We start from the raw sequence: 56,531 nt of genomic DNA on the forward strand, positions 1-56,531 counted from the left end.
TCGCGGCCGCCGCGCACGCAAGTCACCCCGCGTCCGGAGAGCTGCATCTCGCCTGGTTTCAAGTCACTCAAAGCCGGCCCTCAGGAAAGCTTGGGGTAGCGTATGGGAATTTTTGGCTCGCGGTTGCTGGGGCACGATTGTGGCTGTGGCGGCGCGGTTAGAAAGCTTCTATAAGCCCGGAACTACTTGATGCAGCAACTCAACCTGCCTCTGCAAGCGGCCCAGCCTGATACGCTGACGGTGTTAAGAGATACCCTGCCGGGTATAACGAACCATTGGGATTTCCTAGATGACCTCGCTCGACAGCTTCAAATGCAAAAAGACCCTCAAGGTCGGCGCCAAGACCTATGTCTATTACAGCCTGCCCACGGCCGAGAAGAATGGTCTGACGGGAATTTCCAAGCTTCCTTATTCGATGAAGGTCCTGCTCGAGAACCTGCTGCGCAACGAGGACGGGCGTTCGGTCAAGAAAGAGGACATCGTCGCCGTCTCGAAATGGCTGCGCAAGAAGTCGCTGGAGCATGAGATCGCGTTCCGTCCGGCCCGCGTGCTGATGCAGGACTTCACCGGCGTGCCCGCGGTGGTGGATCTTGCCGCGATGCGCAACGCGATGCAGAAGCTCGGCGGCGATGCCGAGAAGATCAATCCGCTGGTGCCGGTCGACCTCGTCATCGACCACTCCGTGATCGTGAACTTCTTCGGTGACAACAAGGCTTTCGGCAAGAACGTCGCGGAGGAATACAAGCAGAACCAGGAGCGCTACGAGTTCCTCAAGTGGGGTCAGAAGGCGTTCTCGAACTTCTCCGTCGTGCCGCCCGGCACCGGCATCTGCCACCAGGTCAATCTCGAATATCTCTCCCAGACGGTCTGGACCAAGAAGGAGAAGATGACGGTCGGCAAGAAGACCGGCACCTTCGAGGTCGCTTATCCGGATTCGCTGGTCGGTACCGATTCCCACACCACCATGGTCAATGGTCTCGCCGTGCTCGGCTGGGGCGTCGGCGGCATCGAGGCGGAAGCCTGCATGCTCGGCCAGCCGCTGTCGATGCTGCTGCCCAATGTCGTCGGCTTCAAGCTGAAGGGCGCGATGAAGGAAGGCGTCACCGCGACCGACCTCGTGCTCACCGTGACGCAGATGCTGCGCAAGCTCGGCGTCGTCGGCAAGTTCGTCGAATTCTTCGGCCCCGGCCTCGACAATCTCTCCGTCGCCGACAAGGCGACCATCGCCAACATGGCGCCCGAATACGGCGCGACCTGCGGCTTCTTCCCGGTCGATGCCGCCACGATCGATTATCTCAAGACCTCCGGCCGCGCCCCGGCGCGCGTCGCGCTGGTGCAGGCCTATGCCAAGGCGCAAGGCCTGTTCCGCACGGCCAAGTCGGCCGACCCGGTGTTCACGGAGACGTTGACGCTCGACCTCGCCGACGTCGTTCCCTCGATGGCCGGTCCGAAGCGCCCCGAAGGCCGCATCGCGCTGCCGTCGGTGGCCGAAGGCTTCTCGCTCGCGCTCGCCAGCGAGTACAAGAAGGCTGAAGAGCCGGCGAAGCGCTTCCCTGTCGAAGGCAAGAACTTCGACATCGGCCACGGCGACGTCGTGATCGCTGCCATCACCTCCTGCACCAACACCTCGAACCCGAGCGTGCTGATCGGCGCCGGCCTCCTGGCGCGCAACGCCGCGGCGAAGGGCCTCAAGGCCAAGCCGTGGGTGAAGACCTCGCTCGCTCCGGGCAGCCAGGTGGTCGCGGGCTATCTCGCGGATTCCGGTCTGCAGAAGGATCTCGACAAGGTCGGCTTCAACCTGGTCGGCTTCGGCTGCACCACCTGCATCGGCAATTCCGGTCCGCTGCCTGAGGAGATCTCGAAGTCGATCAACGACAACGGCATCGTCGCCGCTGCCGTGCTCTCCGGCAACCGCAACTTTGAAGGCCGAGTCTCGCCGGACGTGCAGGCGAACTATCTGGCCTCGCCGCCGCTGGTCGTCGCCCACGCGCTCGCGGGCAGCGTCACCAAGAACCTCGCCGTCGAGCCGCTCGGCGAGGGCAAGGACGGCAAGCCGGTGTACCTCAAGGACATCTGGCCGACGACGAAGGAGATCAACGCCTTCATGAAGAAGTTCGTGACCGCGTCGATCTTCAAGAAGAAGTATGCCGACGTGTTCAAGGGCGACACCAACTGGCGCAAGATCAAGACCGTCGAGAGCGAGACCTATCGCTGGAATATGTCTTCGACCTACGTGCAGAACCCGCCCTATTTCGACGGCATGAAGAAGGAGCCGGAGCCGGTCACCGACATCGTCGAGGCGCGCATCCTCGCCATGTTCGGCGACAAGATCACCACCGACCACATCTCGCCGGCCGGATCCATCAAGCTCACCTCGCCCGCGGGCAAATATCTCAGCGAGCACCAGGTGCGTCCCGCCGACTTCAACCAGTACGGCACGCGCCGCGGCAACCATGAAGTGATGATGCGCGGCACCTTCGCCAACATCCGCATCAAGAACTTCATGCTCAAGGGTGCCGACGGAAATATTCCGGAAGGTGGCCTCACCAAGCACTGGCCCGACGGCGAGCAGATGTCGATCTACGACGCGGCTATGAAGTACCAGCAGGAGCAGGTGCCCCTGGTGGTGTTCGCCGGTGCCGAATACGGCAACGGCTCCTCGCGCGACTGGGCTGCCAAGGGCACCCGCCTGCTCGGCGTGCGCGCCGTGGTCTGCCAGAGCTTCGAGCGCATCCATCGCTCCAACCTGGTCGGTATGGGCGTGCTGCCGCTGACCTTCGAGGAAGGCACCTCCTGGCAGTCGCTCGGCCTGAAGGGCGATGAGAAGGTCACGCTGCGTGGCCTCGTCGGCGACCTCAAGCCGCGCCAGAAGCTGACCGCGGAGATCGTCTCCGGCGACGGCTCGTTGCAGCGCGTTTCGCTGCTCTGCCGCATCGATACGCTGGACGAGCTCGACTACTACCGCAACGGCGGTATCCTGCACTACGTGCTGCGCAAGCTCGCGGCATAAGCGCGGATTTGTGAACGATGGCTCACTGCGAAGTGAGTAGAAGACTGAACGAAGGCGGCCTATCACAAGGCCGCCTTCATGCGTTGCGGCATGCTCTAGATGGGCCGGCCCAGCGGAAAACCTCATTTAGACGGTTTCCCGGACGGTCGAGTGTGCTGCGCCCCGTAAGACTACGGTGACCATCCGGCGATAAGATCCCTTCCCACGAGCAATGGTGTGCGGCGTTCGACATGACAACAATGACGGCTTCTCATCTGGTTTCACGTTGGTCCGGTGCCCTCTGGTCGGGAGCACTCGGCATCTGTGCGATCGTCGCCGTCATCCGTCCTGCCGAGGCTGAACCGCGCGCCGTTGTCGAATTGTTTACTTCGCAGGGCTGCTCCTCATGTCCGCCCGCCGACCAGATCATCGGCGATCTCTCCAAAGACCCATCGATCATCGCGCTGAGCATGCCAATCGATTATTGGGACTATCTCGGCTGGAAGGACACGCTGGCGGATTCGCGCTTCTCTGCACGACAGCGTGCCTATTCGCGCATGCGGGGCGACCGCGAGGTCTACACGCCGCAGGTCGTGGTCAACGGCTCGACGCACGTCATCGGCAGCGACCGTACCGGCATCGAGAATGCCATCGGCAAAGCCGATAAGGGCAAGGGCGTGATGAGCGTGGCGGTGACGATGTCGCTCGCGGGCAAGCAGATCAACGTGTCGGTGGCCGCGAGCAACGAGCCGACTGCCTCGCATGGCGAGGTCTGGATCTGCTCGATCGCCAAGTCGGTGCCGATCGCGATCACCCGCGGCGAGAATCGCGGGCAGCAGGTCACCTATCACAACGTGGTGCGCAACCTGCTCAAGGTCGGCGACTGGACCGGGCGCCCGGAAAGCTGGACGGTGCCAATCGAAAACCTCACGCGCGACGGCGTCGACGGCGCGGTGGTCTATGTCCAGAACGGCAGCCGGGAGAAGCCCGGCCCGATGCTGGGCGCGGCGTACACGTCGCTGCACTGAAGCGCGCGCTTCGAATCTTCCGACCCGAACACATTCGCAACCCTCATGGTGAGGAGCGCGCCCTTGCGCGCGTGGCGGACGATGCTGCGCATCGCCGCGAGAACCATGCAGGCCCCGATGATGCAACTCGGCCTCGATCCGTCGAGACGCCGCTTCGCGGCTCCTCAGGATGAGGGGAGGACTCTGCGCGGTGTGGAGAGGAATGGGTGAGGCAGAACATACCGACATAAACAAAAAAGGACCAACTTGCGTTGGCCCTCCTTGTTGCGCGTACAGACCCGATCCTGTTCGACCCCGGGGGGCTGGGGGCTGAGGAATCCGGAGCCGAAAGGACCGGGTCAACGCACGTGAGTCTTTTCGCAATGCAGGGCGGCAGTCGCTTGGCGGAAAAGCGGCGAGACTATGATTACTGCTAACGATCCCGTGACGGTTTGCCGCGAGGAAGTTCCACCTCGGCGTGTCTCCCGATTCCAATAAGTTGAACCGGCGAGTTCCATCAAGGGGCCTTGCGGCGGGGAACGGTTGGCGCAATCATACCCCTGTCATGATCCGCGGCTCCGGAGACGGTTTTCGCGGACGTAGGTCTGGGTCATGTCGTGCGACGAGGAGGCGCGCTTCCATGAGTCTGTCGGAGGATGCCGATCCGAGCGAGCAGCGCGGGGCGGCGCGTCCCGCCGCTGCGAATTCGCAACCCAGCCGCGTGACATTCAACCGGATCGAGCTGCACCGTATTCTCAATCTGTACGGCCGCATGGTCGCCGACGGCGAATGGCGCGACTATGCCATCGACTTCCTCAGGGATCGGGCCGTGTTTTCGGTCTATCGCCGTGCCTCGGAAGTACCAATCTATCGCATCGAGAAGGATCCGCGGCTGGCGCGCAAGCAGGGCATGTACAGCGTGATCTCGGCGACAGGCTTGATTCTGCGACGCGGCCAAGAGCTGGAGCGCGTGCTGCTGGTGATCGATCGCAAGCTGGCGGTGGTGTAAGCCGCACGGACGGTGCCATAGGATGGGCAGAGGCGCGCAGCGCCGTGCCCACGTCCGTTATCGAGCGCGGCAGATCGTCGGCACGCCGACGCTTTGCCCGCGCGACGAGACCTACTTTGCCGGGACGCTGCTGGCGCCCTCGCCGAGGTCGCGCTGCATCATCACCGTGTCTAGCCAGCGGCCGAATTTCAGCCCGACATTGGGATGCGTGCCGATCATCTTGAAGCCGCCCTTGGTGTGCACGCCGATTGAGCCGGCGTTCGCGGAATCCCCGATCACCGCGATCATCTGGCGGAAGCCGCGCGCCTCGCATTCGGTGATCAGCCGCTCGAGCAGCAGGGAGCCGAGACCGCGCCGGTGGAAGGAGGGGTCGAGATAGATCGAGTTCTCGACCGTGAAGCGATAGGCCGGCCGCGGCCGGTAGGCGCCCGCATAGGCATACCCGGCCACGCGGCCGTCGAGGATGGCGACGAAATAAGGATAGCCGCCGTCGACCAGCACGCGGTAGCGGCGCGTCATCTCTGAGAGGTCAGGCGGCTCCAGCTCGAACGTCGCCGTGCCCTCGCGGACAGCCTGCTGGTAGATGGCGGTAATGGCGGGAAGGTCGGCCTCAAGGGTGGGCCTGATTTCGGGTGCGGTCATGAAGCGAGATTAGAGCGTTCGCGCAGGGGCTGGAAGGGGCAACGGCGTTGCCACACCCTCCGTCATTGCGCGGAGCCCTTGCGACGAAGCAATCCAGAAATGCATCCGTGGAGGCACTCTGGATTGCTTCGCTTCGCGCGCAAGGACGGTGTTTGCGGGGGCAGTCGGGCCCCAAACAAAAACCCCGGCCTCTCGGCCGGGGTTCGTGTCCGTTCTCTCGGGCCGGTCGCTTAGTCGCGCTGGCCGAGGAGCTGCAGAAGCAGCGTGAACAGGTTGATAAAGTTCAGGTACAGCGACAGTGCGCCGGTGATGGCGGCGCGCTCTGCGATTTCACCGCCGGCCGAGGCGTAGCCGTAGATGTAGTCGTTCTTCAGCCGCTGGGTGTCCCAGGCGGTGAGGCCCGCGAACACCAGCACGCCGACCACCGACACGATGAACTGCAGCATCGAGCTGGCCAGGAAGAGGTTCACCAGGCTCGCGATGATGATGCCGATCAGGCCCATGAACAGGAACGAGCCCATGCCGGTCAGGTCACGCTTGGTGGTGTAGCCGTAGAGGCTGAGCGCACCGAAGGTCGCCGCGGTGATGAAGAACACCCGCACGATCGAAGTGTGCGTGAACACCAGGAAGATCGACGACAGCGAGATGCCCATCAGTGCCGCGAACACCCAGAACAGGATCTGGGCGGTCGAGGGGGCGAGACGGTTGATGCCCGCCGAGATCACGAACACCATGGCGAGCGGCGCGAGCATGAACAGCCACTTCAGCGGGCTGACGAACATCGCGTAGCCGAACGGCGTCAGGAACAGCTTGCCGACGCGGACCGCGTCCGCGGTCGGAACGTCGGTCACGGCGGCCATATAGACGCCGAGCGCGGCAAGACCGGTGATGGCCAGGCCAATGCTCATGTAGTTGTAGATGCGCAGCATGTAGGCGCGCAGGCCGGCATCGACCGTCGCGGCGTCAACACGCCCGGCGGCCCTGCCGAAAGGAGAAGCGTAGTTACGGTCTAGGTCCGACATGGTCGAATTCCCGTTGGTTGGTCCGGTCCGGCATGAGGGTCGCCATGCCGCCGGTTCGTCAAATTCTATCTCGGATACCAAGGCCAGCCGACTAAATTTTGGCTAACAATGGGGGCTCCGAACCCATTCGATATGTGGGAAACTAACACATCCGCTGCAACCTTCCACGCGCGGCTGAATGTCGCCCTTGGCGGCAATCCTGACGCGAACCTGACGAGCGACGTGGCTAATCGCGGAAACCGGGGGATTTTCGCCCGGCTTGATCCTCCGCTTCAATTTGTCACAAATTCCGCAACACCGTCGCGGGCTTTTTGTTCAGCGCCAGCAGCGTGCCCGCGAGCCCGAGCCCGACCGTGACGACCAGGGCGGCCGCCACGACGCCCGCCGCGCTGCCGGCCTGCCAGACGAAGCTCAGCGTCATCAGCCGCGTCACGATCATCCAGGCCGCGATGCTGCCGGAGATCACGCCGAACAATGCGGTGGCGAGCCCGATCAGGAGATATTCGAGCGCATAGGCGCCCAGCAACCGCAGCCGCGTCGCGCCCAGCGTCTTCAGGATCACCGCATCATAGACCCGGTGGCGATGGCCGGCGGCAAGCGCCCCGCCGAGCACCAGGATTGCCGAGATCAGGGTCACGGCGCTGGCGCCGCGAATAGCCAGCGCCAGATTGGTCACCACCGAGCCGACCGTCTCCATCACCTCGCGCACGCGCACGCTCGTGACCATCGGATAGGCGTCGGCGACCTGCTTGATGATCTTGCCGTCGCCTGCCGCATTTCCGCCCGTTTCCGTCAGCGTCGCGATGTGGGTGTGCGGCGCGCCCTTGAAGGCGTTCGGCGAGAATACGAGAACGAAGTTGATGCCGAGTCCCTGCCAGTCGATGGTGCGCAGATTGCCGATTTTCGCCGGAATGTCGCGGCCGAGCACGTTGACCACGACTTCGTCGCCGAGCTTGAGGCCGAGCCCGTCGGCGATCTTCTTCTCCAGGGAGACCAGCGGCGGGCCGGAATAGTCCGCACGCCACCATTCGCCCTCGACCACCTTGGAACCCTTCGGCAGCTCCCCCGTATAGGTCAGGCCGCGGTCGCTCTGCAGCACCCATTCGGAATCGGTGCTCGGCTTGAGCTCCTCGGCGCGAAGGCCGCGCGCCGCGACGATGCGTCCGCGCAGCATCGGCACGTCTTCGACCTTCGCACCCGGCGCGATCTGGCGCAGATAACCGTCGAATTGCTCGGCCTGCGTGCTCGGGATATCGATGAAGAAGAACGATGGCGCCTGGTCGGGCAGCGCCGCCAGGAACTGCCGGCGCAGATTGCCGTCGATCTGGGTGATGGTGACGAGCACTGCCAGCCCGAGCCCAAGCGACAGCACGACCGAGGGCGTCAGCGCGCCGGGCCGGTGGATGTTGGCGATCGCAAGCCGCAGCATCGGCAGCCGTGACCGCGGCAGCCGCCGCGCGGTTGCCATCAGCAGGACGGCGATGCCGCGCAGCAGGGCGAACACGACCACCGACGACGCCACGAACACGGCGGCGATGCGCTTGTCGAAAGAGAGCCCGATTACGACCGCGACGAGCAGCGCAATCACGACACCCATGAACACGAGATAGCCCACGCGCGGCCGGTGCCATTCCGAGCTGATGGTGTCGCGAAACAGCGCGGCCACCGGCACGTCGTGCACCCGCCCGAGCGGCCACAGGCCGAAGGCGAGCGCGGTCAGCAGGCCATAGACGAAGGACAGCGCGAGCTCGTCGGCATGCACGGCCGGCACCACCGGCAGCGGCAAGAGCTTGCCGAACAGGCCGACGATGACGAAGGGCATGGCGGCGCCGAGCGCAAGGCCGATGATCGAGCCGATGCCCGCGAGCAGGAGAACCTGCGTCAGATAGATGCCGAACACGTCGCGCCCAGTGGCGCCGACGGCCTTGAGGGCTGCGATCACTTCGAGCCGGCGGTCGATATGGCTCTTCACGGCATTGGCCACGCCGACACCGCCGACCAGCAGCGCGGCGAGGCCGACCAGGGTCAGGAACTGAGTAAATCGGTTGATGTTGCGCTCGAGCTGCGGCGAAGCGTTGGAGCGGCTGCGGATCTCCCAGCCCGCCTGCGGTGCGGCGTTGCGCGCATCCGCGATGAAGGCGTCGGTGGCGCGCTCGTTGTTCGAAGGATCCGGCAGCTTCACCCGGTACACCCAGCGCACCAGGCTGCCGGGCTGGACGAGGCCGGTGGCCCGCAGGCCCGCCTCGCTGATCAGGAAGCGCGGGCCGAAGCCGATGCCGCCGGCGAGCTTGTCGGGCTCGGCCTCGACCGTGCTGCGGATCTGGAAGGTCGCAGCGCCAATGGTGACGCGATCGCCGGTCTTTAGCGACAGCCGCGCCAGTAGCGTCGGATCGGCGGCCGCGCCGAACGCACCGTCGCGTTCCGCAAGCAGATCGGGCATCGCCAGCTGCGGCGCAAGCTTGAGCTGGCCCAGCATCGGATAGGTGTCGTCGACCGCCTTCATCTCGACCAGAGCGAGCTGGCCATCGGCGGCGCGCGCCATGCCGCGCAAGGTGGCGGCCGTCGACACCGTGCCGCGCGAGCGCAGGAAGGCGACCTCTTCAGGTTTCGCTTCGCGCTGGAACAGCACGAAGGAGACGTCGCCGCCGAGGAGCGTGCGGCCTTCGCGGGCGAGGCCGTCGGAGAGGCTCGCCGAGACCGAGCCGACGCCGGCGATTGCCATCACGCCGAGCGCGATGCAGGCGATGAAGACGTAGAAGCCGCGCAGGCCCCCGCGCAATTCGCGTAGCGCATAACGCAGCGACAGCGCAACGCCGCCCGCCTTGGCGAAGGGTTCGGCCGCCGTGCTCATGCCGGCGCCGACTGCGTGTCGATGCGGCCCGAGCGCAGGCGGATCACGCGATCGCAGCGATGCGCGAGCGAGGAATCGTGCGTGACCAGCACCAACGTCATGCCGCGCTCGGCATGCTTGTTGAACAGGAGATCGACAATCTGCTTTCCCGTGGCCTCATCCAGATTGCCGGTCGGCTCGTCGGCGACGAGGATGGCGGGATCGGGCGCCAGCGCGCGGGCGAGCGCAACGCGCTGCTGCTCGCCGCCGGAGAGCTGCGTCGGATAATGATGCAGGCGATCGCCGAGCCCGACCGATTGCAGCTCCTGCGCCGCGCGCTTTGCTGCGTCCGGATTGCCCGCGAGCTCGAGCGGCACCGCGACGTTCTCCAGCGCCGTCATGGTCGGGATCAAGTGAAAGGACTGGAAGACGATGCCGACCTGGCGACCGCGGAAGCGAGCCAGCGCGTCCTCGTCGAGGGCATTGAAAGGCGTGCCTGATACCACCACCTCTCCGCTATCAGGACGCTCCAGCCCCGCCATCACCATCAGCAGCGTGGATTTGCCCGAGCCTGACGGGCCGATCAGGCCGATCGCCTCGCCCGAGGCGACCCGCAAGCTGATATCCTTGAGGATGTGAACGCGTGCCGCCCCCGTACCCAATGAGAGATTGACGTTGGTGATGGCGATAGTGTCCGCGGCAGCGGCGAGCGAAGAGGTTTCGATGCGAGTGTCCATGGTCCGGTCATATGGCAACTCCGATAGCGCGGTCGAGAGGCGTTACGGATTGTTCATGCACATAGCCGTGTTGATGCTCGTTTTGATGACGATCGCGACAAACGCGTCGGCACAGGCGCAGCCAGGGGCCAAGCCGATCAGGCTGGTGGTTCTCGGCGATTCCTTGAGTGCCGGTCTCGGCCTTCCGGCTCAGGAGGCGTTTCCCCAAAAACTTCAAAAAGCCTTGCAAGCCAAAGGCATAGCGGTCGACATGACCAATGCCGGGGTGTCCGGCGACACCACCTCCGGCGGCCGCGACCGGCTCGACTGGTCGGTGCCGGAAGGAACCGAGGGCGTTATCGTCGAGCTCGGCGCCAACGATGCGCTGCGCGGCATCGATCCCGATCTGACGCGCGCCGCGCTCACCGACATCATCCAGCGGCTCAAGGCGCGCAAGATTGCGGTCATGCTCTGCGGCATGCTGGCGCCGCCGAACTACGGCGCCGATTATGCCGCCCGCTTCAATTCGATTTATCCGGAGCTTGCGAAAAAATTCGACGTGCCGCTCTATCCGTTTTTCCTCGACGCCGTCGCCGCCGATGCCAAGCTCAACCAGGCCGACGGCATTCATCCGACCGCGGCCGGCGTCGACATCATCGTTGGCAAAATCATGCCCACGGTGGAGGCATTCATAGGCACGATCGCTGGGCAACGAAGTTGAAATGCAGGCAACGTCAGCCTTCATACCCAGGGTTTTACCGGGTTGAGGCGGGCCAAGCTTCGCAGAGTCACACAACTGCGATAGGAATCAGGGTACCGGTGATTCGTCGCCGGCTCTAAATCTGGATATGATCCTGCTGAGGGATCGTACCCAAGCATCGGGAGTGCGAAACGATGCCGCGTTTGTTCACGGGTCTGGAAATTCCGGCCGAGATCGGCCAGTCGCTTTCCAACTTGAGGGGCGGCCTTCCCGGCGCCCGGTGGATCGATCCCCAAAATTATCACGTCACCTTGCGCTTCATCGGCGATATCGACGGCGTCTCCGCCAACGAGATCGCCTCGTTGCTGTTTCGCGTCGACCGCAAGCCGTTCGAGGTGAAGGTGCAGGGGCTGACGAGTTTTGGCGGCCGCAAACCGAGAGCAGTCGTTGCGACGATCGCGCCGAGCAAGCCGCTGATGGACTTGCAGGCCGAACTCGAACGCATGATGCAGCGGATCGGTCTCAACCCGGAGGGGCGCAAGTTCATCCCGCATGTCACCCTCGCACGGCTGCACGATGCCACCGACCGCGACGTCGCCGACTATCTCTCGCTGCGCGGCTACTTCCCGAGCAAGACGTTCATGGCGGAGCGTTTTGTGCTGTTCTCATCCCGGGCCTCGACGGGCGGCGGCCCGTATGTCGTCGAGGACGCCTACGAGCTGTGTGAGTGAAGGCTGTTACCTCGGTGCATCACCGCAGCGGCGACACGCCTGACCGGTTGATGTCGGTCTTCGCAAAATCCTCTCCTTTGAACAGGAGCGGTTCGCCGCGAGTCGTGGCGAGCGCGTAGGAAAAACAATCACCGTAGTTGAGCGACGCAGCGTGACGTCCCTTGCCGTAGCGTCGCCAGGCGCGCTTTGTTGCATCGGCCAGCACCGCATCCACCGCGACGATCTCGGCGCCGATCTTGACGAGCCAGAGATCGAACTCACGCCCGCCTGCATCACCCAGTCGCGTCTCGATCACCATCGTCGCCTCAAGCACCGTCGCTGCAGAGATCAGGCGGATCGGATCATCGACAATCAGCCGCTCAATTTCCGCCGCATCGGCTTCATTGAGTGCGATCGCCACGACCGCTGATGTATCGATCACCATCAGCGAGGCAATCCATGCTCGTCGTATCCGAGAATTTCCTCAGGCGTGTGGTTGTCCACAACGCGCATCTCGCTCCAGCGACGCCTGATCTCGGCCATGTCCTCGAGCAGCGCGTCTTTACTGTTTTGACCACCGAGCCGGCGCAATCGCTCCTCGATGGCGCGCCTAGTGGCGGTTGTGATGTTCTCGCCGGTCAATTGCGCGAGATTGCGCGCCAGTTGCTCGGTTTCGGGGTCCTTGATGCTCAGGGCCATGTTGAGGTTCCTTGGTGCCTGAATAGGTATATTCTACCTCGGCGGAAGGCAAGAAGGGCGGGAAGGCAAGAAGGAGGTGGAACGGGCGGGGGGCGAAGTTGGCCGCAACTGATCGCTGCACCAAATTAGAGGGCGCACATCTCCCTTTGCGCCAATACGCAGTTGCAATTTCCGCCGGCCTCTGGCGGTAAAGGGCCATGCTCTCGACCCCAAGTTCCCCATTCGGCGACGCCTATCAGGCCCAGATCGCCTCCGGCGCCATCGAGCCGGATGCCGCGCAGGCCGAAATTGCCGAAGCCTATGCGGCGCTCGACCAGCGGCTCGCAAGCTATACGCCGCTCCGCAAGCAGGGCCTGCTCGCCCGCCTGTTCAGCGGCGACAAGGACGAGGCGCCGCGCGGGCTCTACATCCACGGCGAGGTCGGCCGCGGCAAGACCATGCTGATGGACCTGTTCTTCCAGCACTCGACCGTCGAGCACAAGCGGCGCGCGCATTTCCACGAATTCATGGCGGACGTGCATGAGCGCATCTACGAGTATCGCCAGGGCATCGCGCGCGGCGAGATCGCCGACGGCGACGTCATCGCGCTGACCGCCAATGCGATCTTCGAGGAGAGCTGGCTGCTCTGCTTCGACGAATTCCACGTCACCGACATCGCCGACGCGATGATCCTGGGACGCCTGTTCGCCAGATTGTTCGAGCTCGGCACCGTCGTCGTCGCGACCTCCAACGTCGCCCCCGACGATCTCTACAAGGGCGGCCTCAACCGTTCGCTGTTCCTGCCCTTCATCAAGCAGATCACCGACCACATGGACGTCGCGCGGCTCGATGCGCGCACCGACTTCCGGCTGGAGAAGCTCCAGGGCGTGCCGATGTGGCTGACGCCGGCGGACGTTGACGCGGACGCAGCCCTCGACCGCGCCTGGTCGAAAATGTCGGGTGGCGCCAAATGCCGGCCGCGCGATATTTCGATCAAGGGGCGTATCCTGCACGTCCCGTGCTCGGCTCATGGCGTGGCGCGATTCTCGTTCGCCGACCTCTGCGAGAAGCCGCTCGGCGCATCCGATTACCTCAGGCTGGCGCACGACTACCACACCATCCTGGTCGACCATATTCCAGTGATGGATCTCTCCCAGCGCAACGCCGCCAAACGCTTCATCACGCTGATCGACGCGCTCTATGACAATGCGGTGAAGCTGATGGCGTCGGCCGACGCCAACCCGATCTCGCTCTACCTCGCCCATGAGGGCAACGAGGCCATGGAGTTCAAGCGGACGGCGTCGCGCCTGATCGAGATGAGCTCGGAATCCTATCTGGCGCTGGCTCACGGCCGCAAGGATTCCACCGCAAGCGGCTCCACCAAGGGGCTGGTGGAGACTTAAGTCCTATTTGCCAGCGCTGTCATTCCGGGACGCGACGAACATCGCGAGCCCAGGTGCGCAATTGCGCACCTGGGAATTCATCGCGCCACAAACTCTGCCGCCCGGTGGATCCCCGCCCTGCGCCTGTGGGCGCATCCCGGAATGACGGACCCGGTATGGCTGCTCTCGCGGCAAGCCCGACAAATGGGCATCCGGCGACTTGAACGGGGGAGGCGAAAGGGATAACCACCCTCTCAGTTTTCCCCTCCTTACGTGTCTAAAGGACAGGCTCACATGGCGCGCGACAAGATTGCTTTGATTGGCTCCGGTCAGATCGGCGGAACGCTGGCTCACCTCATCGGCCTGAAAGAACTCGGCGACGTCGTGATGTTCGACATCGCCGAGGGCGTGCCGCAGGGCAAGGCGCTCGACATCGCGCAGTCCTCGCCGGTTGACGGTTTTGACGCGCATTACACCGGCGCCAACTCCTACGAGGCGCTCGACAATGCCAAGGTCTGCATCGTAACCGCCGGCGTGCCGCGCAAGCCCGGCATGAGCCGCGACGACCTCCTCTCCATCAACCTCAAGGTCATGGAGCAGGTCGGTGCCGGCATCAAGAAATACGCGCCCGACGCCTTCGTCATCTGCATCACCAATCCGCTCGACGCGATGGTCTGGGCGCTGCAGAAGGCTTCCGGCCTGCCGCACAAGAAGGTCGTCGGCATGGCCGGCGTGCTGGATTCGGCCCGCTTCCGCTACTTCCTCGCCGATGAGTTCAACGTTTCGGTCGAAGACGTCACCGCCTTCGTGCTCGGCGGCCATGGCGACACCATGGTGCCGCTGGTGAAGTACTCCACCGTCGCCGGCATCCCGCTGCCCGACCTCGTCAAGATGGGCTGGACCTCGCAGGCACGCCTCGACGAGATCGTCGACCGTACCCGCAACGGCGGTGCCGAGATCGTCAATTTGCTCAAGACCGGCTCGGCCTTCTACGCGCCGGCGGCTTCCGCGATCGCGATGGCGGAGAGCTATCTGCGGGACAAGAAGCGCGTGCTGCCCTCGGCCGCGTACCTGAACGGCGAATACGGCGTGAAGGACATGTATGTCGGCGTGCCCGTCGTGATCGGCTCCAAGGGCGTCGAGCGCATCGTCGAGATCGAGCTTGCCGGCAAGGACCGCGAAGCCTTCGACAAGTCGGTCGGCGCGGTGCAGGGCCTGGTCGACGCCTGCAGGAAGATCGCCCCCGATCTTCTCGGCCGCTAAGGCGCAACCAATCCCGCCGAAGACCGAAACCCGGTCTTCGGCGGTTTCATTTCCGGAGCCTGGCTGCATCATGTGTTGAAGGCTGGCGGGTTCCGGGTTCGGCAGTCCAGAGATCGGTGTCAAAGAATCCGGGTTGCAGTTCCTGTGGTATATGGTATGCCAGCCACAAGACTGAGGTGGGCCCAAGAGGTCACCGCCCGCGGGTTCAGGGAGCGACTATATGAACATCCATGAATATCAGGCCAAAGCGCTGCTGAACGAGTTCGGCGTCGCGATCTCCAAGGGCGTGCCGGTCCTGAAGCCCGCGGATGCGGAAGCCGCCGCCAAGGCGCTGCCAGGCCCGGTTTGGGTGGTGAAGAGCCAGATCCACGCCGGCGGCCGCGGCAAGGGCAAGTTCAAGGAGGCCTCCGCCGGCGACAAGGGCGGCGTCCGTATCGCCAAGTCGGCCGCTGAAGTCACCGAATTCGCCAAGCAGATGCTGGGCGCAACCCTCGTGACGATCCAGACCGGCCCTGCCGGCAAGCAGGTCAACCGCCTCTACATCGAGGACGGCTCGGACATCGACAAGGAGTTCTACCTCTCCATCCTGGTCGACCGCGAGACCTCGCGCGTGTCGTTCGTGGTGTCGACCGAAGGCGGCGTCAACATCGAGGACGTCGCACACAACAGCCCCGAGAAGATCGTGACCTTCTCGGTCGATCCGGCCACCGGCATCATGGGCCATCACGGCCGCACCGTCGCCAACGCGCTGAAGCTCTCGGGCGATCTTGCCAAACAGGCCGAGAAGCTCACCGCGCAGCTGTTCACGGCGTTCGTCTCCAAGGACATGTCGATGCTGGAGATCAACCCGCTGGTCGTGACCAAGCAGGGCCAGCTCCGCGTGCTCGACGCCAAGGTGTCGTTCGACGACAACGCGCTGTTCCGTCACCCTGAAGTGCTCGCGCTGCGCGACGAGACTGAGGAAGACGCCAAGGAAATCGAGGCGTCCAAATACGACCTCAACTACGTCACTCTCGACGGCAACATCGGCTGCATGGTCAACGGCGCCGGTCTTGCCATGGCGACGATGGACATCATCAAGCTTTACGGCATGTCGCCGGCGAACTTCCTCGACGTCGGCGGCAGCGCCAGCAAGGAAAAGGTCGCCGCCGCCTTCAAGATCATCACCGCCGATCCCAACGTGAAGGGCATCCTGGTCAACATCTTCGGCGGCATCATGAAGTGCGACGTGATCGCCGAGGGCGTCACCGCTGCCGTGCGCGAAGTCGGCCTCAGCGTGCCGCTGGTCGTTCGCCTCGAAGGCACCAATGTCGAGCTCGGCAAGAAGATCATCCGGGAATCCGGCCTGAACGTGGTGCCGGCCGACAATCTCGACGACGCCGCGCAGAAGATCGTGAAGGCCGTCAAGGGAGGCTAAGGCCATGGCCCAGGACCATCTCGCCGCATCATCTCCGCTCCCCGAGCACGCGCGTCTCGCCGCGTTCGCCGGCGAATGGGATGGCGAAGAGGTGGTCCTCCCGTCGCGCTGGACGGCGGGCGGGCCGGCGACCTCGCGCACCGTCTCGCGCATGGATCTCAATGGATTCTATTTGATCCAGGACAGTGTCCAGATGCGCGACGGCAAGCAGGTGTTCGCCACCCACGGCATCTTCACGTTCGACCGCGACGACCGGACCTACAAATTGTTCTGGTACGACTCGCTCGGCTACACGTCGCCCTCGCCCGCTTCCGGCGGCTGGGTCGGCAAGACCCTGACGCTGGTGCGCGGCTCGCTCCGCGGCAATGCGCGCCACGTCTACGAAATCATCAATGAGGATTCCTACTCGTTGAAGATCCAGTTCTCGCCGGACGCGGAAGGCTGGGCCGACGTGCTCACCGGCGTCTACCGCCGCATCCACTGACCTCTCACTCGTTAGTTCGCGAAAGCAGACCTCATGTCCATCCTGATCGACAAGAACACCAAGGTCATCTGCCAGGGCTTTACCGGCAAGAACGGCACCTTCCACTCGGAGGCCGCGATTGCCTACGGCACCAAGATGGTCGGCGGCACCTCGCCGGGCAAAGGCGGCGCGACGCATCTGGGCCTGCCGGTGTTCGATACCGTGCGCGAGGCGCGTGAGAAGACCGGCGCCGACGCCTCCGTGATCTACGTGCCGCCGCCGGGTGCGGCGGATGCGATCTGCGAAGCCATCGATGCCGAGATCCCGCTTATCGTCTGCATCACCGAAGGTATCCCGGTCATCGACATGGTGCGGGTGAAGCGCTCGCTGGCCGGCTCCAAGTCGCGCCTGATCGGGCCGAATTGCCCGGGCGTCATGACCGCCGGCGAGTGCAAGATCGGCATCATGCCGGCCAACATCTTCAAGACCGGCAGCGTCGGCATCGTCTCCCGCTCCGGCACCCTGACCTACGAAGCCGTGTTCCAGACCTCCCAGGAGGGCCTCGGCCAGACCACCGCGGTCGGCATCGGCGGCGACCCGGTCAAGGGAACCGAGTTCATCGACGTCCTGGAGATGCTCCTCGCCGATCCCAAGACCGAGTCGATCATCATGATCGGCGAGATCGGCGGCTCCGCCGAGGAGGATGCGGCCCAGTTCCTCAAGGACGAGGCCAAGCGCGGTCGCAAGAAGCCGATGGTCGGCTTCATTGCCGGCGTCACCGCCCCTCCCGGCCGCCGCATGGGCCACGCCGGCGCGATCATCTCCGGCGGCAAGGGCGATGCCGGTTCCAAGACCGACGCGATGAAATCGGCAGGAATTACAGTGTCGCCGTCTCCCGCCCGCCTTGGGCAGACGCTTGCCGAAAAGTTGAAGGGCTAATTCACTCCTTGGCAATTTTCCGGGCGAAGTTTCGCAGCAAATAGGATAAATGGTGCCTGTCGCGCTGGTCCTCTGCCGGGGAGCCCAGCGCCAGCGCCGTTTGTTATGCGCGAACCGAAATCGCCAGGAACTCAAGTATGTCTCGCCAGGACGCGAACGCAGCCTTTGCCCTCTCCTCCTTTTTGCAGGGCACCAACGCCACCTACATCGACGAAATCTACGCCCGCTACGAGAAGGACCCGTCCTCGGTCGACGCCGAGTGGCAGGAGTTCTTCAAGAGCCTGAACGACCAGCCGGCGGATGTCCGGAAGAACGCCCAGGGCCCGTCCTGGGAGCGCGCCAATTGGCCGCTGGTCCCGCAGGATGACCTGACCTCCGCCCTGGACGGCAATTGGGCCGAAGTCGAGAAGGCGGTCGGAGCCAAGATCGCCGCCAAGGCGCAGGCCAAGGGAGGCGACAAGGGCGCCGACATCTCCTCGGCCGACCTGCTCCAGGCCACCCGCGACTCCGTCCGCGCCCTGATGCTGATCCGCTCCTACCGCATGCGTGGTCACTTCCACGCCAAGCTCGATCCGCTCGGCATCGAGGCCCCGCGCAACCGCGAAGAGCTCGACCCGCGCACCTACGGCTTCAGCGAAGCCGATTTCGACCGCAAGATCTTCCTCGATCACGTGCTTGGTCTCGAATATGGCAGCCTGCGCGAGATCACGGCGATCTGCGAGCGCACCTATTGCCAGACGCTCGGCGTCGAGTTCATGCATATCAGCAACGCCGCGCAGAAGGCCTGGATCCAGGAGCGCATCGAGGGACCCGACAAGGAGATCTCCTTCACCCGCGAAGGCCGTCGCGCCATCCTGATGAAGCTGGTCGAAGCCGAGGGTTTTGAAAAATTCTGCGACACCAAGTTCACCGGCACGAAGCGCTTTGGCCTGGACGGTGCTGAATCGTTGATCCCTGCGCTCGAGCAGATCATCAAGCGCGGCGGCAATCTCGGCGTGAAGGAAATCGTGCTCGGCATGCCGCATCGCGGCCGCCTCAACGTGCTGACGCAGGTGATGGGCAAGGCGCACCGCGCGCTGTTCCACGAGTTCAAGGGCGGCTCCGCCAACCCCGATGCGGTCGAGGGCTCGGGCGACGTCAAATATCACCTCGGCGCCTCCTCGGACCGCGAGTTCGACGGCAACCGCATCCATCTGTCGCTGACCGCCAATCCCTCGCATCTCGAGATCGTCGATCCCGTCGTGCTCGGCAAGGTCCGCGCCAAGCAGGACCAGCACGGCGACCCGCCGGATATGCGCATCTCCGTGATGCCGCTCTTGATGCATGGCGACGCCGCGTTCGCCGGCCAGGGCGTCGTTGCCGAGTGCTTCGGTCTCTCCGACCTGAAGGGCTACCGCACCGGCGGCTCCGTGCACTTCATCGTCAACAACCAGATCGGCTTCACCACCTATCCGCGTTACTCGCGCTCCTCGCCCTATCCGTCCGACGTCGCGAAGATGATCGACGCGCCGATCTTCCACGTCAACGGCGACGACCCGGAAGCCGTCGTGTTCGCGGCCAAGGTCGCGACCGAGTTCCGGCAGAAATTCCACAAGCCCGTCGTCATCGACATGTTCTGCTACCGCAGGCATGGCCACAACGAGGGCGACGAGCCGGCTTTCACCCAGCCGGTGATGTACAAGAAGATTGCGGCGCATCCCTCCACGCTCGAGCTCTACGCCCGCCGCCTCATCAGCGAAGGCGTGCTGACCGAGGGTGAGGTCGACAAGGCCAAGGCCGACTGGCGTGCGCGGCTCGATGCCGAGCTCGAGGCCGGCTCCGGCTACAAGCCCAACAAGGCCGACTGGCTCGACGGCAAGTGGGCCGGCTTCAAGATCGCCGACCAGGAAGAGGATGCCCGCCGCGGCGTCACCGGCGTCGACATCGCCGAGCTGAAGGACATCGGCCGCAAGATCACCAAGGTCCCGGACGGTTTCCGCGCCCACCGCACCATCCAGCGCTTCCTGGAGAACCGCTCCAAGGCGATCGACAGTGGCAACGGCATCGACTGGGCGACCGGCGAGGCGCTGGCGTTCTGCACGCTGCTCCGGGAAAACCACCACGTCCGCCTGTCCGGACAGGATTCGGAGCGCGGCACCTTCTCGCAGCGTCACTCGGTCCTGATCGACCAGGAGGACGAGAGCCGCTACACGCCGTTCAACCATCTCGGCAACGAGCAGGGCCATTACGAGGTCATCAACTCGCTGCTGTCGGAAGAAGCGGTGCTCGGCTTCGAATACGGCTATTCGCTCGCCGAGCCGAACACGCTGACCCTGTGGGAAGCCCAGTTCGGCGACTTCGCCAACGGCGCGCAGGTCGTGTTCGACCAGTTCATCTCCTCCGGCGAGCGCAAATGGCTGCGTATGTCCGGTCTCGTCTGTCTGCTGCCGCACGGTTATGAGGGCCAGGGACCGGAGCACTCGTCGGCGCGTCTGGAGCGTTTTCTGCAGATGTGCGCCGAAGACAACATGCAGGTGGTCTATCCGACCACGCCGGCGAACTACTTCCATGTGCTGCGGCGGCAGCTCCATCGCGAGATCCGCAAGCCGCTGATCCTGATGACGCCCAAGTCGCTGCTGCGTCACAAGCGGGCGGTGTCGCGCATCGAGGAGCTTGCGAAGGGCACGACCTTCCATCGCATCCTCTATGATGACGCCCAGATGCAGCCGAGCGAGGCGATCAAGCTCGTCCCTGACGAGAAGGTCCGTCGCATCGTGCTGTGCTCCGGCAAGGTCTATTACGACCTCTACGAGGAGCGCGAGAAGCGCGGCATCGACGACATCTACCTGATGCGCGTCGAGCAGCTCTATCCGGTGCCGTTGAAGGCGCTGGTGGCCGAGCTGTCGCGCTTCAAGAAGGCCGAAGTGGTGTGGTGCCAGGAAGAGCCGCGCAACATGGGCGCCTGGCACTTCATCGAGCCCTATCTGGAATGGGTGCTGAACCAGGTGAACGGCGCGAGCCGGCGTCCGCGTTATGTCGGCCGTGCCGCTTCCGCTGCGACCGCCACGGGTCTGATGTCCAAGCATCAGGCGCAGCTGAAGGCGTTCCTGGACGAAGCACTGAGCTGAATTTTTGAACTGCGTCATGCCCCGCCTCGTGCGCAAGCGCGCACTGAAGCGGGGCATCCGGTACGCCGTGACGTCCGTGCCCTGTACGAGCGCCGGTTTGCTGGATGGCTTGCTTTTCGCAGGCGATGGCATCCGCACTTATGACCGCATTGGCGATCCCTAAGGACAAAGACCATGACTGAAATTCGTGTGCCGACGCTCGGCGAATCCGTCACCGAAGCCACCATCGGCCGCTGGTTCAAGAAGGCCGGCGATCCCGTCGCCGTCGACGAACCCTTGGTGGAGCTCGAGACCGACAAGGTCACCATCGAAGTCCCGGCGCCGTCCGCCGGCACGCTGAGCGAGATCATCGCCGCCGATGGTACCACCGTCGCGGTCGGCGCGCTGCTCGGCCAGATCACCGATGGTGTCGGCGCTGCCAAGCCGGCCGCCGCGCCTGCCAAGCCTGCTGCGGCTGCGGCTCCCGCGGCTGCACCTGCTCCGGCTGCGAAGGCGCCGCCGGCCGATGCGCCGCTCGCGCCTTCCGTGCGAAAACTGTCGGCCGAGAGCGGCGTCGACGCATCGACCGTTCCGGGCTCCGGCAAGGACGGCCGTGTCACCAAGGGCGACATGCTCGCCGCGATCGAGCGTGCGGCCTCCGCGCCGACCCCGGTCAACCAGCCCGCCGCCGCCGTGCAGGTGCGTAGCCCCTCGCCGGCCGATGATGCCGCCCGCGAAGAGCGCGTCAAGATGACCCGCCTGCGCCAGACCATCGCGCGCCGGCTCAAGGACGTGCAGAACACCGCGGCCATGCTGACGACCTTCAACGAGGTCGACATGACCAACGTGATGGCGCTGCGCGCGCACTACAAGGATGCGTTCGAGAAGAAGCACGGCAGTAAGCTCGGCTTCATGGGCTTCTTCACCAAGGCCGTCGTGCAGGCGCTGAAGGACATTCCGGCCGTCAACGCGGAGATCGACGGCACCGATTTGATCTACAAGAACTACTACCACATCGGCGTAGCCGTCGGCACCGACAAGGGCCTCGTGGTGCCCGTCGTGCGCGACTGCGACCACAAGTCGATCGCCGACATCGAGAAGGGCATCGCCGATTTCGGTCGCCGCGCCCGCGACGGCCAGCTCAAGATCGACGAGATGCAGGGCGGCACCTTCACCATCACCAATGGCGGCATCTACGGCTCGCTGATGTCGACCCCGATCCTGAACGCGCCGCAGTCCGGCATCTTGGGCATGCACAAGATCCAGGAGCGCCCGATGGTCGTCGGCGGCAAGGTCGAGGTCCGCCCGATGATGTATCTGGCGCTGTCCTACGATCACCGCGTCATCGACGGCAAGGAAGCCGTCACCTTCCTGGTTCGCGTCAAGGAAAGCCTGGAAGATCCGGCGCGTCTGGTACTCGATCTCTGATCCCTGATGCTCTGCGAGCGCCGTCGCCATTCGCGACGGCGCGTGTCGAACCATGGAGGCGCGCGTGACCGATAAAGTCGTTGTCATCACCGGCGGCAGCCGCGGCATCGGCCGCGCAACCGCGATTGCGGCGGCCGCGCGTGGCTTCCGCGTCGTGGTCGGCTATGCCAGCAACAAGACCGCCGCCGACGAGGTGGTCTCGCAGATCGAAGCCAGCAACGGCAAGGCCATCGCGGTGAAATGCGATGTCGCCGAGGAAAGCGACATCCTCGCGCTGTTCAAGGAAGCCGACAAGTTCGGCACGCTCGGCGCGCTGGTCAACAATGGCGGCATCGTCGGTCAAAGCGGCGTACGCGTCGACGAGATGTCGGCCGAGCGCATCCAGCGCGTGATGGCGGTCAACGTCACCGGCTCAATCCTCTGCGCGCGCGAGGCGGTGAAGCGGATGTCGACCAAGCACGGCGGCAAGGGCGGCGTCATCGTCAATCTGTCGTCGGTCGCCGCCAGGCTCGGCGCGCCCAACACCTATGTCGACTATGCGGCCTCGAAGGGCGCGATCGATTCTTTCACCATCGGCCTCGGCTATGAAGTCGCGGGCGAAGGCATCCGCGTCGCGGGCATTCGCCCTGGCCTGATCGACACCGAGATCCATGCCGCCGGCGGCGAGCCCGACCGCGCCCATCGTCTGGCCCATCTGGTGCCGATGAAGCGCGTCGGCACCGCCGACGAAATCGCCAAGGCCATCGTCTGGCTGATGTCGGACGAGGCTTCCTACGTCACCTCAGCCATTCTCGATGTGTCCGGCGGACGCTGACGCACCGGCGGACGCTGACACATCCTCATCACGCTAAACTCACGGGACTTTCTCTCATGGCTACCTACGATCTCGTCGTCATCGGCACCGGACCGGGCGGTTATGTCTGCGCGGTGCGCGCCAGCCAGCTCGGCATGAAAGTCGCCGTGGTCGAAAAGAACGCCACGCTCGGCGGCACCTGCCTCAACGTCGGTTGCATGCCCTCGAAGGCGCTGCTGCACGCCTCAGAAATGTTCGAGGAAGCCGGCCATTCCTTCGCGAAAATGGGCGTGTCGGTCTCGTCGCCGAAGCTCGATCTGCCCGCGATGATGAACTTCAAGCAGCAGGGCATCGACGGCAACGTCAAGGGCGTCGAGTTCCTGATGAAGAAGAACAAGATCGACGTGCTCAAGGGCACCGGCAAGATCCTCGGCAGCGGCAAGGTCGAGGTCTCCGCCGACGGCAAGTCGCAAGTCGTCGAGACCAAGAACATCGTCATCGCCACCGGCTCGGATATCGCGCGGCTCAAGGGCATCGAGATCGACGAGAAGCGCATCGTCTCCTCCACCGGCGCGCTGTCGCTGGACAAGGTCCCAGGCAAGCTGCTGATCGTGGGCGCCGGCGTGATCGGCCTCGAGCTCGGCTCGGTCTGGCATCGCCTCGGCGCTGAAGTCGTCGTGGTTGAATTCCTCGATCGCATCCTGCCCGGCATGGACGGCGAGATCGCCAAGCAATTCCAGCGCATCCTGGAAAAGCAGGGATTTGCGTTCAAGCTTGCCGCCAAAGTCACGGCCGTCGACACCTCGGGCAAGTCGCTGAAGGCGACGATCGAGCCCGCCGCCGGCGGCGCTGCCGAGACGCTGGAAGCCGACGTCGTGCTGGTCTGCATCGGCCGCGTGCCGTACACGGATGCTCTCGGCCTGAAGGAGGCCGGCGTTGCGCTCGATCCTCGTGGCCGCGTGCAGATCGATCCGCATTTCGCCACCAGCCTGAAGGGGATCTATGCCATCGGCGACGTGGTCGCGGGCCCGATGCTCGCGCACAAGGCCGAGGATGAGGGCGTTGCGGTGGCCGAGATCATCGCCGGCCAGGCCGGCCACGTGAATTACGATGTGATCCCGGGCGTCGTGTATACCACGCCGGAAGTGTCCTCCGTCGGCAAGACCGAAGAGGAACTGAAGCAGGCGGGCACAGCCTATACCGTCGGAAAGTTTCCCTTTACCGCCAACGGCCGCTCCAAGGTCAATCAGACCACGGACGGCTTCGTGAAGATTCTCGCAGATGCGAAGACCGATCGCGTGCTCGGCGTGCACATTATCGGCCGCGAAGCCGGCGAAATGATCCATGAAGCCTGCGTTCTCATGGAGTTTGGCGGCAGCGCGGAGGATCTCGCCCGCACCTGCCACGCCCACCCGACCCGCTCGGAGGCCATCAAGGAGGCCGCGCTTGCAGTCGGCAAGCGGGCCATCCATATGTAGGCACGCGCCCAGGACCGAATCGGGCGGGAAACACATGCTGCGCCGCCTTCTTCAACCGGTCTGGGTCCTGCTTGCGATCGTCTTCCTGATCGAAGCCTGGCTGTGGGACCATCTCGAGCCGATCGTCGCGCGGATTGTCGCAATCATCCCGCTGGCGCGGTTCAAGCAATGGCTGACGGATCGCGTCGATGCGCTGTCGCCGGCCATGACGCTGATCGTGTTCGCGGTCCCTATCGTCCCGCTGTTTCCGCTCAAGCTGGTCGGGCTGTGGCTGCTCACGCATGAGTACTGGACCAGCGCCGTCTTCACGATCGTTTTCGCGAAAATGCTCGGCGTCGGCGTCACCGCCTTCGTATTCGATGTGACGCGCGACAAGCTCTTGGAGATGCACTGGTTCGAGCGGATCTACGGTCTCGTGCTGAAGCTGCGCGCCAAGGCCGCCGAGCTGGTCGACCCGGTCAAGCGCCGCATCCGCGAGCTGATCGCCGGCAACGGCGAGGGCTGGTCGTCACGTACGCTGCGTCTGATCCAGCGTTTCAGGAAGAGTGTGCACGAAGCGCGCTAGCGCTTCGCCACATCGGCGGTCGCCTCGCCCGGATGAGCGAAGTGAACTCCAGGATTCTCACTCGCGGCTGGCCGCATATCGCTGCGCTCGTGCGGGCTACACGCCTCAGTGCAGATGCAGCAGGTGCGGCAGCCACAGACCGAGCCCGGTCATGACGAGCCCGCCGAGCGTCAGCAGGCCGGCGACATAGGCGAGTGCGATCATGCCGGTGATGATGGTGGCCGAGGCCAGCACGATGCCGATCTGGAAGGCGGCGGACGCCAGCTCGAAGTGATGATACTTCGCGGTCGCCTCGTCGCGCTCATGCTCGGCGTGTTTGGCCTTTTCGGCGAGCTGCTCTGTGCCTTCGCCGGTCTCCGGCTCGGAGCGGTAGCGCGCCGCGGTCTTCTGCCAGTCCTCGATCTGCTTCTGCGCAGCGGCCTTGACGGCGTCGTCGGTGACGGAGCCCAGCGTCAGCTTGCCCTGCTCGGCGGCGGCCTGCACCACGGTGCGGCGGATGCTTTTAGCCTGGAAGAAAGCCCAGAGATTGGAAGCCTGGACGTTCTTGCTGATCGATTCGGTCTGGGCGCCCTTGCCGAGCGTCTCCGAAATCGCCAGGAACAGCGCCAGCACGGCGATCAGGAGCGCGATCTTCTTGTTCGAGCCGGACGCGTGTTCGGCGTGCTCGGCGTGCTCCATGCTCTCATGTGCGCTCATAGATCTCTCCTGCCTCTGTTCCGCAACGATTGACCGAACCGCGGGCGCCGCGCAAGAGGCACGCGAGCTATGACGAGAGTGTGTCAGTTCTGCCGGCCGCGCTGCCCGTGGGGCGCCGGGCGCCACACGCGATCGTTCACCGCACGCGTTCCGCCGGAAACTCCACCGCATCCCCGTGGTCGGGCATGTCGTCATACGGCGTGACAAAGAAGCGCGGATGACGCGGTTCGAACGCGCCGCCGGTCAGGCAGGCAAAGACCAGCGGAAAGGTGTCGATCAAGGTGATGTCGTCGGGAGCGGCAGCGCGGCATTGCCGTGGCAGCCGAATCGCATCCAGCACGCCGAATCGTTCGTGTAAATCGGCGTCCGACCAGCTAGATGGCGAACGCTTGGTCTGGCCGCGGAAGTCCGTGCCATGATCCGACTGGAGGATGATCAGTGCGCCGGGATCTGACGTCACGATGGTGTCGACAAGCGTCAGCGTCTGCGCGTTGGTGCAGCGGAGCTGGTCGAGGAAGGCCGGGCGGCTCGCCGGGATCCAGCGCTGGAGGTCCGGGGCGGCAGGGCGCAAACCGCAGTCCGCCGTGAAACGGAACGGCACATGCGGCACCAGGATATGCGCGTAGAGGAAGAACGGCGATGGAGTCGCCTGGACCTCATTCACGAGATGGGTCAGGTCATCCACGCCGCCCCACGCAAACGGCGACTGCCGTCGACCGACGATCAAGTCGACGATCGGTGTGTTGGAGAGGATGGCGACGTCCATTTCGTCCAGTCCGACATTTCCGCGCAGGCATCTCGGCGCGTCGAATGCGCATTTGGTCAAATTGTCATAGCCGTTTTCGAAATGGACATAGCTGTATCCGGCCGAGGTGAGCCGGGCCACGGTCCGGTTCTTGCCTCGCACGATCGGATACAGCCGCTCCACCGGGAAAGCCTTGAGGTCCTTGCCTTCGCCCTCGACGGTGTAGTCGGCGTTGGCCGTGCTCGAAATCGAATTGGCCGTGGCCGGAAAATTCGAGCGGGCGTTGCGAAATATCGTAAAGTCCTTCGAGCCGAGCGACTCGAGGAAGCCGCTATTGTCGAATGAAAAGTCTTCCTTGAGGACGTCCTGCCTCGGATAGGCATCGAGCACGATCCAATAGATGTTTGGAGACATCGTGAGCTTCATCGCCGGCTCACGGCCTTCCGGGACCGGGTGCGGCGCGCGCTGCTTGTTCGTAAGCGCGCTCGCGATGCGGACGGCGGGCGGTGCGGCAAACGCCAACGACAGCACCAGCGCGACCGTCACCAGCGCCGGTCGGCGGATGACAATCAGGGCACCGATGCCGGTGGCGACGGCCATCATGGTCCAGGCGATCGCGGCCCAGTCGCCGAAGCGGCCCTTCATCTCGTACTCAACCAGCTCGACGCGATAGGCGAAGAAGACGAAGATCGTCAGTCCGACCGCCAGAACGATGCGCCACGGCGGGATCTTGCGCAGCAGCAATGCGAGACATCCAGAGAGGACTGCCGCGATAGCCACGATGCCGGCCGCGTATTGCATCACACGCGACGGATTCGCCAGCGCGCTCAGGTTCGCCGCGTAGAAATTGAGGAGGGCCATCGTGGATAGAAGCACGGCGGCCGCGACCGCGCGGAGCAGGACGAATCTGTCGTTGGATCGGCGCGGCATTCCGGTTTCAGCCGGCATGTCTTGCAAATTCATACAGCGTGCGGCCACCCGGGGTGAGCTCGAGCCGCCGCACGATTGTTGCCTGCCGGGTCAAGGCGCGCTCGAATTGGTCGCCGTCATAGCCATCGAAAATGTCACGCCTCAGTCTCAGCATCCGCTGGATCATCGGGTCGGACTTCGGGACGAACTCGATCACACCGCGCGGCGCCAATCCGACCAGCCAATCCAGCACCGACGGCAGTGGAATATTCCGGCCGATGGCGAGATGGTGCACGATCGCGAGCGCGATGACGGCGTCCGCCTTGCTGCGCGAATGCAGCCCCGGACGCTCGGCCTCGGCCCAGCCCTGACCGGGGCTCGGATTTGCCGCATCGCTGAACAGCGGGAGAAAGGCCAAATTGTCCGCGCTCGCGCGCGCCACCGCAACGTCGAGCGCATTGAGATCGGCGTCGAACCCGATCACCGAACGAGCCCGGTTTTGCAAAAGCGCCTGCGAATATCGACCGGTGTTGCAGCCGATGTCCCACGCGCAGGCCGGCGTATTGTTCTGCGCGAAGCCGCTGACGAATTCCTGCTTCCTGCTTTCCTCGGTGTCCGAATATGAAAGATTGCCGCGCTCATATTGCTGCCATTCGGTCGGTCCGACGTCTTTGGGCGCAAGATTGGAGATCCAGCGACGCAAGCGGCGCAACATCATCTGAAGCGCGGCTTTGGGAAGCGGCTTTGGCTCGCGTGAGGGCTGATCCGGTGCGCGGCGTGCCCGTCGCTGAAAGCGGTCCGGAAGCGTGATGTTGGTCAGGATGTCCGGGGAGAGCCACCGCTTGGGCCATCCGATCAGCGCCGCCATGTCGGCGGTCGGAATGCCCTCCAATGCGCCCCGGTACCAGGCGTTGTGGGCGACGCCGAGCAGGGCGCGCATCAGCAACGGGTTCACGAACTGCTCGACGAACTGCCGGTGGCCGTCCCAATAGTCGCCGTCTCGGTACGGCACGAAAGAGCAAATATCGATGAAGACCGGCCGGATTCCGATGAACTGGATATTGTACGCGGTCGCATCCGACAGCGTCAGGCCGAAGTCGAGTGCGAGCAGATGGACATCGAGGTGGAGCAGGGCGGCGCGCTTGAGCAGTTCGAACGGCCATTCATACGGGTAGGAGATGAACGGGACCCGTGGATGCTCCAGAACTTTCCGTCGACCGGATTCGGCCTCGACCAGCGTCTGCGTCGCCTCGTCGGAGCCTGCATCTTCCGCGGCGACGATCCATCCTCTTTCGATCAGCGCGTCGTAGGCGCCCGACGATTTCAGCAGCAGGAAGTTGCGATATGCTTCTTGGTCGACCGCGCGAAAGACTCGGCCAGCTCTGGTGAAGACGTAGCCTGAGGGATCGCGGAACGATCCGGGATCACGCATCGCGGTTCGATTTGGATCTGCTGGTCGCAACGTCCGGCGACGGTTCCGAGCGCCGGAAGAAACCCATCACCCGCTTTCCGTAAGCGCGAATGGCGATCAGGCCGCCCGCGATACCGGCAAGCAGCGCCTGCACGGCGAAGGCGCCGCTCCCGGGATCCAGATAGGCATAGGCGCTGGTCGGCATCAGCACGGCGAGCCCGGCCAGCACCGCCACATTCATTCCCGAAAAGGTCTTGTTCATTTTCCACACGGCGTAAAGGATAGTCGCGGGTTGCACATGCCGCCTATTCGTCTTTTGTACCATCCACCTGCGCGCGTAAACCGAAATCCGCTCCATTGCGCCGGTCATCAACCGTCTACCTGCTGCGATGTGGTGCGCATGGCCACGCCAGACATCAGCGGGAACGTTCGCAGCCTCAGCGCCGCGGATGCGTGCTGGCATAGACCTCGAGCAGGCGCTCGGAATCGATGCCGGTATAGACCTGCGTGGTCGAGAGCGAGGAATGGCCGAGCAATTCCTGGATCGCGCGTAAGTCGCCGCCGCGCGACAACAGATGCGTGGCGAAGGAATGCCGGAGCGCGTGCGGCGTGGCGCTGTCGGGCAGGTCGAGCGCGCCGCGCAGCCGCTCCATCGCGAGCTGTATGATGCGCGGGCTCAAGGGGCCGCCCCGCGCGCCGACGAAAATCGGGCCTTCGGCGGGCAGCGGATACGGGCACATCGCAACGTATTCCTGCACCAGTTCCAGCACGTTTTGCAGCACCGGCACCATGCGGGTCTTGTTGCCCTTGCCTGTGACGACAAGCACGTCGCCTTCGCCCGGACGCGGCACTTCGCGGCGCTTCAACCCCAAGGCTTCGGAGATGCGCAGGCCCGAGCCGTACAACAGCGCCATCACGGCGGCATCGCGCGCCAGAATCCAGGCCTCGCGATCCTCGCCGGCGCGCTCGTCGGCATCGGCAAGACGCTTGGCCGATGCCATCGGCAGCGGCTTCGGCAGGCTCTTTGCGACTTTTGGCGCGCGAATGGCGGAGAGTGCCCCGACCTTGCCCTTGCCCTCGCGCTCCAGAAAACGTCCGAACGAGCGCAGGCCCGCCAGCGCGCGCATCAGGCTGCGGCCAGCAATGTCGTCGGCGCGGCGCATCGCCATGAAGGCGCGCACGTCGGTCGCCTCCAGCGCGGCGAAGCGCTTGAGCGTGACGCGTTCGCCCCAGTGAGCACAGAGGAAATCCAGGCATTGCCGCAAGTCGCGGCCATAGGCCTCCAGCGTCTTCGGCGACAGCCGCCGCTCGGCGCCGAGATGCGACAGCCAGCGCGTCATCTCCTGCGCGATTGAGGGATCGGCGCTGGCGAGCTCGATTTGTGGGGCGGCCGCTTTGCTCATGCGCTCTGGACGTGGTGATTCCCGGCAGTATATCGCATCACACTCGTTTATCGTTCGCTAAGGCCGCCCCAGGGCGCTAGCCTTGAAGCCCCCGGGTTCCGATTCTCCGTTCATGGATCACACGCCGCGCAGCACCACCGCCCCCACCAACGCGACCGGCATGGTCGACGTGTTGGTGCCGGTCGCGCTCGACCAGACCTATTCCTACAAGGTGCCGCGCGGCATGGAGCTGAAAGCGGGCGATCTCGTCGGCGTGCGGCTCGGGCCGCGCGAGGTGCTCGCAGTGGTCTGGGGGGAAAACGCCAATCCCGATCCGCGCCTGCACAACCGTCTCAAGGAGGTCAGCGAAAAGCTCGACATCCCGCCGCTCAAGCCCGAGCTGCGGTCCGTGGTCGATTGGGTCGCCAATTACACGCTGAGCCCGCGCGGCATGGTGCTGCGCATGTGCCTGCGGATGGGCGAGAGTCTCGGCCCCGAGCGGGTCCGCCCCGGCGTGCGCCTGGCCGGCGGTCCGCCGCGACGGCTGACGCCGGCGCGCCAGCGCGTGATCGAGGTGTTGTCGGACCGGCTGCTGCACGGCAAGTCGGAGGCCGCCAAGGAGGCGGGTGTCTCGGCCGGCGTGATCGACGGCCTCGTCGATGAAGGCACGCTCACGGTCGAACCGATGCCGCCGCCCGCGCCGCCGCCTGTGCCCGATCCGGATTTCGGCCGGCCGGATTTCTCGCCGCTGCAGCGTGCCGGTGTGGATGCGATGCGCGCGCTCGCGGCCAACGGCACCTTTCACGTCGCACTGCTCGACGGCGTGACCGGTTCAGGCAAGACCGAGGTGTATTTCGAGGCTGTTGCTGAAACCATCCGCCGCGGCAAGCAATCGCTGATCCTGATGCCGGAGATCGCGCTCACCGGCCAATTCCTCGACCGCTTCGCGCAGCGTTTCGGCGTTCGGCCGATCGAATGGCACTCCGAGCTGACGCCGCGCACCCGCGCCCGCAATTGGGCGGCGATCTCAGCAGGCACCGCGCCGGTCGTGGTCGGCGCGCGCTCGGCGCTGTTTCTGCCCTACGCAGATCTCGGCCTCATCGTGGTCGATGAAGAGCACGACCAGGCCTACAAGCAGGACGAGGGCGTGCATTATCACGCCCGCGACATGGCGGTGGTGCGCGCGCATATCGCCAAGATCCCGGTCGTGCTGGCGTCCGCGACGCCCTCGGTCGAATCCGAGGTCAACGCGCGCAAGAACCGCTATCAGCGTATCGCGCTGCCCTCGCGCTTCGGCGGCCAGCACATGCCGCATATCGAGGCCATCGACATGCGCCGCGAGCCGCCCGCGCGCGGCCGCTTCATCTCACCGCGGCTTGCCGGAGAAATCAGAGCTGCGATCGAAAAGCGCGAGCAGGCCCTGCTGTTCCTCAATCGGCGCGGCTATGCGCCGCTGACGCTGTGCCGCGGCTGCGGCCATCGCTTCGCCTGCACCATCTGCGATGCCTGGCTGGTCGATCATCGTTTCCGCCAGCGCCTGGTCTGCCATCATTGCGGCTTCTCGATGCCGCGCCCGCACATCTGTCCGAACTGTTCGGCGGAGGAATCGCTTGTCGCGGTCGGGCCCGGCGTCGAGCGGCTGCAGGAGGAGGCGGCTGCGCTGTTTCCGCAAGCGCGCACCATGGTGCTGTCGAGCGATCTCATCACCTCGATCGAGACGATGCGCAGCGAGCTTGCCGAGATCGCGGAAGGGCGCGTCGACATCATCATCGGCACGCAGCTCGTCGCCAAGGGCCACAACTTTCCGCGGCTCAATCTGGTCGGCGTGATCGATGCGGATCTCGGTCTGAGCAACGGCGATCCGCGCGCGGCGGAGCGCACCTGGCAATTGCTCAACCAGGTGATCGGCCGCGCCGGGCGCGAGCAGGGCCGCGGCGTCGGCTATCTCCAGACCCACCAGCCTGATCATCCCGTGATGAAAGCGCTGATCGCCTGCGACCGCGAGGCCTTCTACGACAGCGAGATCGAGCTGCGCGAGAAGACGCTCTATCCGCCGTTCGGCCGGCTCGCGAGCCTGATCATCTCCGCGGGCGACCGCCCGAGCGCCGAAGGTCTCGGCCGCCGCCTCGTCGCGCTCGCGCCGCGCGACGAGCGCGTCGTGGTGCTCGGGCCGGCGGAGGCGCCGCTCGCCGTGATCAAGGGCCGCTACCGCTTCCGCATCCTGGTGAAATCGGCGCGCGGCTTCGATCTGTCGGACTATTTACGCAACTGGCTCGCGGTCTGCCCCAAGCCGACGGGCAATCAGAAGCTCGAAGTCGACGTCGATCCGCAGAGCTTTTTGTAGTCCCCGCTCTCTCCGCCCGTGCCCCGGACGCAGCGCAGCGCCTGTTCAGCGGTGCGGCTTGTCCGGCACACACGGGGGGTGACGCCAACAAAAAGCCCGCGGTCCCCCAAGACCGCGGGCTTGTTTCATGTGCGCAGCAAACTGATGAAAAACTGCGCGGTCGACGAGGCGCTAACGCGCCTTAGGAGACGACTTCCGCGGTGACGCGGCCGACGCCGGCGCCGGTGAGGCCGATGGCGCGTGCCGCGCCGGTGGAGAGGTCGAGAACCCGGCCGCGAATGAACGGGCCGCGGTCATTGATGGTGACGACGACGCTCGAGCCGCCATGGGTGACGCGCAGCTTGGTGCCGAACGGCAGCGAACGGTGCGCTGCGGTCATGGCGTTCTGGTTGAAGCGCTGGCCCGAGGCGGTCTTGCTGCCGGACTCGTTGCCATAAAAGGAGGCCATGCCAGAGAAGCTGCGGCCCGTGCCGGAGGTCGGTGTCATCGCGGCATTGGCGTTGCGCCAATCGGAGGTCGCGTTGGAATCGGTCTGAGCATGGTGGCGATGATGGTGATGATGCCGGTGATGCCGGGATTTGGCGGAAGCTTCGGTGGCAGTCCCACCGATGAGGAGAGTTGCGGCAACGAAAGCGATCGCCGTACGCGGCCGGGTCACAGAGCCCAGCATCTTCAAAGACAGCATTTATTGGTCCCTAAGCTAGTATTGCCACATGTGTGGCTAGTGGAGCCCCCATCAGTTTGTGAGCGGGTTGGCGTTTCGATTCCTAATGAGGCGTGAATTGGGCAGTAAATCCATTCTGTGTCGTCATGAAACATCTTGTTACCGTCACCTGCTATTCAGCCAATGTTCTGAAATCTTCGTTTTTAACGATTTATTAACCTATGGATTACATGAGAATACTGTAAAGCGAAGTTATCGCTTCTGACGTTTAGAATTCGGTAAGTATTCGGCGAGTGGATGCGAGGCCGCGGGAATCACGTCTCGGCGATCCCTGTTCATGGCGGCTATGCGCTGAGGGCAGGAACCAGGAGGGGAGTTCGCGGCGAGGACTCGCGGCGAATTTGTGGCAGGCAGGTCGTCCACCCCAGGCGCTATTGGGCCGGCGTTGCGCCGGCTGCTGATCGATGCATCCAGCGTGCGACGAACTGGCGACAGAACCCCATGCCTTTAATTTGGCGTCATGTTGCACCTGCGCGCCCGCTATGTTAGCAAAGCCGCGATTTTAACGAGCCCGGCACGTCCCGTGCCGGTCGGAAATCGAAGTCCCGCTTGAATTCCAAGGGCTTGGATCGCTTGGCGCCGCTTCGTGGCGACGGTTTTTCCCTTGCGAGTTTGACAGCAAAAAGAGCGCGTCTGTGGCTGCAGAAGATACGTCCGTTTCCGGTGTGTCCGGCCGTTATGCAACGGCCTTGTTTGAACTGGCCCGCGACCAGAAAGCGGTCGACGAGGTCAAAGCCGATCTCGCGAAATTCGAGGCCATGCTGAACGAGAGCGCCGATCTGAAGCGCCTCGTCCGCAGCCCGGTTTTCGCGGCCGATGCCCAGTCCAGGGCTCTGTCGGCCGTGCTGGCCCAGGCCGGCATCGCCGGCATCTCCGCCAATTTCCTGAAAGTTCTGACCGCCAATCGCCGCCTGTTCGCGGTGACTGACGTCATCCGCGCCTACCGCGCCCTGGTCGCCAGGTTCAAGGGCGAGGTGACGGCCGACGTCACCGTGGCGGAAACGCTTTCGGACAAGAATCTCGACGCCCTCAAGGTTGCCCTGAAGTCGGTGACCGGCAAGGACGTCGCGCTCAACGTGAATGTCGATCCCTCGATCATCGGTGGCCTCGTCGTCAAGCTCGGCAGCCGCATGATCGATAGTTCGCTTCGCACCAAACTCAATTCGATCAAGCACGCGATGAAAGAGGCAGGCTGATGGACATCCGCGCCGCGGAAATTTCCGCGATCCTCAAGGACCAGATCAAGAATTTCGGCCAGGAAGCTGAAGTCTCCGAAGTCGGACAGGTGCTGTCCGTCGGCGACGGTATCGCTCGCGTCTATGGTCTGGACAACGTCCAGGCCGGCGAAATGGTCGAGTTCGAGAACGGCACCCGCGGCATGGCGCTGAACCTCGAAACCGACAATGTCGGCGTCGTCATTTTCGGCGGCGACCGTGAGATCAAGGAAGGCCAGACCGTCAAGCGCACCCGCGCCATTGTGGACGCGCCGGTCGGCAAGGGTCTGCTCGGCCGCGTCGTCGACGGACTCGGCAACCCGATCGACGGCAAGGGTCCGATCCAGGCCGACAAGCGCATGCGCGTCGACGTCAAGGCGCCCGGCATCATCCCGCGCAAGTCGGTGAACGAGCCGATGGCGACCGGCCTCAAGGCGATCGATGCCCTGATCCCGATCGGCCGCGGCCAGCGCGAGCTGATCATCGGCGACCGCCAGACCGGCAAGACCGCGATCGCGCTCGACACCATTCTGAACCAGAAGCCGCTCAACGCGCAGCCGGACGAGAACATCAAGCTGTACTGCGTCTATGTCGCAGTCGGCCAGAAGCGTTCGACGGTCGCCCAGTTCGTGAAGGTGCTGGAAGAGCAGGGCGCGCTCGAATATTCGATCGTCGTCGCCGCCACCGCGTCGGATCCGGCGCCGATGCAGTACATCGCGCCGTTCACCGGCTGCACAATGGGCGAGTATTTCCGCGACAACGGCATGCACGCCGTCATCATCTATGACGATCTGTCCAAGCAGGCCGTCGCGTACCGCCAGATGTCGCTGCTGCTGCGCCGTCCGCCGGGCCGCGAAGCCTATCCCGGCGACGTGTTCTATCTGCACTCCCGCCTGCTCGAGCGCGCGGCGAAGCTGAACAAGGACCAGGGCTCGGGCTCGCTGACTGCGCTGCCGGTCATCGAAACCCAGGCCAACGACGTGTCGGCCTACATTCCGACCAACGTCATCTCGATCACCGACGGTCAGATCTTCCTGGAAACCGACCTGTTCTTCCAGGGCATCCGTCCCGCGGTGAACGTCGGTCTGTCGGTGTCGCGCGTCGGCTCGTCGGCGCAGACCAAGGCCACCAAGAAGGTCGCCGGCAAGATCAAGGGCGAGCTGGCGCAGTACCGCGAAATGGCGGCGTTCGCGCAGTTCGGCTCCGACCTCGACGCCTCGACCCAGCGCCTTCTGAACCGCGGCTCGCGCCTGACCGAGCTCCTGAAGCAGCCGCAGTTCGCGCCGCTGAAGATGGAAGAGCAGGTCTGCGTGATCTGGGCCGGCACCAATGGCTATCTGGATCCGCTCCCGGTCAACAAGGTGCGCGCGTTCGAGGACGGCCTGCTGTCGCTGCTGCGCGGCAAGAACGTCGAGATCCTCAATTCGATCCGCGACACCCGTGACCTCACCGACGACACCGCTGCCAAGCTGAAGTCGGTTGTCGAAGGTTTTGCCAAGAGCTTCGCGTAAATAGGCCGTCATGGCCGGGCTAAAGCGCGAAGCGGGTCTTCGCAATTGATGCCCCGGCCATCCACGCGCCAGCGCGTGGAGACGAAGAATTGGATGCCCGGGGCGAGCCCGGGCATGACGACAAGACAGGGTCGCGGTCCAGCCACAGGCTGATCGCCGGGGTGAACGAAGAATGGCGTCACTTAAAGACATGCGCGTGCGCATCGCCTCCACCAAGGCGACGCAAAAGATCACCAAGGCCATGCAGATGGTCGCTGCGTCCAGGTTGCGCCGCGCCCAGCAGGCGGCCGAGGCTGCACGCCCCTACGCCGACAAGATGAGCGCGGTGATCTCCAACATCGCCAGCGCTGCCGCCGGTTCGCCCGGCGCGCCGGCGCTGCTCGCCGGCACCGGCAAGGACCAGGTCCACATGCTGCTGGTCTGCACCGGCGAGCGCGGTCTGTCGGGTGCCTTTAACTCCTCGATCGTGCGTCTCGCGCGCGATCGCGCCCAGGCGCTGATGGCGCAGGGCAAGGAAGTCAAATTCTTCTGCGTCGGCCGCAAGGGCTATGAGCAGCTCCGCCGCCTGTTCGACAAGCAGATCGTCGAGCATCTCGACCTGCGCAGCGTTCGTCAGCTCGGCTTCGTCAACGCCGAGGACATCGCCAGGAAGGTGCTTGCTCGTTTCGACAATGGCGAGTTCGACGTTTGCACGCTGTTCTACGCGCAGTTCAAGTCGGTGATCGCCCAGATCCCGACCGCGCAACAAATCATTCCGCTGGTCGTGGAAGAAAAGGCGGCGAACGCGCCGTCGACGTCCTACGAATACGAGCCGGAGGAGGACGAACTCCTTTCGGGCCTGTTGCCGCGCAACATCGCGGTGCAGATCTTCCGCGCGCTGCTGGAAAACAATGCCTCGTTCTACGGCGCGCAGATGAGCTCGATGGACAACGCCACCCGCAACGCCGGCGAAATGATCCGCAAGCAAACCCAGATCTACAACCGAACCCGTCAAGCCCAGATCACCAAGGAGCTGATCGAGATCATCTCCGGCGCCGAGGCGGTCTGACGCACGAACTCAACGACGGTCGTTCAAGTACAGAATTTCGAAGGAGAGCTTCATGGCTACAGCAGCTAACCAGGTCGGTCGCGTCACCCAGGTCATGGGCGCCGTCGTCGACGTACAGTTCGAGGGCGGCCACCTTCCGGCCATTCTCAATTCGCTGGAAACCAAGAACGGCAACATCCGCCTCGTGCTGGAAGTTGCGCAGCATCTGGGTGAATCCACCGTGCGCACGATCGCGATGGACGTGACCGAAGGTCTGGTGCGCGGCCAGGAAGTGACCGACACCGGTTCGCCGATCCGCGTTCCCGTCGGCGAAGGCACGCTCGGCCGCATCATCAACGTCATCGGCGAGCCGATCGACGAAGCCGGCCCGGTCAAGTCCGAAGGCCTGCGCGCCATCCATCAGGATGCGCCGAGCTATACCGATCAGTCGACCGAAGCTGAAATTCTGGTCACGGGCATCAAGGTCGTCGATCTCCTGGCTCCGTATGCGAAGGGCGGCAAGATCGGCCTGTTCGGCGGCGCCGGCGTCGGCAAGACCGTGCTGATTCAGGAGCTGATCAACAACGTCGCGAAGGCGCACGGCGGTTACTCCGTGTTCGCCGGTGTCGGCGAGCGCACCCGCGAGGGCAACGACCTCTATCACGAGTTCATCGAATCCAAGGTCAACGCCGATCCGAAGAATCCGGATCCGAGCGTGAAGTCGAAATGCGCGCTGGTGTTCGGCCAGATGAACGAGCCGCCGGGCGCCCGCGCTCGCGTCGCGCTCACGGGTCTCACCATCGCGGAAGATTTCCGCGACAAGGGCCAGGACGTGCTGTTCTTCGTCGACAACATCTTCCGCTTCACCCAGGCCGGCTCGGAAGTGTCGGCGCTGCTCGGCCGTATTCCTTCGGCCGTGGGTTATCAGCCGACGCTCGCCACCGACATGGGCGCGCTGCAGGAGCGCATCACCACCACGCAGAAGGGTTCGATCACCTCGGTGCAGGCCATCTACGTTCCGGCCGACGACTTGACCGACCCGGCGCCCGCGACCTCGTTCGCGCATCTTGACGCGACCACCACGCTGTCGCGCTCGATCGCCGAAAAGGGCATCTATCCCGCGGTGGATCCGCTCGACTCGACCTCGCGCATGCTCTCCCCGCTGGTCGTCGGCGAGGAGCACTACGCGGTCGCCCGTCAGGTCCAGCAGGTGCTGCAGCGCTACAAGGCGCTCCAGGACATCATCGCGATTCTCGGCATGGACGAACTTTCGGAAGAGGACAAGCTGACGGTGGCCCGCGCCCGCAAGGTCGAGCGCTTCATGTCGCAGCCGTTCTTCGTCGCCGAAATCTTCACGGGATCGCCGGGCAAGTTCGTCGAGCTCGCCGACACCATCAAGGGCTTCAAGGGCCTGGTCGAAGGCAAGTACGACCACCTGCCGGAAGCCGCCTTCTACATGGTCGGCACCATCGAAGAAGCCGTCGAGAAGGGCAAGAAGCTGGCGGCGGAAGCCGCTTAAGCTTTCTCATCTCGTCATCGCCGGGCTTGACCCGGCGATCCACCGAGAGAGAATTTGATGGATGGACCCGCGGGCCACGCCCGCGGGTGACAAAGCGAAAACCAACGGATAGTCCATGGCCACCTTCCACTTCGATCTCGTCTCTCCGGAAAAGCTCGCCTTCTCGGGCGAGGTCGACCAGGTCGACATCCCCGGCGTCGAGGGTGACTTCGGCGTGCTGGCAGGGCATGCGCCGGTCGTGGCCGCGATCCGGCCCGGCATTCTCACCATCACCACCGCTGGCAAGCACGAGAAGGTCATCGTGCTCGGCGGTCTCGCCGAAGTCTCCGAGAAGGGCCTGACCGTGCTAGCCGACGTCGCAACGTCGCTCACTGAGCTCGACCGGGTCCGGTTCGCCGAGACGATCTCGGAGATGGAAGAGGGCCTGAAGGAGCACGAAGGCAGCGAGCTCGACAACGCCATCGAGCGGCTCGACCACTACAAGAGCATCCAGCAGCAGCTCAACTCGACAGCCATGCACTAAGCCCCGGGGCAACCGCTCCGGGGCTTTAGGTCTGAAATTCCTGGACAAGTTCAGCGCTCGCCACCGACCGTGGCGGCGCTGAAACTTTGTTGCACCGCGCTTCCGATAGCGGCATTCTCCCTTGCGAATTTTGTTCCCGGGGCGGGTGGCAGATGAAACGCAAGATCGCGGCGATCTTCGCAGCGGATATTGCCGGTTATTCGAGGCTGGTCGCGGAAGACGAAGAGGAGACGCTGCGGCGTCTGGCCTCCTATCGCGAGGTCGTCGACGATTTCATCGCCAAGTCCGGCGGACGTATCTTCAACACGGCGGGCGATGCCGTGCTGGCGGAATTCCCGAGCGCGGTCGATGCGGTGCGCTGCGCGATCGACATCCAGGAGTCCTTGCGGACCCGCAACATGGCCTATCCGCCGAGCCGGCAGATGTCGTTCCGCATCGGCATCACCATCGGCGACGTCGTCGAACGCGACGGCGATCTGCTGGGCGACGGCGTCAATATCGCAGCGCGGCTGGAAGGCCTCGCCGAGGTCGGCGGCATTTGTGTCTCCCGCGCGGTGCATGAGCAGGTCGCCAACAAGCTCTCGGTGCAGTTTGCCGATATCGGCGCGCAAGAGGTCAAGAACATCCCGACGCCGGTGCACGCCTACATGGTGGCGATGCGGCGCGAGGACGGGACCTATGGCAAGCCGCAAGTGAGGAAGCCGGCCTCCAAGCTGGCCGCCGCCCCGGTGTGGATGTGGCCGCTGGTGGTCGCGGTGGTCTCGATCGTTGCCATCGGCGTCACAGGCTCTCTCTACAACACCAAGCTGAAGCAGGCGGCGCATGTCGCAATCACGCCGGCCGCGACGCCAAGTGCCGCGCCCACGGCAAATGCAGCGGCGCCGAGCCCAGTGCCGACCCAGCTTGCCAAGGCGCCGATGACATCAATGGCGCCGCAGAATGCCGGAGCCGCCATGGCTCCGATGTCTGCGCCGTCACCATCGGCCGCGCCGATGGCCGGCAAGTTTGCGGCCGACAGCGTGCCCTTCATCAACGAGCGCGTCCGCAACTTCCTCGCCGGCGAGTATTCCACGGCCGGCGACTACAAGGCCTTCGCGCTCAATGTCGGCGGCTTTACCGGCTCGGTGTTGAACCAGCCGAGCGAGGAGGCCGCGCGTAACGGCGCGCTCGAGCAGTGCCAAAAGCGCGCCGATGCCGCGCAATCGCCGCGGCGCTGCGAGCTCTATGCTGTCGGTAACACGATCGTCTACACTCACGGCAAGCCGCCGATGCCGCCGTCGCCCTATTTCCGGCATGACGCCGCGACCGAGCGGGCGTTCGCGTCAAAAGACTTTCCGATCGTGCGCGAGCCGCAAAAGGTCCGGCTCGAGAACATCTTCGTGCCGGCTGCGAAATCGCGCTCGGTTGCGCTCGGGCCGGGCGGACAATATTTCATGGTGCTCGGCGCCTCATCGGCCGACGACGCCGCGCGCCGCTCGCTGGAATCGTGCGGCGCCATCGCCGGCGTGGCCTGCCTCGTGGTCGCGATCGACGACAATTTCGTCGTGCCGATCCCGACCCTGTTCAGGATCACCGGCTTCTTCAATGCCGCCTCCAACGCCTCGATCGTGGCGGATGCACGCAGCGAGGTGGTGCGCAAGCTCGGTGACGCCACGGGCTGGAATGCCGTCGCGGTCGGCAGCGCAGGCAGGCCGGGCCTCGGCCTGAAGGGGGCCGACGAGCAGACCGCCGTCAACTCCGCGCTCGCCAGCTGCGCCAAGCGCGACAGCGATTGCCACGTCATCGCAATCGGTCCGTTCACGGTGGGGCCGATCAATTAGGGAAGCGCTGTGCTCGGGCCCGACGGATGCGCAGCAAATGCTGCGTTCCCTCCCCCGCAAGAGGGGAGGGAATGAGAGAGTGGTGCTCCGCTCAGAAGCTCACACACAAATCTCCGTTGAAATTCTCTAACGATTTCAACCCCCGTTCTATTGTGCATGGGGTTGTTTTCGCGGTTTTAGTTTGCGAAGGCCGCAAACTGCTCGGCCACGGCGCGATAAACCTCACGCCGGAACGGCACCACGAGGTCGGCGACGCGGTCGAGGCGCTCCCAGCGCCAGGCGTCGAACTCCGCGGGCTGGCCGTTGCGCGGCGTCAGCGGGTCGATCTCGTCGTCGCGGCCGGTGAAGCGCAGTGCGAACCATTTCTGCCGCTGGCCGCGGAATTTCGCCAGCCGGTGCGTCTGCGGGCCGTCGTAAGGAGGGAATTCGTAAGTCAGCCAGTCCGACTCGCCGAGATAGTCCGCGCTGACGACGCTGGTCTCCTCCCAGAGTTCGCGCATCGCGGCATCGCGCAGATTCTCGCCCTCGTCGACGCCGCCTTGCGGCATCTGCCAGTCCAGCCCCGGCAGGATGATCTCGGGGCCGTCGCCCTTGAAGCGGTGGCCGATCAGCACACGGCCGTCGGCATTGAACAGGGCAATGCCCACGTTGGAGCGATAGGGTTTTTCATTCGTCACGCGGGGCATCTCTCATCGTCATTCCGGAGATGCCTTAGCATCGAACCCGGAGCGACAATTTGATTCATTCATGTGCCAGCGCGGAAAATTCCTGCACCACGCGTTCATAGACCGGGCGCTTGAAGGGTATGATCAGCCCGGTCAGGTTCTGCATCGGCTCCCAGCGCCAGCTCACGAACTCGGCCTTGTGGCCGCCACCGGGTTTTTCGACGTTGATCTCGCTGTCCTTGCCGGTGAAGCGCATCGCGTACCATTTCTGGCGCTGGCCGCGGTAGCGGCCCTTCCAGGCGCGTCCGGCGACCGTGCGCGGAATGTCGTAGGTCAGCCAGTCCGGAACCTCGCCGAGGCGCTCGACCGAGCGCACGCTGGTCTCCTCATAGAGCTCGCGCTTGGCGGCCTCCCAGGTGTCTTCGCCGGGATCGACGCCGCCCTGCGGCATCTGCCAGACATGGCCGTCATCGACATGTTCGATCCCGCCGGCGCGGCGGCCGATGAACACCAGGCCTTTCGTGTTGATCAGCATCACACCGACGCAGGTCCGGTAGGGCAGATCCTCGTAACGCGCCATTCCGCCAGACCTCTCGCATGCTCTCGGTTGGGGCGCCAATGGCCCCGCGAGGACCCGTGCCGTACCAATCCGTTGATTTAGCTGGATTTTGATTTCAGCATCGCGGTTGTCAATGGCACCAAAAGGATACCCCGGTCGCTCAATGTCTTGGTCCAGGCGCCGATGCGCTCGATCGAGACGGGCAGGGCGGAGGCCATGCCGACCGCGGCGCCGCGCTCGCGTGCCGCCGCTTCGAGCTTGCTCAGGGCACGGTCGATTTCGGCCGGGGTCGGCACCACATCGATGGCGATGTCGCCCTTGCCGAACGGCATGGCCTGGTTCGCTGCCGCCTGTGGCGCGATGCTGCGGGGCGAGGAGCCGTCGTCGAAGAAGCCCAGGCCGCGCTTGGCCGCCTCGCGGATGATCGGCTGCATCGCCGGCTCCGTCGCGATGAAGCGGGCGCCCATGAAATTGGTGATGCCGGCATAGCCCTGCATCCGGCTCAAATGCCAGTACAGGCGGTCCATGTTCTGGTCGGCGCTGAGCGAGGTCAGCAGCGTCTGCGGCCCCGGATCGTTGTCGGGGAAGTCGTAGGGCTCCATCGGGATCTGCAGGAAGATCTCGTGGCGCTGGGCGCGGGCCCGCTCGGCCAGCTTGCCGGGATCGGCGCCGTAGGGCGTGAACGCCAGCGTCACCGCCGGCGGCAGCTTCATGATGGCGTCGGTGGTCTTGGCGGCGCCGACGCCAAGGCCGCCGATCACGATGGCGACTACCGGCATCTTGGCGGCCTTGGCGCGGTCGGCGTCTGCTGCGTAGACGTTGAACGGCTTCAGCCCGTCCGCGACCGCCGGGATCATGCCGTAGCGTGACTTCTCAAGCAATTTTGGATTGATCCCTGCCATGACAGGCGGCGGCGCGGAGGCCGCGGCATCGCCCTTGTCGGCGGCTTCGCCGGCGCCGATCACCACGTCGTGGCGGGCGCCGGTGGAGCCGTCGATCATGGTGACCGTCTTCTGCTCGCCGGGCGCGGCCTGCTTCGCCGCTTCGCTGGTCTCGTGCTTGCCCTCTTGCTTGGTTTCGGACCCATGGCCCGCGGCGGCGGGCTTCTCGTCCGGTGCCTTGTCCGTCGGCTTGAGCGCGATCCGCGTCATCGGCTCGCCGCCGAGCGGATCCTTGTTGAAGATCGCGAAGCCGGCAAAAGTAACCAGGAACAGGCCGAGCAGGACCGCGAGCAGCTGCATGGCCGTGAACGGCAGCCGCAGCCGGCGTTTCCGGCGCGGCTTATCCTGTCCGAGCGGGGCGCTCAGATCATCGGCCGTTTCAGTCATGCGCGATCCCGAATCACTGCGAATGACGATACCACGCCGGGGTCAAGCGGCGGCAGGCCGGGAAAGGCCGGGGACGCCACGAGTTCCAAGCAAAAAGGGCGGCTCCAGGAGCCGCCCTTTTCGTCAGATCTTACGATCCCAGGATTTAGTTCGCCGCCTTCGGCTTGTCGGTCGTGGCCTTGTTGTCGCCGCCAGTGGTGGGCGCGGCGGAGGCGCTGTTCTTGATGCCGTGGAGCAAATCGCCGGCGAGCTTGAGCGCCTTGTCGTCCTTGGCGTCCGGCGGGACGTAGGACTGCGAGCCGGTCTTCTCGTCGCCGTCGTTCTTGAGATGGCCGCGCAGCGAAGCTTCGCCCTTGGTGTCGGTGCGCGACTTCAGCTCGTCCGGAACGTCCTGCAGCACTTCAATGTCGGGCACGATCCCCTTGGCCTGGATCGACTTGCCCGACGGCGTGTAATAGCGCGCGGTGGTCAGGCGCAGCGCGCCGTTGCCGCTTCCGAGCGGGATGATGGTCTGCACCGAACCCTTGCCGAACGAGCGGGTGCCGACGATGGTCGCGCGCTTGTGGTCCTGCAGCGCGCCGGCGACGATTTCCGAGGCCGAAGCCGAGCCGCCATTGACCAGCACGATGACCGGCTTGCCCTTGGTGAGGTCACCCGAATGCGCGGTGCGGCGCTGGGTTTCCTCGGCGTTGCGGCCGCGGGTCGACACGATCTCGCCCTTCTCCAGGAACGAGTCGGAGACGGTGACCGCTTCCTCGAGCAGGCCGCCCGGATTGTTGCGGAGGTCGATGACGTAGCCCTTGAGCTTGTCGCCGATCTGATTCGAGAGGTTGGCGACCTCGCGCTTCAGGCCTTCGGTGGTCTGTTCGTTGAAAGTGGTGATGCGGATATAGGCGATGTCGTCCTGCTCGACGCGCGCGCGCACCGAGCGAACGCGGATGTTGTCGCGTACCAGGGTGACGTCGATCGGATTGTCCTGGCCCTTGCGGATGATCTTGAGCTTGATCTTGGTGTTGACCGGGCCGCGCATCTTCTCGACCGCCTGGTTCAGGGTCAGGCCCTGCACCGCCTCGTCGTCGAGATTGGTGATGATGTCGTTGGCCATGACACCGGCGCGCGAGGCCGGCGTGTCGTCGATCGGCGAGACCACCTTGATGAGGCCGTCTTCCATCGTGACCTCGATGCCGAGGCCGCCGAATTCACCGCGGGTCTGCACCTGCATGTCGCGGAAGCTCTTGGCGTCCATGTAGCTCGAATGCGGATCGAGGCCGGTGAGCATGCCGCTGATGGCGGATTCGATCAGCTTGGTGTCGTCGGGCTTCTCGACATAGTCGGAGCGCACGCGCTCGAAGACGTCGCCGAACAGATTGAGCTGGCGATAGGTGTCCGCGGTGGCAGCTCGCGCGCTCGAACCCATGAACACCGCGCGCGGCTGCGTCACGAACAGCGTCAGCGCCGCACCGGTGGCTGCGCTGAGGAGGATTACTGAAGTCTTGCGCATCATCCGCGAACCTTCTCGCCTTCATTTGCGGCCCACCATGGGCCTGGATCGATTGGAGTGCCGTCCTTACGGAACTCGACATACAGCACAGGTTGACTCGCGTTCGTCGCAAGAATGGATGCGACCTGAGAGGTCGATCCCATGGTGGCGACCGGCTCCCCCGTGAGCACAAACTGTCCGATGTTGACCGAAATGCGCTCCATCCCGGCGATCAGCACATGATACCCGCCCCCGGCGTTGAGGATCAAGAGTTGTCCATAGCTGCGGAACGGGCCGGAATAGACCACCCAGCCGTCACACGGCGTTGTGACCTGGGAGCCGGGCTTGGTCGCCAGCGAAATCCCCTTCTGGACCCCGCCGACCCCGTCGGAACCGCCAAAATCCCTGATCTTGTTACCGTTAACCGGAAGCGGCAGCAGGCCCTTGGCCGCGGCGAAGGCAATCGCGGGGGTGGTCCGGGACCGGTCCTTGAAGGCGCCCGGGCCGGATTTGGCGCTCGCGGCCGCCTTGGCTTCGGCCAGCTTTGCGGCCTCGGCGGCCTTCTCGGCTGCCTTGGCCGCGCTTTGCAGGTCCTGCTCCATCTTGGTGATCAGCCCTTGGAGATCCCCGACTTGCCTTGACAGCAGGATCGCGCGCGAGTTCTCGGCGTCGAGATCCTTTTCGCGCCCCGCCTGCTGGCGTTGCCGCTCGTCGACGAGGGCGGTGAGCCGGGTCTGGTCGTTGCGGACCCGGTCGCGGTCCGAGGCGAGCTGGTCGCGCTCGGTGGCGATGGACTTGCGCAAGGCTATGAGCTCGCCGAGCTCGCTTGCGATCTTTTCGGCGCGGCCGCGCAACTCCGGCACCACGGCCCCGAGCAGCATCGCCGTGCGCAGCGATTGCAGCGCATCTTCGGGCCGCACCAGCAGCGCCGGCGGCGTGCGCCGCCCGGCCCGCTGCAACGCCGCGAGCACCTCGACGACGTCGGCGCGGCGCGAATCAAGCGAGGAGCGCATCGCCTGCTCGCGTCCGTTCAGCGCGCGCAACCGTGCTTCGGTGTCGTCGATCTTGCTCTCCACGCTGCGCACATTCGCGGCGGTGTCGATCAGCTGCTGGTTGAGCTGAGTGCGGTCCTGGCCGAGCGCGGTGATCTCGGCCTTGAGCTTGGCTTGTGCTTCCTCGGCGCTCTTCTGCCTGGCGCGGGCGGCTTCCAGTTCCTGCTCGCGCTGCTTGATGGCATCGGGCGAGACGGCTGCGGTCTGCGGCGCCGGATTTGCCGTCTGAGCTTGCGCGAGGCTTGCGCCGGCAACGCTTGTGATCAGCAACAGGTTGAGGAGCGGCGCTCGCATCGTGTCGGCAAAGGTGCTCGTTGTGGCGCGCATCACGCGCGGTGATAGGGGTGGCCGGCCAGAATGGTGGCGGCCCGGTAAAGCTGTTCCAGAAGCATGACGCGGACCATTTGGTGCGGCCAGGTCGCAGAGCCGAACGCGATCGCGAGCTTGGCCTTACGGCGCAATTCGGGCGAAAGTCCGTCCGCCCCTCCGATCACGAAGATAGTATGTCCGGCGCCCTCGTCCCGCCAGCGCGACAGATGCCGTGCGAATACGGTCGAATCCAGATTCTGGCCGCGCTCGTCCAGCGCCACCAGGATCGATTTTTCCGGAATATGGACAGAGATCGCCGCGGCCTCCTCGCTCATCCGCGTCGCGGTGTCCCGCGCGCGGCTTTCGGGGATTTCGTGGACCAGGAGCTCGCGGAATCCAAGCTTGCGGCCGGCCTCGTCGAACCGCTCGAAATAGCGGTCGGCAAGCTCCCGTTCGGGGCCCTGCTTCAGCCGGCCCACCGCAATGACAGCAACACGCATGATCAGGGTCGCGTTTTCAGGGCCGCGCGCAAGAAGCGCGCGCACGACGCTAGCATGCGCGTCAGCCGATTCGAAATCGGCTCGATGAGCCTAGATCGCCTTCGCCGCCCCTGGACCCTGCGTGTACAACCGCTCGAGATTGTAGAACTCGCGGACCTCGGGTCGGAACACGTGCACGATCACGTCGCCGGAATCGATCAACACCCAGTCGCAATTGGGCAAGCCCTCGACGTGGATGTTCTTGATGCCGTTTTCCTTGAGGCCCTTGGCGACGTTTTCCGCGATCGCGCCGACGTGCCGGTTCACCCGGCCGGTGGTGACGATCATGTAGTCGGAGTACGCCGATTTGCCGCGAAGGTCGATGGTGACCGTCTCTTCCGCCTTCATGTCGTCGAGGCGGGAGAGGATCAGGCTCAGCGTCTTGTCGGCGTCGGGTTGCGCCTTCAAGGCCGCAGCTTTGGTCGATGTTTTACGCGCCGGCTTGGTAACCTCGGGTAAAACAGGCTCTGTCTTGGACAATACAGATGTGGTCAGGGACCATTCCTTTCACTGTATCGCGAACGCCGAATCCGGCACTCACTGGTTACACTACATCATGTGGGGTTAAGGGTTTCAATATGCCAGAGAGCCCGAGGCGCCACGATGCCCGCAAGGTCTGACTCACTTCGTACCTTTCCAGCTTCCGTCGGGGTTCCGTAAGCCGGTTGAAGAGAGATTCAGCTTCATTCCTGTCAGGAAGACCCAGGCGGGCGCCGGTCGATCCGCAAGCAGCGCTGCCTCGTTCTCCGGCACGCGGTAGCGCCGGAGCGCCTGGGCGGCGGGGGAGGCGAGGGCGCGAAAGCTCTGCGGCGGGCGATCGATCACCGCAATCGGCACCTGGTCGGCGATGCGCCGCCAGTGCTGCCAACGATGGAATTGGGAGAGGTTGTCGGCGCCCATGATCCAGACAAAGCGCAAGCCCGAGAGGCGGCGGCGCAAGGTGTTGATCGTGTCGACAGTATAGCGGGTACGAATGACGGATTCGAGACAGCTGACCTCGATCCGCGGGTCGTCGGCAACGTCGCGCGCCGCCTGCATGCGTTCGCCGAGCTCATGCAGCGTGCCGTTCTCCTTCAGTGGATTGCCTGGCGTCACCAACCACCAGACGCGATCGAGCTGAAGGCGCTTCAGCGCAAACTGGCTGATGGCGCGATGGGCCTGGTGCGGCGGATTGAACGAGCCGCCGAGCAGGCCGATCCGCATGCCCGAGATGTGGGTTGGTATGGCCTGCGCGAAGAAACGTGGCGCGACGAAATTGTTGCTCAATGCCCCGCGCCCTGCGTCGTTTACGGCCGCGTCTGCCCGGTGCCGTGAACGCGATATTTGAAGCTCGTCAGCTGCTCGGCGCCAACCGGGCCGCGGGCATGGAAACGGCCCGTGGCGATGCCGATCTCGGCGCCGAAACCGAACTCGCCGCCATCGGCGAATTGCGTCGAGGCATTGTGCAGCACGATCGCCGAATCGACCTCGCTCAGGAATTTGTTCGCCGCACGCTCGTCCGCGCTCACGATCGCGTCGGTGTGATGCGAACCGTGGTTCCGGATATGCGCGATGGCGCCGTCGACGCCGTCCACCACCTTCGCCGCGATGATCGCGTCGAGATATTCGGTGTCCCAATCGTCCTCGCCGGCAGGCTTTACGCGCGCGTCGATTTTCTGCACGGCGTCGTCGCCGCGCACTTCGCAGCCCGCCTCGATCAGCATCTCGACCAGCGGCTTCAGATTTTTACCGGCAGCAGCGCGATCGACCAGCAGCGTCTCGGCCGCGCCGCAGACGCCGGTGCGGCGCATTTTGGCGTTGAGCACGATCGACTTCGCCATGGCAAGGTCGGCGCTGGCATCGACATAGACGTGGTTGACGCCTTCGAGATGCGCGAAGACAGGCACGCGCGCTTCCTGCTCGACGCGTGCGACGAGGCTCTTGCCGCCGCGGGGCACGATCACGTCGACGGCACCGTTCAATCCCGACAGCATCATGCCGACCGCCGCGCGGTCGCGCGTCGGCACCAGCGTGATCGCAGCTTCAGGCAGGCCGGCTTCTCGCAGGCCTTGCACCAGGCATTCATGGATCGCGCGGCAGGAGCGGAAACTGTCGGAGCCGCCGCGCAGGATCACGGCATTGCCGGACTTCAGGCACAGCACGCCCGCGTCCGCCGCGACATTGGGCCGGCTCTCGAAGATCACGCCGACGACGCCGAGCGGCACGCGCACGCGCTCGATGGTCATGCCGTTCGGCCGCTGCCAGCTCTCGGTGACGATGCCGACGGGATCGGCAATGCCGCGCACGATGCCGATGCCTTCGGCCATCGCCTCGACCCGCGCTGGCGTCAGCGTCAGGCGGTCGATGAACGAGGAGGTGGCATTGCCCGAAGCGCGGGCCTCCGCGACGTCCTCGGCATTGGCGGCGAGGATCGCCGCAGCATTGCCGCGGATCGCCCGTTCCATGGCCTTGAGCGCCCGGTTCTTCTGCTCCGGCGGCGCCAGCGCCAGCACGCGCGCGGCAGCGCGGGCACGGGTCCCGAGATCGGACATCAGCGCCTGAAGATCGGCATTGCCGTCGACGGCTTTGAGGGGGGCGGCCATTGGAGTTTGAACCTTCTGCTAAGGCGGTGTCCTAGCACGGAAATCCCGCATTTGCGAAGGGCGGGAAGGGTATGGCAGGGCCCTGGATGGCGGGTAGGCTAGACCAGTGGCCCCACCCGATGTCATTCCGGGGCGGTGCGCAAGCACCGAACCCGGAATCTCGAGATTCCGGGTCTGGTCCGTCGGACCATCCCGGAATGCCGGGGCAAAAGGGCTTACCCGCCCACCACCAGATCATCCCGGTGGATCATCTCCGACCGCCCGCTGATGCCGAGGATGGCCATCACGCCGGGGGAGGAGCGGCCCTTGATCCGTTCGGCGACCTCGGCGTCATAGGCGATCAGGCCGCGACCGACCTCGCTGCCATCAGGACCGCGCACGATCACAGCATCGCCGCGGGCGAATTGGCCCTCGACCTTGATCACGCCGGCCGGCAGCAGGCTGGCGCCGGCGCGGAGCGCCGTCACTGCGCCGGCATCGATGGAGAGCGTGCCCTTCGGCTCCAGCGTGCCCGCGATCCAGCGCTTGCGCGAGGTGATCGGGTTGGCCGGCGTCAGGAACCAGGTGCAGCGGCCGCCATCGGCAATCGCCTGCAGGGGATGCTCGATCTTGCCGGAGGCGATCAGCATATGCGTGCCGCCTGTGGTGGCGATCTTGGCGGCCTCGACCTTGGTGCGCATGCCGCCGCGCGACAGCTCGGACTCGGCGTCTCCCGCCACCGCCTCGATCTCCGAGGAGATGCTCTCGACCACCGGAATCAGCTTTGCGTTCGGGTTGTTCTTCGGCGGCGCGTCGTAGAGGCCGTCGATGTCGGACAGCAGCACCAGCAGGTCGGCGCTCGCCATGGTGGCGACGCGCGCGGCGAGACGGTCGTTGTCGCCGTAGCGGATCTCGTTTGTCGCCACCGTGTCGTTTTCGTTGATCACGGGGATGGCGCGCCATTCCAAGAGCTTGCCGATGGTGGAGCGCGCGTTGAGATAGCGGCGGCGCTCCTCGGTGTCCTGCAGCGTCACCAGGATCTGGCCCGCGCCGATGCCGTGGGCGCCCAGCACCTCCGACCAGATCCGCGCCAGCGCGATCTGTCCGACGGCGGCGGCGGCCTGGCTCTCTTCCAGCTTCAGCGGACCGCGGGGCAATTTGAGGCGGCTGCGGCCGAGCGCGATCGAGCCGGAGGAGACGACGAGAACGTCGCGGCCTTCCTGGTGCAGCTTGGCCATGTCGTCGGCGAGCGCGGCGAGCCAGGACGCCCGCACCTCACCCCTGTCGGAATCCACCAGTAGAGCGGAGCCGACCTTGACGACGATGCGGCGGAATTGACTGAGTTCGGGGCTGGCCATGTGTATATGTGCTGGCGCGTGTGGCGAATTGCTCGGCTTGGTGACGGCGGAGCAAACAAGCGGCGCCGATAAGGCCTGCTTTTGCAGCAGGACGATGTCCCGCGCAAGGCGGCCGGCATGTTAAAGGATGAATGCCGGGTTGTCCCGGGCGGCCGTCCGGCTCTCATGCTGCGAACCACAACGGGTGGAGGAAACCAATGGATCGCCGCAACTTCATCGCCGGATGCCTCGGGTTGCCGCTGTTGGCGCAAGGGGGCGGGTCGCAAGCGCAGGCCGCGCTGACAAAAATGATCTTCCCGTTCGCGGCCGGAGCCGGCGGCGACACGCTGTGCCGGTTGATCGCGCAGGAGATGGCGCCGGCGCTGCAGCGGACCATCGTGGTCGAGAACCGCACCGGGGGCGACGGCCTGATCGGCATCAAGGCGGTGAAGGGGGCCAGCCCCGACGGCGGGATGGTGCTGGTGACCACGGGCCCGACCATGTACCTGCTGCCGATGGTGGAGACGATTCCGAGCTTCGATGCTGCAAAGGATTTCGTCCCGGTGTCGCTGCTGGCGCGGTTTGAATTTGCGCTGGTGATCAGCCCGGCGGTCGACGCCACGGATTTCAAGTCATTCGTGGGCTGGCTGAAGGCACATCCGGATAGAACCTCGTACGGCGTACCCAGCAGCGGCACCATTCCGCATTTCATGGGCTCCAAGCTGGAGAAGGACCTCGGCATTCCCCTGAGCCGCGTGCCCTATCGCGGCAGCGCAGCCATCCTCAACGATCTCGTCGGCGGCCATATCCCGTTCGGGATCACCACGCTGGCCGACGCGCTTGCGCAGCATCGCGCCAAGGGCGTGAAGATCATCGCGGTGAGTAGCGCGGACCGATCGCCTTTTGCTTCAGAGGTGCCGACATTGAAGGAGAGCGGCATCGATCTCGTTGCGGATGCCTGGTACGGGATGTGGCTTCCCGCTGGCAGCTCCCCGGAATTCGCAAGCAAGCTCGGCGCCGCCGCAAGCGCCGCGCTCGCCAAGCCCGAGGTGAAGGAGAAGCTGATGGCGATCGGTCTCATTCCGGTCGGGTCGACACCGGACGGATTGATGAAGGAGCTCGCGGCGAACACCGCGCTGTGGCAGCCGATCGTGAAGGCTACGGGATATAAGATCGAGAATTGAGTCTCTCCACCGTCATTGCGAGGAGCGAAGCGACGAAGCAATCCAGAATGTCTCCTCGGAAGATTCTGGATTGCTTCGCTGCGCTCGCAATGACGGTGTGGATCGATGCGCGATCGTATCGTTGACCCGTAGAGAGCGGCTTACATCTTCGCGCGCTGCGCGATGCCGTCCTTGATCGACGCCAGCTCCGCCTCGTCCCAGATGCCGATCAGGACGCCGCCCTTCACCTGGAGCTGGTTGTCGGCATATGCGGCGATCTTCTCGCGCGGCGTGGTGATGTGGTCGTTCGGATGCAGCGCCCAGTCGAACAGCTCCGCCTGCAATCGCGCGATGATGCCGGCGCAGTCGGGATCCTCGCCGCGATCCAGAAATTCTTCCGGATCGGTTTCGAGGTCATACAGCATCGGGCGGAAGCCGGAGGCGTGGATGTATTTCCAGCGGCCGTCGAACGCCATGAACAGGCGGCAGCGCTCGATCGGTTGGTTCAGCTTCAGCCTGACATCCTGCATGGCATAGTCGTATTCGGAGAAGGCGACCTTGCGCCAATCCGGCGGTGTCGAGCCGCGCAGCAGCGGCAGCAGCGAGCGTCCTTCGAGGATGTGGCCCGGCACCTTGCCGCCGAAATAATCGACGAAGGTCGGTGCGAGATCGATCGCCTCGACCAGCGCATCGCTGCGTGTGCCGCGCGTCGCGTCGGCCTCTTGCGACGGGTCGATGATAACAAGCGGGATCTTGGCCGACTGCTCGTGGAACAGGTCCTTCTCGCCCATCCAGTGATCGCCGAGATAATCGCCATGATCGGAGGTGAACACGATCATGGTCGTGTCCGAGAGGCCGCGCTCCTCCAGAAACTTCATCAGCACGCCCATCTGGTCGTCGATCTGCGTGATCAAACCCATATAGGTCGGGATCACCTTCTCGCGGGCCTCATCGCGCGCCATGTTGCGGGAGTAGCGCATGTCCATGTAGGCGCCGAACACCGGATGCGGATTCTGCCGCTCGCGCATCGAGCGGATCACCGGGATCATGTCAGAGGTCGAGTACATGCTGGCGTAGGGTTCGGGCGCGATGTAGGGCCAGTGCGGCTTGATATAGGACAGATGCAGGCACCACGGCTTGCCGTCGGTTTCGGCCTCGCTGATGAAGTCCATCGCGCGCCGCGTCATGTAGGGCGTCTCGGAATGCTCGTCCGGCACGCGCGCGGCCTTGTCGGCATGCACCAGCAGCCAGCCGTTCTGGAGCGAGCCGTCCTCCGCCGCGCCTGAATTGGCCCAATGCTCCCAGGGATTGGTGGCTTCAAAACCTTGGCTGCGCAAATAGTCATCGTATTTCGGCCGCGGCCGCCCCGTTGGATGCAGGCCGTCGTCGCGCTCGTACGGTTCAAAGCCGCATTCGGCGACATGCACGCCGATCATCGATTCCGGCGGGATGCCGAGCGCCTTCATGCCTTCGATATCGGGCGCCATGTGGGTTTTGCCGACCAGCACGTTGCGCACGCCGATCTTCTTGAGGTGATCGCCTAGCGTGGGCTCGCCGACACGCAGCGGCCAGCCGTTCCAGTGCGAGCCGTGCGAGCGCATGTAGCGGCCGGTGTAGAACGACATTCGCGACGGGCCGCAGATCGGCGATTGCACATAGGCCTTGCTGAACAGCACGCCGCGCTTGGCCATGGCGTCGATGTTCGGCGTCTTCAGCGTGGGATGGCCGGTGCAGCCGAGATAATCATAGCGAAGCTGGTCGCACATGATCCACAGAACGTTCTTCGCGCGCGCCATGCGTCTCGCTCCTTACTTCGTTCGCCCGATATTGCGCTATCGATGGCACGAAGAAAACCTCTCCCTTCGGGAGAGGGTTGGAGAGCGATGCTTACTTCAAGCCGACCACGGCTCCGCCTCGGCCGCGCTCTTGGCCTTGGCCGACACGGGGGCCTCGCCGATCACCTCGACGAGCGCGCGCAAGGCTTCCTTGACGCCATCGCCGGTGATGCCGGACAGCAGCAGCGGGGTCTTCTTGGCGGCGCGCTTCAGCCGCTCCTTCTGCTTCTTCAACTCGTCCGGCTCGACCGCGTCGATCTTGTTCAGCGCGACGATCTCGATCTTGTCGGTGAGAAGCCCGCCATAGGCGTCGAGCTCCTTGCGCACCGTCTTGTAGGCCTTGCCGGCATGCTCGCAGGTGGCATCGATCAGATGCAGCAGGACGCGGCAGCGCTCGACATGGGCGAGGAAGCGGTCGCCGAGACCCACACCTTCGTGCGCGCCTTCGATCAGGCCCGGAATGTCCGCCAGCACGAACTCGCGGCCGTCGGCATTCACGACGCCGAGCTGCGGATGCAGCGTGGTGAAGGGATAGTCGGCGATCTTCGGCTTGGCCGCGCTGACCTTGGCGAGGAAGGTCGACTTGCCGGCATTGGGTAGGCCAACGAGGCCGGCATCGGCAATGAGTTTCAGCCGCAGCCAGATCCAGCGCTCTTCCCCGACCTGGCCGGGGTTGGCGTTGCGCGGCGCGCGGTTGGTCGAGGTTTTGAAATGCGCATTGCCGAAGCCGCCATTGCCGCCCTCGGCCAGCACGAACTTTTCGCCGACATTGGTGAAGTCGTGGATCAGCGTCTCGCGGTCCTCGTCGAAGATCTGCGTTCCCAGGGGAACCTTCAGCACGATGTTCTTGCCGTTGGCGCCGTGACGGTCCGAGCCTGAGCCGTTCTCGCCCTTCTGGGCCTTGAAGTGCTGCTGGTAGCGATAGTCGATCAGAGTGTTGAGGCCGTCGGCGACCTCGATGATGACATTGCCGCCGCGGCCGCCATTGCCGCCGGAGGGACCGCCGAATTCGATGAACTTCTCGCGGCGGAACGCCACGCAGCCGTTCCCGCCGTCACCGGAGCGAATATAGACCTTTGCTTCGTCGAGGAATTTCATGGGCCATAGGTAGGCCAGCCGGTCCCGCGCGGCAACCCGGATTGACCCGCAAATCGGCCGAATTTCGTGCGATTTCGGCCCTTGCTTAATCCCGGGACGGCTTCAGAGGGGCCGCCGCCGGATCAGGAATTTCTGCGTGCCCTCCAGCACCAGCTCCTTGCGCTGGTTGAACACCGTACTCCCCAGCGTCACCACGCCGGTGGTGCGGCCCGGCACCAGCTCGGTGACCTCGAGCGCGGGATACAGGGTATCGTCGGCGAACACCGGTTTGAGAAAGCGGCTCGATTGCTCGAGGAAGCCGACCAGGGAGTCCTCGACCATGAACGGAAACAGGCCGGCGCCGGGCGCGGTGTGGACCAGGGTCTGGAAGCCGTGGGCGAGCAGATGCGGCATGCCGCGGCTGCGGCAATACTCCACATCGTAATGCACCGGATGAGTGTCGCCGCTCGCGGTCTGGAACGCCGCGAACACCGCTGTCGTCTGGGTGCGGCTCGGCAGCACGAAGCGTTCGCCGACGACGAAATCCTCAAACCAGCGTTGCGTGGGGATCATGCGATGCCGGGTCGGATCGAAATCGGTCATGCCAAGGCTCTCTTGTCGGTGCGATCTCTAGCTACCGCGATAGGAACAGTGCGACAATCCGTTCAATTCGGCGTTGCGGGCTTGTCCCGCGCGCCCACTTCATTAAAACGACGGCAAGCGACACTACCAGCCGATTCCTGATGCTCTCTCCGCTCGTCGCAAGAGCTCCTCGCAATGACGGGCCCCGAATTCAACGCGTCTCAATGCCCTTCTTCAAATCTCTCTCCGCCTATGACGATCGCTCCGCGCGCCTGGCCGGCATCGGGCTGATGGTGCTGTCGATCTTCATGTTCTCGTTCGGCGACGCCATGGGCAAGTTCCTGGTCGGGACCTATTCGGTGGGACAGCTGCTGTTTCTGCGCGCCTGCGCGGCGCTGCTGCTGCTGTCGCCGCTGATCTGGACGCAGCGTCACCAGTTCCTGCATCTGGAGCGGCCGCGCCTGCAGCTGTTTCGCGTCCTGCTCTCGACGCTGGAAGTCGCCGCCTTCTTCCTCGCCACGGTGTATCTGCCGCTCGCCGACGTCATCACCTATTATCTGGCCGGGCCGATCTTCGTCACCGCGATGTCGGCGATTTTCTTGCGGGAGAAGGTCGGCTGGCGGCGCTGGACCGCGATCCTGATCGGCTTCTGCGGTGTCCTGATCGCACTGCGGCCCTCGGCGCAGACCGTCAGCCTGCCGGCGCTGATCGCGCTTGGCGGCAGCCTGTCCTTCGCAACCCTGATGCTGATCACACGCAGCCTGCGCAAGACGCCTGATATCGTGATGGCGTCCTCGCAGTTTGTCGGCACGTTCTCGCTGGGTGCGGTGCTGTCGGCCTTCAACTGGGTGCCGCCGACCTCAGGCAGCCTCGTGATCTTCGCGGCCGCCGGGCTGGTTTCGGTGACCGCGCTGTTCTGCGTCAACCGCTCGCTGAAACTCGCGCCGGCCAGCGTCGTGGTGCCCTATCAATATTCGATGATCGTCTGGGCCGTGATCTTCGGCTTCGTCGTGTTCGGCGACGTGCCGTCAACGGCGACGCTGATCGGCGCCGCGATCATCATCGGCGCCGGGTTCTATATTTACTTGCGCGAGCGCGATCT

The 56,531-nt window shown here is 64.6% G+C and carries 49 protein-coding genes (1 of these 49 running past the window's edge); 24 read left to right on the top strand and 25 right to left on the bottom strand.

The annotated features are described in order from the left end of the window. Positions 1-289: 289 nt before the first annotated feature. The 3 genes from acnA to IVB28_RS29025 all read left to right on the top strand — a co-directional run bounded on the left by acnA (position 290) and on the right by IVB28_RS29025 (position 5,005). Positions 290-3,010, top strand: coding sequence for an aconitate hydratase AcnA (gene acnA, locus IVB28_RS29015; RefSeq protein ID WP_247530935.1), 2,721 nt, complete (start codon positions 290-292; stop codon positions 3,008-3,010). Positions 3,011-3,240: 230 nt separating this feature from the next. Beyond that, the gene (locus IVB28_RS29020) at positions 3,241-4,017 is read left to right on the top strand and encodes a DUF1223 domain-containing protein (protein WP_247530937.1); all 777 of its coding nucleotides are present in this window, start codon (positions 3,241-3,243) and stop codon (positions 4,015-4,017) included. Positions 4,018-4,636: 619 nt separating this feature from the next. Further along, positions 4,637-5,005, top strand: a complete 369-nt coding sequence (locus IVB28_RS29025) for a DUF2794 domain-containing protein (RefSeq protein ID WP_247530938.1) — start codon at positions 4,637-4,639, stop codon at positions 5,003-5,005. A gap of 111 nt (positions 5,006-5,116) precedes the next feature. Here IVB28_RS29025 and IVB28_RS29030 read toward each other — a convergent pair whose 3' ends face one another. From IVB28_RS29030 to IVB28_RS29045, 4 genes are all read right to left on the bottom strand, one after another. After that, positions 5,117-5,647 carry a GNAT family N-acetyltransferase gene (locus IVB28_RS29030; protein WP_247530939.1) on the bottom strand — a complete coding sequence of 177 codons (531 nt, stop codon included), beginning with the start codon at positions 5,645-5,647 and terminating at the stop codon, positions 5,117-5,119. Positions 5,648-5,877: 230 nt separating this feature from the next. After that, on the bottom strand, positions 5,878-6,669 hold the full coding sequence (locus IVB28_RS29035) for a Bax inhibitor-1/YccA family protein (protein ID WP_246927145.1): 792 nt from the start codon (positions 6,667-6,669) through the stop codon (positions 5,878-5,880). Between the two features lie 280 nt (positions 6,670-6,949). Next, entirely contained in the window at positions 6,950-9,520 is a 2,571-nt protein-coding gene (locus IVB28_RS29040; protein WP_247530941.1) for an FtsX-like permease family protein, read from the bottom strand. Further along, a complete protein-coding gene (locus tag IVB28_RS29045) occupies positions 9,517-10,236 on the bottom strand; it encodes an ABC transporter ATP-binding protein (protein WP_247530942.1) in 720 nt (239 codons plus the stop codon). Before IVB28_RS29045 ends, IVB28_RS29040 begins: the two co-directional genes overlap by 4 nt. Before the next feature lie 55 nt (positions 10,237-10,291). On the opposite strand from IVB28_RS29045, the gene IVB28_RS29050 reads away from it, so the two are divergent. Together IVB28_RS29050 and thpR are read left to right on the top strand one after the other, a co-directional pair. Then, entirely contained in the window at positions 10,292-10,936 is a 645-nt protein-coding gene (locus IVB28_RS29050) for an arylesterase (RefSeq protein WP_247531021.1), read from the top strand. A 173-nt stretch (positions 10,937-11,109) separates the two neighbouring features. Continuing rightward, positions 11,110-11,646: an RNA 2',3'-cyclic phosphodiesterase gene (gene thpR / locus IVB28_RS29055; RefSeq protein WP_247530944.1), complete on the top strand. Its 537-nt coding sequence runs from the start codon at positions 11,110-11,112 to the stop codon at positions 11,644-11,646. Between the two features lie 19 nt (positions 11,647-11,665). Here the strand turns inward: thpR and IVB28_RS29060 are convergent, their stop codons facing one another. Beyond that, positions 11,666-12,070, bottom strand: a complete 405-nt coding sequence (locus IVB28_RS29060; protein WP_247530946.1) for a type II toxin-antitoxin system VapC family toxin — start codon at positions 12,068-12,070, stop codon at positions 11,666-11,668. Further along, positions 12,070-12,324: a type II toxin-antitoxin system VapB family antitoxin gene (locus tag IVB28_RS29065; protein WP_247530948.1), complete on the bottom strand. Its 255-nt coding sequence runs from the start codon at positions 12,322-12,324 to the stop codon at positions 12,070-12,072. The genes IVB28_RS29060 and IVB28_RS29065 overlap by 1 nt, the downstream gene beginning before the upstream one ends. A 197-nt stretch (positions 12,325-12,521) precedes the next feature. On the opposite strand from IVB28_RS29065, the gene zapE reads away from it, so the two are divergent. From zapE to IVB28_RS29115, 10 genes are all read left to right on the top strand, one after another. Continuing rightward, positions 12,522-13,706: a cell division protein ZapE gene (zapE, locus tag IVB28_RS29070; RefSeq protein ID WP_247530950.1), complete on the top strand. Its 1,185-nt coding sequence runs from the start codon at positions 12,522-12,524 to the stop codon at positions 13,704-13,706. A gap of 273 nt (positions 13,707-13,979) precedes the next feature. Next, complete coding sequence (gene mdh, locus IVB28_RS29075; RefSeq protein WP_247530951.1) at positions 13,980-14,948, top strand: malate dehydrogenase; 969 nt, start codon at positions 13,980-13,982, stop codon at positions 14,946-14,948. Positions 14,949-15,168: 220 nt separating this feature from the next. After that, the gene (sucC, locus tag IVB28_RS29080) at positions 15,169-16,365 is read left to right on the top strand and encodes an ADP-forming succinate--CoA ligase subunit beta (protein WP_247530953.1); all 1,197 of its coding nucleotides are present in this window, start codon (positions 15,169-15,171) and stop codon (positions 16,363-16,365) included. 4 nt (positions 16,366-16,369) lie between these two features. Further along, on the top strand, positions 16,370-16,849 hold the full coding sequence (locus IVB28_RS29085) for a DUF1579 family protein (protein WP_247530955.1): 480 nt from the start codon (positions 16,370-16,372) through the stop codon (positions 16,847-16,849). A 33-nt stretch (positions 16,850-16,882) separates the two neighbouring features. Further along, positions 16,883-17,767 carry a succinate--CoA ligase subunit alpha gene (sucD, locus tag IVB28_RS29090; RefSeq protein ID WP_247530957.1) on the top strand — a complete coding sequence of 295 codons (885 nt, stop codon included), beginning with the start codon at positions 16,883-16,885 and terminating at the stop codon, positions 17,765-17,767. Between the two features lie 137 nt (positions 17,768-17,904). Next, the gene (locus tag IVB28_RS29095) at positions 17,905-20,874 is read left to right on the top strand and encodes a 2-oxoglutarate dehydrogenase E1 component (protein ID WP_247530959.1); all 2,970 of its coding nucleotides are present in this window, start codon (positions 17,905-17,907) and stop codon (positions 20,872-20,874) included. Positions 20,875-21,048: 174 nt separating this feature from the next. Then, positions 21,049-22,281 (top strand): 2-oxoglutarate dehydrogenase complex dihydrolipoyllysine-residue succinyltransferase, encoded by a 1,233-nt coding sequence (gene odhB / locus IVB28_RS29100; protein WP_247530960.1) that lies wholly within the window; start codon positions 21,049-21,051, stop codon positions 22,279-22,281. Positions 22,282-22,333: 52 nt separating this feature from the next. After that, entirely contained in the window at positions 22,334-23,095 is a 762-nt protein-coding gene (locus IVB28_RS29105; protein ID WP_247530962.1) for an SDR family oxidoreductase, read from the top strand. A gap of 56 nt (positions 23,096-23,151) precedes the next feature. Beyond that, positions 23,152-24,552 carry a dihydrolipoyl dehydrogenase gene (gene lpdA, locus IVB28_RS29110; protein WP_247530964.1) on the top strand — a complete coding sequence of 467 codons (1,401 nt, stop codon included), beginning with the start codon at positions 23,152-23,154 and terminating at the stop codon, positions 24,550-24,552. Between the two features lie 34 nt (positions 24,553-24,586). After that, the gene (locus IVB28_RS29115; RefSeq protein WP_247530966.1) at positions 24,587-25,117 is read left to right on the top strand and encodes a hypothetical protein; all 531 of its coding nucleotides are present in this window, start codon (positions 24,587-24,589) and stop codon (positions 25,115-25,117) included. A 105-nt stretch (positions 25,118-25,222) separates the two neighbouring features. Here the strand turns inward: IVB28_RS29115 and IVB28_RS29120 are convergent, their stop codons facing one another. From IVB28_RS29120 to IVB28_RS29140, 5 genes are all read right to left on the bottom strand, one after another. After that, on the bottom strand, positions 25,223-25,813 hold the full coding sequence (locus IVB28_RS29120; RefSeq protein ID WP_247530967.1) for a DUF4337 domain-containing protein: 591 nt from the start codon (positions 25,811-25,813) through the stop codon (positions 25,223-25,225). A gap of 136 nt (positions 25,814-25,949) precedes the next feature. Further along, on the bottom strand, positions 25,950-27,488 hold the full coding sequence (locus IVB28_RS29125; protein WP_247530969.1) for an LTA synthase family protein: 1,539 nt from the start codon (positions 27,486-27,488) through the stop codon (positions 25,950-25,952). A 7-nt stretch (positions 27,489-27,495) separates the two neighbouring features. Beyond that, a complete protein-coding gene (locus tag IVB28_RS29130; protein WP_247530971.1) occupies positions 27,496-28,899 on the bottom strand; it encodes a class I SAM-dependent methyltransferase in 1,404 nt (467 codons plus the stop codon). After that, complete coding sequence (locus IVB28_RS29135; RefSeq protein ID WP_247530972.1) at positions 28,892-29,248, bottom strand: hypothetical protein; 357 nt, start codon at positions 29,246-29,248, stop codon at positions 28,892-28,894. The genes IVB28_RS29130 and IVB28_RS29135 overlap by 8 nt, the downstream gene beginning before the upstream one ends. Before the next feature lie 67 nt (positions 29,249-29,315). After that, positions 29,316-30,281, bottom strand: coding sequence for a tyrosine recombinase XerC (locus IVB28_RS29140; protein ID WP_247530974.1), 966 nt, complete (start codon positions 30,279-30,281; stop codon positions 29,316-29,318). A 112-nt stretch (positions 30,282-30,393) separates the two neighbouring features. On the opposite strand from IVB28_RS29140, the gene IVB28_RS29145 reads away from it, so the two are divergent. Next, positions 30,394-32,604 (top strand): primosomal protein N', encoded by a 2,211-nt coding sequence (locus IVB28_RS29145; RefSeq protein ID WP_247530976.1) that lies wholly within the window; start codon positions 30,394-30,396, stop codon positions 32,602-32,604. 181 nt (positions 32,605-32,785) lie between these two features. Here the strand turns inward: IVB28_RS29145 and IVB28_RS29150 are convergent, their stop codons facing one another. After that, positions 32,786-33,289, bottom strand: coding sequence for a septal ring lytic transglycosylase RlpA family protein (locus tag IVB28_RS29150; protein ID WP_247530978.1), 504 nt, complete (start codon positions 33,287-33,289; stop codon positions 32,786-32,788). A gap of 674 nt (positions 33,290-33,963) precedes the next feature. On the opposite strand from IVB28_RS29150, the gene IVB28_RS29155 reads away from it, so the two are divergent. The 6 genes from IVB28_RS29155 (at position 33,964) to IVB28_RS29180 (ending at position 40,942) form a co-directional block, all read left to right on the top strand. Further along, positions 33,964-34,524 (top strand): F0F1 ATP synthase subunit delta, encoded by a 561-nt coding sequence (locus tag IVB28_RS29155; protein ID WP_247530980.1) that lies wholly within the window; start codon positions 33,964-33,966, stop codon positions 34,522-34,524. Continuing rightward, the gene (gene atpA, locus IVB28_RS29160; RefSeq protein ID WP_247530982.1) at positions 34,524-36,053 is read left to right on the top strand and encodes a F0F1 ATP synthase subunit alpha; all 1,530 of its coding nucleotides are present in this window, start codon (positions 34,524-34,526) and stop codon (positions 36,051-36,053) included. The genes IVB28_RS29155 and atpA overlap by 1 nt, the downstream gene beginning before the upstream one ends. Before the next feature lie 172 nt (positions 36,054-36,225). Next, positions 36,226-37,101 (top strand): F0F1 ATP synthase subunit gamma, encoded by an 876-nt coding sequence (locus IVB28_RS29165; protein WP_247530984.1) that lies wholly within the window; start codon positions 36,226-36,228, stop codon positions 37,099-37,101. Between the two features lie 52 nt (positions 37,102-37,153). Continuing rightward, positions 37,154-38,599, top strand: a complete 1,446-nt coding sequence (gene atpD / locus IVB28_RS29170) for a F0F1 ATP synthase subunit beta (RefSeq protein ID WP_247530987.1) — start codon at positions 37,154-37,156, stop codon at positions 38,597-38,599. Positions 38,600-38,714: 115 nt separating this feature from the next. Beyond that, positions 38,715-39,122: a F0F1 ATP synthase subunit epsilon gene (locus tag IVB28_RS29175; protein ID WP_247530989.1), complete on the top strand. Its 408-nt coding sequence runs from the start codon at positions 38,715-38,717 to the stop codon at positions 39,120-39,122. A gap of 152 nt (positions 39,123-39,274) precedes the next feature. Beyond that, a complete protein-coding gene (locus tag IVB28_RS29180) occupies positions 39,275-40,942 on the top strand; it encodes an adenylate/guanylate cyclase domain-containing protein (protein WP_247530993.1) in 1,668 nt (555 codons plus the stop codon). Positions 40,943-41,118: 176 nt separating this feature from the next. On the opposite strand, the gene IVB28_RS29185 is transcribed toward IVB28_RS29180, so the two are convergent. The 10 genes from IVB28_RS29185 to proB all read right to left on the bottom strand — a co-directional run bounded on the left by IVB28_RS29185 (position 41,119) and on the right by proB (position 50,793). Beyond that, positions 41,119-41,619 carry an RNA pyrophosphohydrolase gene (locus IVB28_RS29185; RefSeq protein WP_247530994.1) on the bottom strand — a complete coding sequence of 167 codons (501 nt, stop codon included), beginning with the start codon at positions 41,617-41,619 and terminating at the stop codon, positions 41,119-41,121. A 64-nt stretch (positions 41,620-41,683) separates the two neighbouring features. Next, positions 41,684-42,187 carry an RNA pyrophosphohydrolase gene (locus tag IVB28_RS29190; RefSeq protein ID WP_247530995.1) on the bottom strand — a complete coding sequence of 168 codons (504 nt, stop codon included), beginning with the start codon at positions 42,185-42,187 and terminating at the stop codon, positions 41,684-41,686. Positions 42,188-42,264: 77 nt separating this feature from the next. Next, positions 42,265-43,494 (bottom strand): divergent polysaccharide deacetylase family protein, encoded by a 1,230-nt coding sequence (locus IVB28_RS29195; RefSeq protein ID WP_247530996.1) that lies wholly within the window; start codon positions 43,492-43,494, stop codon positions 42,265-42,267. A 145-nt stretch (positions 43,495-43,639) separates the two neighbouring features. Continuing rightward, entirely contained in the window at positions 43,640-44,998 is a 1,359-nt protein-coding gene (locus IVB28_RS29200) for a S41 family peptidase (protein WP_247530997.1), read from the bottom strand. Further along, positions 44,995-46,320: a peptidoglycan DD-metalloendopeptidase family protein gene (locus IVB28_RS29205; RefSeq protein WP_247530998.1), complete on the bottom strand. Its 1,326-nt coding sequence runs from the start codon at positions 46,318-46,320 to the stop codon at positions 44,995-44,997. The genes IVB28_RS29200 and IVB28_RS29205 overlap by 4 nt, the downstream gene beginning before the upstream one ends. A 32-nt stretch (positions 46,321-46,352) precedes the next feature. Continuing rightward, the gene (gene rlmH / locus IVB28_RS29210) at positions 46,353-46,835 is read right to left on the bottom strand and encodes a 23S rRNA (pseudouridine(1915)-N(3))-methyltransferase RlmH (RefSeq protein WP_247530999.1); all 483 of its coding nucleotides are present in this window, start codon (positions 46,833-46,835) and stop codon (positions 46,353-46,355) included. Between the two features lie 90 nt (positions 46,836-46,925). Continuing rightward, on the bottom strand, positions 46,926-47,282 hold the full coding sequence (rsfS, locus tag IVB28_RS29215; RefSeq protein ID WP_027515020.1) for a ribosome silencing factor: 357 nt from the start codon (positions 47,280-47,282) through the stop codon (positions 46,926-46,928). A 213-nt stretch (positions 47,283-47,495) separates the two neighbouring features. Beyond that, complete coding sequence (locus tag IVB28_RS29220; protein WP_247531000.1) at positions 47,496-48,140, bottom strand: nicotinate-nucleotide adenylyltransferase; 645 nt, start codon at positions 48,138-48,140, stop codon at positions 47,496-47,498. Positions 48,141-48,160: 20 nt separating this feature from the next. After that, positions 48,161-49,456 (bottom strand): glutamate-5-semialdehyde dehydrogenase, encoded by a 1,296-nt coding sequence (locus IVB28_RS29225; RefSeq protein ID WP_247531001.1) that lies wholly within the window; start codon positions 49,454-49,456, stop codon positions 48,161-48,163. Positions 49,457-49,671: 215 nt separating this feature from the next. Then, the gene (gene proB, locus IVB28_RS29230) at positions 49,672-50,793 is read right to left on the bottom strand and encodes a glutamate 5-kinase (protein ID WP_247531002.1); all 1,122 of its coding nucleotides are present in this window, start codon (positions 50,791-50,793) and stop codon (positions 49,672-49,674) included. Between the two features lie 197 nt (positions 50,794-50,990). Between proB and IVB28_RS29235 the strand changes: the two genes are divergently transcribed. Next, a complete protein-coding gene (locus IVB28_RS29235) occupies positions 50,991-51,956 on the top strand; it encodes a Bug family tripartite tricarboxylate transporter substrate binding protein (RefSeq protein ID WP_247531003.1) in 966 nt (321 codons plus the stop codon). Between the two features lie 140 nt (positions 51,957-52,096). Here IVB28_RS29235 and IVB28_RS29240 read toward each other — a convergent pair whose 3' ends face one another. The 3 genes from IVB28_RS29240 to IVB28_RS29250 all read right to left on the bottom strand — a co-directional run bounded on the left by IVB28_RS29240 (position 52,097) and on the right by IVB28_RS29250 (position 55,450). Continuing rightward, a complete protein-coding gene (locus tag IVB28_RS29240; protein ID WP_247531004.1) occupies positions 52,097-53,731 on the bottom strand; it encodes an alkaline phosphatase family protein in 1,635 nt (544 codons plus the stop codon). A gap of 96 nt (positions 53,732-53,827) precedes the next feature. After that, positions 53,828-54,868, bottom strand: coding sequence for a GTPase ObgE (gene obgE, locus IVB28_RS29245; RefSeq protein WP_247531005.1), 1,041 nt, complete (start codon positions 54,866-54,868; stop codon positions 53,828-53,830). A 102-nt stretch (positions 54,869-54,970) separates the two neighbouring features. Next, positions 54,971-55,450 (bottom strand): MaoC family dehydratase, encoded by a 480-nt coding sequence (locus tag IVB28_RS29250; RefSeq protein WP_247531006.1) that lies wholly within the window; start codon positions 55,448-55,450, stop codon positions 54,971-54,973. 203 nt (positions 55,451-55,653) lie between these two features. On the opposite strand from IVB28_RS29250, the gene IVB28_RS29255 reads away from it, so the two are divergent. Beyond that, positions 55,654-56,531 carry the 5' portion of a DMT family transporter gene (locus IVB28_RS29255; RefSeq protein WP_247531007.1) on the top strand. The gene runs 37 nt beyond the window's last position, so the window shows 878 of its 915 coding nt (coding positions 1-878); it begins with the start codon at positions 55,654-55,656; the stop codon falls past the right edge of the window.

The sequence above is a fragment of the Bradyrhizobium sp. 199 genome (assembly GCF_023073355.1).
Classification (GTDB): Bacteria; Pseudomonadota; Alphaproteobacteria; order Rhizobiales; family Xanthobacteraceae; genus Bradyrhizobium.

Excerpts from the sequence above, each read along its gene's own strand:
- IVB28_RS29065 (WP_247530948.1), bottom strand. The coding sequence starts at position 12,324 with ATGGCCCTGAGCATCAAGGACCCCGAAACCGAGCAACTGGCGCGCAAT.
- sucC (WP_247530953.1), top strand. The coding sequence starts at position 15,169 with ATGAACATCCATGAATATCAGGCCAAAGCGCTGCTGAACGAGTTCGGC.
- IVB28_RS29025 (WP_247530938.1), top strand. The coding sequence starts at position 4,637 with ATGAGTCTGTCGGAGGATGCCGATCCGAGCGAGCAGCGCGGGGCGGCG.
- IVB28_RS29225 (WP_247531001.1), bottom strand. The coding sequence starts at position 49,456 with ATGGCCGCCCCCCTCAAAGCCGTCGACGGCAATGCCGATCTTCAGGCG.
- IVB28_RS29035 (WP_246927145.1), bottom strand. The coding sequence starts at position 6,669 with ATGTCGGACCTAGACCGTAACTACGCTTCTCCTTTCGGCAGGGCCGCC.
- IVB28_RS29020 (WP_247530937.1), top strand. The coding sequence starts at position 3,241 with ATGACAACAATGACGGCTTCTCATCTGGTTTCACGTTGGTCCGGTGCC.
- IVB28_RS29195 (WP_247530996.1), bottom strand. The coding sequence starts at position 43,494 with ATGACTGAAACGGCCGATGATCTGAGCGCCCCGCTCGGACAGGATAAG.
- IVB28_RS29240 (WP_247531004.1), bottom strand. The coding sequence starts at position 53,731 with ATGGCGCGCGCGAAGAACGTTCTGTGGATCATGTGCGACCAGCTTCGC.
- mdh (WP_247530951.1), top strand. The coding sequence starts at position 13,980 with ATGGCGCGCGACAAGATTGCTTTGATTGGCTCCGGTCAGATCGGCGGA.
- IVB28_RS29095 (WP_247530959.1), top strand. The coding sequence starts at position 17,905 with ATGTCTCGCCAGGACGCGAACGCAGCCTTTGCCCTCTCCTCCTTTTTG.
- proB (WP_247531002.1), bottom strand. The coding sequence starts at position 50,793 with ATGGCCAGCCCCGAACTCAGTCAATTCCGCCGCATCGTCGTCAAGGTC.
- IVB28_RS29045 (WP_247530942.1), bottom strand. The coding sequence starts at position 10,236 with ATGGACACTCGCATCGAAACCTCTTCGCTCGCCGCTGCCGCGGACACT.
- IVB28_RS29030 (WP_247530939.1), bottom strand. The coding sequence starts at position 5,647 with ATGACCGCACCCGAAATCAGGCCCACCCTTGAGGCCGACCTTCCCGCC.
- IVB28_RS29125 (WP_247530969.1), bottom strand. The coding sequence starts at position 27,488 with ATGCCGCGCCGATCCAACGACAGATTCGTCCTGCTCCGCGCGGTCGCG.
- IVB28_RS29040 (WP_247530941.1), bottom strand. The coding sequence starts at position 9,520 with ATGAGCACGGCGGCCGAACCCTTCGCCAAGGCGGGCGGCGTTGCGCTG.
- obgE (WP_247531005.1), bottom strand. The coding sequence starts at position 54,868 with ATGAAATTCCTCGACGAAGCAAAGGTCTATATTCGCTCCGGTGACGGC.
- IVB28_RS29050 (WP_247531021.1), top strand. The coding sequence starts at position 10,292 with ATGCACATAGCCGTGTTGATGCTCGTTTTGATGACGATCGCGACAAAC.
- IVB28_RS29250 (WP_247531006.1), bottom strand. The coding sequence starts at position 55,450 with ATGACCGATTTCGATCCGACCCGGCATCGCATGATCCCCACGCAACGC.
- odhB (WP_247530960.1), top strand. The coding sequence starts at position 21,049 with ATGACTGAAATTCGTGTGCCGACGCTCGGCGAATCCGTCACCGAAGCC.
- IVB28_RS29120 (WP_247530967.1), bottom strand. The coding sequence starts at position 25,813 with ATGAGCGCACATGAGAGCATGGAGCACGCCGAGCACGCCGAACACGCG.
- IVB28_RS29165 (WP_247530984.1), top strand. The coding sequence starts at position 36,226 with ATGGCGTCACTTAAAGACATGCGCGTGCGCATCGCCTCCACCAAGGCG.
- IVB28_RS29115 (WP_247530966.1), top strand. The coding sequence starts at position 24,587 with ATGCTGCGCCGCCTTCTTCAACCGGTCTGGGTCCTGCTTGCGATCGTC.
- atpA (WP_247530982.1), top strand. The coding sequence starts at position 34,524 with ATGGACATCCGCGCCGCGGAAATTTCCGCGATCCTCAAGGACCAGATC.
- acnA (WP_247530935.1), top strand. The coding sequence starts at position 290 with ATGACCTCGCTCGACAGCTTCAAATGCAAAAAGACCCTCAAGGTCGGC.
- IVB28_RS29135 (WP_247530972.1), bottom strand. The coding sequence starts at position 29,248 with ATGACCGGCGCAATGGAGCGGATTTCGGTTTACGCGCGCAGGTGGATG.
- lpdA (WP_247530964.1), top strand. The coding sequence starts at position 23,152 with ATGGCTACCTACGATCTCGTCGTCATCGGCACCGGACCGGGCGGTTAT.
- IVB28_RS29175 (WP_247530989.1), top strand. The coding sequence starts at position 38,715 with ATGGCCACCTTCCACTTCGATCTCGTCTCTCCGGAAAAGCTCGCCTTC.
- atpD (WP_247530987.1), top strand. The coding sequence starts at position 37,154 with ATGGCTACAGCAGCTAACCAGGTCGGTCGCGTCACCCAGGTCATGGGC.
- IVB28_RS29130 (WP_247530971.1), bottom strand. The coding sequence starts at position 28,899 with ATGCGTGATCCCGGATCGTTCCGCGATCCCTCAGGCTACGTCTTCACC.
- IVB28_RS29145 (WP_247530976.1), top strand. The coding sequence starts at position 30,394 with ATGGATCACACGCCGCGCAGCACCACCGCCCCCACCAACGCGACCGGC.
- IVB28_RS29235 (WP_247531003.1), top strand. The coding sequence starts at position 50,991 with ATGGATCGCCGCAACTTCATCGCCGGATGCCTCGGGTTGCCGCTGTTG.
- IVB28_RS29105 (WP_247530962.1), top strand. The coding sequence starts at position 22,334 with ATGGAGGCGCGCGTGACCGATAAAGTCGTTGTCATCACCGGCGGCAGC.
- IVB28_RS29140 (WP_247530974.1), bottom strand. The coding sequence starts at position 30,281 with ATGAGCAAAGCGGCCGCCCCACAAATCGAGCTCGCCAGCGCCGATCCC.
- IVB28_RS29085 (WP_247530955.1), top strand. The coding sequence starts at position 16,370 with ATGGCCCAGGACCATCTCGCCGCATCATCTCCGCTCCCCGAGCACGCG.
- rlmH (WP_247530999.1), bottom strand. The coding sequence starts at position 46,835 with ATGCGTGTTGCTGTCATTGCGGTGGGCCGGCTGAAGCAGGGCCCCGAA.
- IVB28_RS29060 (WP_247530946.1), bottom strand. The coding sequence starts at position 12,070 with ATGGTGATCGATACATCAGCGGTCGTGGCGATCGCACTCAATGAAGCC.
- thpR (WP_247530944.1), top strand. The coding sequence starts at position 11,110 with ATGCCGCGTTTGTTCACGGGTCTGGAAATTCCGGCCGAGATCGGCCAG.
- IVB28_RS29190 (WP_247530995.1), bottom strand. The coding sequence starts at position 42,187 with ATGGCGCGTTACGAGGATCTGCCCTACCGGACCTGCGTCGGTGTGATG.
- IVB28_RS29150 (WP_247530978.1), bottom strand. The coding sequence starts at position 33,289 with ATGCTGTCTTTGAAGATGCTGGGCTCTGTGACCCGGCCGCGTACGGCG.
- IVB28_RS29205 (WP_247530998.1), bottom strand. The coding sequence starts at position 46,320 with ATGCGAGCGCCGCTCCTCAACCTGTTGCTGATCACAAGCGTTGCCGGC.
- IVB28_RS29200 (WP_247530997.1), bottom strand. The coding sequence starts at position 44,998 with ATGATGCGCAAGACTTCAGTAATCCTCCTCAGCGCAGCCACCGGTGCG.
- IVB28_RS29180 (WP_247530993.1), top strand. The coding sequence starts at position 39,275 with ATGAAACGCAAGATCGCGGCGATCTTCGCAGCGGATATTGCCGGTTAT.
- zapE (WP_247530950.1), top strand. The coding sequence starts at position 12,522 with ATGCTCTCGACCCCAAGTTCCCCATTCGGCGACGCCTATCAGGCCCAG.
- sucD (WP_247530957.1), top strand. The coding sequence starts at position 16,883 with ATGTCCATCCTGATCGACAAGAACACCAAGGTCATCTGCCAGGGCTTT.